This window comes from Herbiconiux aconitum (assembly GCF_024979235.1).
In the GTDB taxonomy this organism is placed as follows: Bacteria; Actinomycetota; Actinomycetes; order Actinomycetales; family Microbacteriaceae; genus Herbiconiux; species Herbiconiux aconitum.
This window is the reverse complement of sequence record NZ_JANLCM010000001.1, coordinates 286593-343802: the sequence shown is the minus strand read 5'-3', so window position 1 is coordinate 343802 and position 57210 is coordinate 286593. Positions and strand designations below refer to the sequence as shown.

The 57210-nt window shown below is 66.4% G+C and carries 55 protein-coding genes, 1 tRNA gene and 1 other RNA gene (2 of these 57 running past the window's edge); 40 read left to right on the top strand and 17 right to left on the bottom strand.

Going from position 1 to position 57210, the window contains the following annotated elements:
* The 3 genes from N1027_RS01565 to N1027_RS01555 all read right to left on the bottom strand — a co-directional run.
* On the bottom strand, window positions 1-718 hold the 5' portion of the coding sequence (locus N1027_RS01565) for an ice-binding family protein (protein WP_259504383.1). It extends 371 nt beyond the left edge of the window; the window shows 718 of its 1089 coding nt (coding positions 1-718); it begins with the start codon at window positions 716-718; its stop codon lies off the left edge, out of view.
* Between the two features lie 245 nt (window positions 719-963).
* A tRNA-Ser gene (locus tag N1027_RS01560) sits at window positions 964-1051 on the bottom strand.
* Window positions 1052-1129: 78 nt separating this feature from the next.
* Window positions 1130-1783: an SDR family oxidoreductase gene (locus N1027_RS01555; protein ID WP_259504381.1), complete on the bottom strand. Its 654-nt coding sequence runs from the start codon at window positions 1781-1783 to the stop codon at window positions 1130-1132.
* Window positions 1784-1842: 59 nt separating this feature from the next.
* On the opposite strand from N1027_RS01555, the gene ffs reads away from it, so the two are divergent.
* The 4 genes from ffs to N1027_RS01535 all read left to right on the top strand — a co-directional run bounded on the left by ffs (window position 1843) and on the right by N1027_RS01535 (window position 6186).
* Window positions 1843-1939: signal recognition particle sRNA small type (gene ffs, locus N1027_RS01550), an RNA gene on the top strand.
* A 30-nt stretch (window positions 1940-1969) separates the two neighbouring features.
* Window positions 1970-2632 (top strand): hypothetical protein, encoded by a 663-nt coding sequence (locus tag N1027_RS01545; protein WP_259504380.1) that lies wholly within the window; start codon window positions 1970-1972, stop codon window positions 2630-2632.
* A gap of 93 nt (window positions 2633-2725) precedes the next feature.
* Window positions 2726-4999, top strand: a complete 2274-nt coding sequence (gene pta / locus N1027_RS01540; protein ID WP_259504378.1) for a phosphate acetyltransferase — start codon at window positions 2726-2728, stop codon at window positions 4997-4999.
* Entirely contained in the window at window positions 4996-6186 is a 1191-nt protein-coding gene (locus N1027_RS01535) for an acetate/propionate family kinase (RefSeq protein WP_259504376.1), read from the top strand. The genes pta and N1027_RS01535 overlap by 4 nt, the downstream gene beginning before the upstream one ends.
* Before the next feature lie 75 nt (window positions 6187-6261).
* On the opposite strand, the gene N1027_RS20065 is transcribed toward N1027_RS01535, so the two are convergent.
* Complete coding sequence (locus N1027_RS20065; RefSeq protein WP_308199762.1) at window positions 6262-7344, bottom strand: GNAT family acetyltransferase; 1083 nt, start codon at window positions 7342-7344, stop codon at window positions 6262-6264.
* A 95-nt stretch (window positions 7345-7439) separates the two neighbouring features.
* Here N1027_RS20065 and N1027_RS01520 point away from each other — a divergent pair, with 95 nt between their 5' ends.
* From N1027_RS01520 to N1027_RS01500, 5 genes are all read left to right on the top strand, one after another.
* Window positions 7440-7901 (top strand): GNAT family N-acetyltransferase, encoded by a 462-nt coding sequence (locus tag N1027_RS01520; protein ID WP_259504373.1) that lies wholly within the window; start codon window positions 7440-7442, stop codon window positions 7899-7901.
* A gap of 47 nt (window positions 7902-7948) precedes the next feature.
* Window positions 7949-10879 carry a DNA polymerase III subunit gamma and tau gene (locus tag N1027_RS01515; protein WP_259504371.1) on the top strand — a complete coding sequence of 977 codons (2931 nt, stop codon included), beginning with the start codon at window positions 7949-7951 and terminating at the stop codon, window positions 10877-10879.
* Between the two features lie 11 nt (window positions 10880-10890).
* Entirely contained in the window at window positions 10891-11490 is a 600-nt protein-coding gene (recR, locus tag N1027_RS01510) for a recombination mediator RecR (RefSeq protein WP_259504369.1), read from the top strand.
* A gap of 87 nt (window positions 11491-11577) precedes the next feature.
* Complete coding sequence (locus N1027_RS01505; RefSeq protein WP_259504359.1) at window positions 11578-11889, top strand: hypothetical protein; 312 nt, start codon at window positions 11578-11580, stop codon at window positions 11887-11889.
* Complete coding sequence (locus N1027_RS01500) at window positions 11886-13880, top strand: bifunctional 3'-5' exonuclease/DNA polymerase (RefSeq protein WP_259504358.1); 1995 nt, start codon at window positions 11886-11888, stop codon at window positions 13878-13880. Before N1027_RS01505 ends, N1027_RS01500 begins: the two co-directional genes overlap by 4 nt.
* Window positions 13881-14011: 131 nt before the next feature.
* Here N1027_RS01500 and N1027_RS01495 read toward each other — a convergent pair whose 3' ends face one another.
* Entirely contained in the window at window positions 14012-14215 is a 204-nt protein-coding gene (locus tag N1027_RS01495; protein ID WP_259504349.1) for a hypothetical protein, read from the bottom strand.
* Window positions 14216-14419: 204 nt separating this feature from the next.
* On the opposite strand from N1027_RS01495, the gene N1027_RS01490 reads away from it, so the two are divergent.
* From N1027_RS01490 to N1027_RS01465, 6 genes are all read left to right on the top strand, one after another.
* On the top strand, window positions 14420-15727 hold the full coding sequence (locus N1027_RS01490) for an aspartate kinase (RefSeq protein WP_259504342.1): 1308 nt from the start codon (window positions 14420-14422) through the stop codon (window positions 15725-15727).
* A gap of 151 nt (window positions 15728-15878) precedes the next feature.
* A complete protein-coding gene (locus N1027_RS01485; protein ID WP_259504340.1) occupies window positions 15879-16943 on the top strand; it encodes an aspartate-semialdehyde dehydrogenase in 1065 nt (354 codons plus the stop codon).
* 117 nt (window positions 16944-17060) lie between these two features.
* Complete coding sequence (locus tag N1027_RS01480; RefSeq protein ID WP_259504338.1) at window positions 17061-17771, top strand: SGNH/GDSL hydrolase family protein; 711 nt, start codon at window positions 17061-17063, stop codon at window positions 17769-17771.
* Between the two features lie 49 nt (window positions 17772-17820).
* Window positions 17821-18378 (top strand): DUF1801 domain-containing protein, encoded by a 558-nt coding sequence (locus tag N1027_RS01475; protein ID WP_259504335.1) that lies wholly within the window; start codon window positions 17821-17823, stop codon window positions 18376-18378.
* Window positions 18379-18387: 9 nt separating this feature from the next.
* A complete protein-coding gene (locus N1027_RS01470) occupies window positions 18388-20844 on the top strand; it encodes a putative bifunctional diguanylate cyclase/phosphodiesterase (RefSeq protein ID WP_259504333.1) in 2457 nt (818 codons plus the stop codon).
* Between the two features lie 62 nt (window positions 20845-20906).
* Entirely contained in the window at window positions 20907-21896 is a 990-nt protein-coding gene (locus N1027_RS01465; protein WP_259504331.1) for a glycoside hydrolase family 6 protein, read from the top strand.
* A gap of 73 nt (window positions 21897-21969) precedes the next feature.
* Here the strand turns inward: N1027_RS01465 and N1027_RS01460 are convergent, their stop codons facing one another.
* Window positions 21970-22374, bottom strand: coding sequence for a response regulator (locus tag N1027_RS01460; RefSeq protein WP_259504329.1), 405 nt, complete (start codon window positions 22372-22374; stop codon window positions 21970-21972).
* 32 nt (window positions 22375-22406) lie between these two features.
* On the opposite strand from N1027_RS01460, the gene N1027_RS01455 reads away from it, so the two are divergent.
* The gene (locus N1027_RS01455; RefSeq protein WP_259504326.1) at window positions 22407-23345 is read left to right on the top strand and encodes a response regulator transcription factor; all 939 of its coding nucleotides are present in this window, start codon (window positions 22407-22409) and stop codon (window positions 23343-23345) included.
* Window positions 23346-23347: 2 nt separating this feature from the next.
* Here N1027_RS01455 and N1027_RS01450 read toward each other — a convergent pair whose 3' ends face one another.
* On the bottom strand, window positions 23348-23710 hold the full coding sequence (locus tag N1027_RS01450; protein WP_259504324.1) for a hypothetical protein: 363 nt from the start codon (window positions 23708-23710) through the stop codon (window positions 23348-23350).
* A gap of 26 nt (window positions 23711-23736) precedes the next feature.
* Window positions 23737-25185, bottom strand: a complete 1449-nt coding sequence (locus N1027_RS01445; protein WP_259504322.1) for a glycosyltransferase family 2 protein — start codon at window positions 25183-25185, stop codon at window positions 23737-23739.
* 104 nt (window positions 25186-25289) lie between these two features.
* On the opposite strand from N1027_RS01445, the gene N1027_RS01440 reads away from it, so the two are divergent.
* The gene (locus tag N1027_RS01440) at window positions 25290-25937 is read left to right on the top strand and encodes a hypothetical protein (protein ID WP_259504321.1); all 648 of its coding nucleotides are present in this window, start codon (window positions 25290-25292) and stop codon (window positions 25935-25937) included.
* Between the two features lie 150 nt (window positions 25938-26087).
* On the opposite strand, the gene N1027_RS01435 is transcribed toward N1027_RS01440, so the two are convergent.
* Window positions 26088-27257, bottom strand: coding sequence for a GGDEF domain-containing protein (locus N1027_RS01435; RefSeq protein WP_259504320.1), 1170 nt, complete (start codon window positions 27255-27257; stop codon window positions 26088-26090).
* Between the two features lie 43 nt (window positions 27258-27300).
* Window positions 27301-28935, bottom strand: coding sequence for a sensor histidine kinase (locus N1027_RS01430; protein ID WP_259504317.1), 1635 nt, complete (start codon window positions 28933-28935; stop codon window positions 27301-27303).
* An 80-nt stretch (window positions 28936-29015) separates the two neighbouring features.
* On the opposite strand from N1027_RS01430, the gene N1027_RS01425 reads away from it, so the two are divergent.
* The 5 genes from N1027_RS01425 (at window position 29016) to N1027_RS01405 (ending at window position 33564) form a co-directional block, all read left to right on the top strand.
* Entirely contained in the window at window positions 29016-29684 is a 669-nt protein-coding gene (locus tag N1027_RS01425; RefSeq protein ID WP_259504315.1) for a response regulator, read from the top strand.
* A complete protein-coding gene (locus tag N1027_RS20060; RefSeq protein ID WP_259504313.1) occupies window positions 29681-30883 on the top strand; it encodes a sensor histidine kinase in 1203 nt (400 codons plus the stop codon). Before N1027_RS01425 ends, N1027_RS20060 begins: the two co-directional genes overlap by 4 nt.
* Window positions 30880-32085, top strand: coding sequence for a hypothetical protein (locus N1027_RS01415; protein WP_259504310.1), 1206 nt, complete (start codon window positions 30880-30882; stop codon window positions 32083-32085). Before N1027_RS20060 ends, N1027_RS01415 begins: the two co-directional genes overlap by 4 nt.
* Before the next feature lie 137 nt (window positions 32086-32222).
* Window positions 32223-32489: a hypothetical protein gene (locus N1027_RS01410; protein WP_259504307.1), complete on the top strand. Its 267-nt coding sequence runs from the start codon at window positions 32223-32225 to the stop codon at window positions 32487-32489.
* 220 nt (window positions 32490-32709) lie between these two features.
* Window positions 32710-33564, top strand: coding sequence for a TetR/AcrR family transcriptional regulator (locus N1027_RS01405; RefSeq protein ID WP_259504304.1), 855 nt, complete (start codon window positions 32710-32712; stop codon window positions 33562-33564).
* Here the strand turns inward: N1027_RS01405 and N1027_RS01400 are convergent.
* Window positions 33550-33771 carry a hypothetical protein gene (locus tag N1027_RS01400; protein WP_259504301.1) on the bottom strand — a complete coding sequence of 74 codons (222 nt, stop codon included), beginning with the start codon at window positions 33769-33771 and terminating at the stop codon, window positions 33550-33552. The genes N1027_RS01405 and N1027_RS01400 overlap by 15 nt on opposite strands.
* A gap of 180 nt (window positions 33772-33951) precedes the next feature.
* Here N1027_RS01400 and N1027_RS01395 point away from each other — a divergent pair, with 180 nt between their 5' ends.
* The 3 genes from N1027_RS01395 (at window position 33952) to N1027_RS01385 (ending at window position 36453) form a co-directional block, all read left to right on the top strand.
* Window positions 33952-34470, top strand: a complete 519-nt coding sequence (locus N1027_RS01395; RefSeq protein ID WP_259504298.1) for a hypothetical protein — start codon at window positions 33952-33954, stop codon at window positions 34468-34470.
* 97 nt (window positions 34471-34567) lie between these two features.
* A complete protein-coding gene (locus N1027_RS01390; protein ID WP_259504297.1) occupies window positions 34568-35566 on the top strand; it encodes a peroxiredoxin family protein in 999 nt (332 codons plus the stop codon).
* A gap of 77 nt (window positions 35567-35643) precedes the next feature.
* Window positions 35644-36453 carry a helix-turn-helix domain-containing protein gene (locus N1027_RS01385; protein ID WP_259504295.1) on the top strand — a complete coding sequence of 270 codons (810 nt, stop codon included), beginning with the start codon at window positions 35644-35646 and terminating at the stop codon, window positions 36451-36453.
* Window positions 36454-36457: 4 nt separating this feature from the next.
* Here N1027_RS01385 and N1027_RS01380 read toward each other — a convergent pair whose 3' ends face one another.
* Window positions 36458-36802: a hypothetical protein gene (locus N1027_RS01380; RefSeq protein ID WP_259504293.1), complete on the bottom strand. Its 345-nt coding sequence runs from the start codon at window positions 36800-36802 to the stop codon at window positions 36458-36460.
* 162 nt (window positions 36803-36964) lie between these two features.
* Here N1027_RS01380 and N1027_RS20055 point away from each other — a divergent pair, with 162 nt between their 5' ends.
* From N1027_RS20055 to N1027_RS01365, 3 genes are all read left to right on the top strand, one after another.
* The gene (locus N1027_RS20055) at window positions 36965-37555 is read left to right on the top strand and encodes a TetR/AcrR family transcriptional regulator (protein WP_259504291.1); all 591 of its coding nucleotides are present in this window, start codon (window positions 36965-36967) and stop codon (window positions 37553-37555) included.
* Between the two features lie 42 nt (window positions 37556-37597).
* On the top strand, window positions 37598-38068 hold the full coding sequence (locus N1027_RS01370) for an ester cyclase (protein WP_259504289.1): 471 nt from the start codon (window positions 37598-37600) through the stop codon (window positions 38066-38068).
* Window positions 38069-38210: 142 nt separating this feature from the next.
* Window positions 38211-38765 (top strand): hypothetical protein, encoded by a 555-nt coding sequence (locus N1027_RS01365; RefSeq protein ID WP_259504287.1) that lies wholly within the window; start codon window positions 38211-38213, stop codon window positions 38763-38765.
* A 10-nt stretch (window positions 38766-38775) separates the two neighbouring features.
* On the opposite strand, the gene tatC is transcribed toward N1027_RS01365, so the two are convergent.
* From tatC to lepB, 3 genes are all read right to left on the bottom strand, one after another.
* The gene (gene tatC, locus N1027_RS01360) at window positions 38776-39528 is read right to left on the bottom strand and encodes a twin-arginine translocase subunit TatC (RefSeq protein ID WP_259507850.1); all 753 of its coding nucleotides are present in this window, start codon (window positions 39526-39528) and stop codon (window positions 38776-38778) included.
* 84 nt (window positions 39529-39612) lie between these two features.
* A complete protein-coding gene (tatA, locus tag N1027_RS01355) occupies window positions 39613-39882 on the bottom strand; it encodes a Sec-independent protein translocase subunit TatA (RefSeq protein ID WP_259504284.1) in 270 nt (89 codons plus the stop codon).
* Between the two features lie 74 nt (window positions 39883-39956).
* Window positions 39957-40682: a signal peptidase I gene (gene lepB / locus N1027_RS01350; RefSeq protein WP_259504281.1), complete on the bottom strand. Its 726-nt coding sequence runs from the start codon at window positions 40680-40682 to the stop codon at window positions 39957-39959.
* 84 nt (window positions 40683-40766) lie between these two features.
* Here lepB and N1027_RS01345 point away from each other — a divergent pair, with 84 nt between their 5' ends.
* The 4 genes from N1027_RS01345 to N1027_RS01330 all read left to right on the top strand — a co-directional run bounded on the left by N1027_RS01345 (window position 40767) and on the right by N1027_RS01330 (window position 45289).
* Window positions 40767-41870 (top strand): ATP-binding cassette domain-containing protein, encoded by a 1104-nt coding sequence (locus tag N1027_RS01345; RefSeq protein ID WP_259504278.1) that lies wholly within the window; start codon window positions 40767-40769, stop codon window positions 41868-41870.
* A gap of 133 nt (window positions 41871-42003) precedes the next feature.
* Window positions 42004-42630 carry a hypothetical protein gene (locus N1027_RS01340; protein WP_259504276.1) on the top strand — a complete coding sequence of 209 codons (627 nt, stop codon included), beginning with the start codon at window positions 42004-42006 and terminating at the stop codon, window positions 42628-42630.
* A gap of 341 nt (window positions 42631-42971) precedes the next feature.
* The gene (locus N1027_RS01335) at window positions 42972-44657 is read left to right on the top strand and encodes a tyrosine-protein kinase domain-containing protein (protein WP_259504275.1); all 1686 of its coding nucleotides are present in this window, start codon (window positions 42972-42974) and stop codon (window positions 44655-44657) included.
* A 2-nt stretch (window positions 44658-44659) separates the two neighbouring features.
* Complete coding sequence (locus N1027_RS01330; protein ID WP_259504273.1) at window positions 44660-45289, top strand: arsenate reductase/protein-tyrosine-phosphatase family protein; 630 nt, start codon at window positions 44660-44662, stop codon at window positions 45287-45289.
* 12 nt (window positions 45290-45301) lie between these two features.
* Here N1027_RS01330 and N1027_RS01325 read toward each other — a convergent pair whose 3' ends face one another.
* On the bottom strand, window positions 45302-45604 hold the full coding sequence (locus tag N1027_RS01325; RefSeq protein WP_259504272.1) for a PqqD family protein: 303 nt from the start codon (window positions 45602-45604) through the stop codon (window positions 45302-45304).
* A 656-nt stretch (window positions 45605-46260) separates the two neighbouring features.
* Here N1027_RS01325 and N1027_RS01320 point away from each other — a divergent pair.
* The 6 genes from N1027_RS01320 (at window position 46261) to N1027_RS01295 (ending at window position 54725) form a co-directional block, all read left to right on the top strand.
* A complete protein-coding gene (locus N1027_RS01320) occupies window positions 46261-47676 on the top strand; it encodes a tyrosine-protein kinase domain-containing protein (RefSeq protein ID WP_259504271.1) in 1416 nt (471 codons plus the stop codon).
* Window positions 47677-48056: 380 nt separating this feature from the next.
* Window positions 48057-48653 carry a hypothetical protein gene (locus N1027_RS01315; protein WP_259504269.1) on the top strand — a complete coding sequence of 199 codons (597 nt, stop codon included), beginning with the start codon at window positions 48057-48059 and terminating at the stop codon, window positions 48651-48653.
* Between the two features lie 98 nt (window positions 48654-48751).
* Entirely contained in the window at window positions 48752-50257 is a 1506-nt protein-coding gene (locus N1027_RS01310) for a sugar transferase (RefSeq protein ID WP_259504268.1), read from the top strand.
* Window positions 50258-50309: 52 nt separating this feature from the next.
* On the top strand, window positions 50310-51212 hold the full coding sequence (locus tag N1027_RS01305; RefSeq protein WP_259504266.1) for a nucleotidyltransferase family protein: 903 nt from the start codon (window positions 50310-50312) through the stop codon (window positions 51210-51212).
* Window positions 51213-51369: 157 nt separating this feature from the next.
* The gene (locus N1027_RS01300) at window positions 51370-52626 is read left to right on the top strand and encodes a hypothetical protein (protein WP_259504264.1); all 1257 of its coding nucleotides are present in this window, start codon (window positions 51370-51372) and stop codon (window positions 52624-52626) included.
* A gap of 488 nt (window positions 52627-53114) precedes the next feature.
* Window positions 53115-54725 carry a hypothetical protein gene (locus N1027_RS01295; RefSeq protein ID WP_259504262.1) on the top strand — a complete coding sequence of 537 codons (1611 nt, stop codon included), beginning with the start codon at window positions 53115-53117 and terminating at the stop codon, window positions 54723-54725.
* Here the strand turns inward: N1027_RS01295 and N1027_RS01290 are convergent.
* A complete protein-coding gene (locus tag N1027_RS01290) occupies window positions 54696-55040 on the bottom strand; it encodes a hypothetical protein (protein WP_259504260.1) in 345 nt (114 codons plus the stop codon). The genes N1027_RS01295 and N1027_RS01290 overlap by 30 nt on opposite strands.
* A gap of 30 nt (window positions 55041-55070) precedes the next feature.
* Between N1027_RS01290 and N1027_RS01285 the strand changes: the two genes are divergently transcribed.
* Both N1027_RS01285 and N1027_RS01280 read left to right on the top strand, forming a co-directional pair.
* Complete coding sequence (locus N1027_RS01285) at window positions 55071-56033, top strand: alpha/beta fold hydrolase (protein WP_259504257.1); 963 nt, start codon at window positions 55071-55073, stop codon at window positions 56031-56033.
* A 480-nt stretch (window positions 56034-56513) separates the two neighbouring features.
* Window positions 56514-57210 carry the 5' portion of a glycosyltransferase gene (locus N1027_RS01280; RefSeq protein WP_259504255.1) on the top strand. The gene runs 245 nt beyond the window's last position, so only the first 697 of its 942 coding nucleotides appear in the window; the start codon lies at window positions 56514-56516; the stop codon falls past the right edge of the window.

The window sequence follows — 57210 nt, the reverse complement described above, 5'->3', positions numbered from 1 at the left end:
GTGTGGTCGTCGGCGGTGTCGTGGTCGGCGGAGTCGTCGTCGGCGGCGGACTGGTCGGCGTGCTCGCGTCGCATAAGCCGTCGGTGAAGACGTTGTTGTTCAGGGTGACCGACCCGTTGCGGGCGAGCGCCCGGCCGTCGACGGTCGCGCCGGAACCGAGGGTGATGGTGGTGAGCGCCATGATCGTGCCCACGAAGGAGGTGCTCGATCCGATCACGGCCGATTCGCCGATCTGCCAGAACACGTTGCACGCGCGGGCGCCGTTGATCGGCACCACACTGCTCGAGGTGGCCGTGGTCAGGCCCGAACCGATCTGGAAGATGAAGACCGCATCCGGGTCGCCCTGCCCGTTGAGCGTCACCGCACCGGTGAGTCCGATCGAACTGGCGGCGTTGTAGACCCCGGGAAGGAGGGTACGGTTGCCGAGGTCGCCCTCCACGCTGACATCAACCGCCTGGGCCGCAGCCGCGTCGTATGCGGTACCGAGGTCGCTCTGCGCCTGCAGGGCTTCGGCGTCGGCTGCATGGCGCGCGCCGAGTGTGATCCCGGGCGGGAACCCGGTGATCGCCGAGCCGGGGCTGACACCGACTCCGGCGCCGAGGATGCTGGGACCGGTATTGGTGACCGACTGCCCGCCGAGCACCGAATACGTCGCGGCGGTGCCGAGATTCACGGTGGTGCCGATAGCGCTCGCCGACTGAGCTGAGGCGAGAAGCACAACCGCCCCCAAGACGATCGCACCACCTCCCGCGATTGCACGTGAATGCCGTCGCTTCTGGTCGTTTTTTTGCAGACTCGTAGTACCCAATTTGCTTCGCATGAAGCGCCCCAAAATCCCTCGCCATCGAGGGCCCCTGATCACGGAAGTGTGACTGACGAGCAACCGTACGCCACGGGTCGACGATCACCTAACGATTCGCAACTATTGCCAGGTTCGGCTGCGGAGGTGTTTCAGGTCGGAAGTGGCGGAGAATGGGGGATTCGAACCCCCGAGGGCTTGCACCCAACACGCTTTCCAAGCGTGCGCCATAGGCCACTAGGCGAATTCTCCTGGAGCATTCTCCCCGTCCGGGAAGATGACCATGAAGCATCCTACCCGCACCGCAGGCCGAATCGCGATTCGGCGGGGTCAGAGCGCGCGCAGGGCTTCTGCGATCGGTGTCGAGCCCGAGATCGCCTCGAACTGGCGGTGCACGGCATCGCCCGAGACGAGCAACTGGGTCACGATCCAGGCCACGTCGGCCCGCGGGATCGTGCCGCGCCCCGTCGACTCGGCGAGCGTCACCGTGCCGGTGGCCGGGTCGTCGGTGAGCCCGCCGGGGCGCACGATCGTCCAGTCGAGCTCGCTCGCGCGCACCGCAGCATCCGCTTCGCTCTTCGCACGCAGGTACACCTGGAAGACGTCGTCGCTCTTCGGGTCGAAGGAGTCCGCGCCCATTGCCGATACGAGCACATAGCGGCGCACTCCCGCCCGCCAGGCGGCATCGGCGAGCAGCACGGCGCCGTCGCGGTCGACGGTGAACTTGCGTTCGGCACTGGAACCTGGCCCGGCGCCGGCGGCGAACACGACGCTGTCGATCGACTTCGATGCCAGTTCGCCGGCGAGACGCTCGGAGTCCGACTGCTCGAGGTCGAGCACGAGCGCGTGCCCTCCCGCGGCCTCGATGTCGGCCGCGTGCGCCGGGTTGCGCACGATCCCCCAGACCTCATGTCCGGAGGCGGTCAGGAGTTTCGTGGTGAGCAGGGCGATCTGCCCGTGTCCGCCTGCGATCGCGATCTTCATGTCACCAGCTAACGCCGGTCGGGGTGCGGACTCAACCCCCGCGGCTTGCTACACTGGTTTCCGGCTCCCCGTGTGGCGCCATCCAGGCCAATTCCCCCAGGACGGAAACGTAGCAAGGGTAACCGGGCTCTGGCGGGTGCGCGGGGGGTCCTTTTTCGTTAAGGTGTGCGTTCAGGCGGGGATTCGATGAGGGTTCGGAGTGCTGCGGCTGCCCTGTTCGGGTCGGCACTGGTCGCGTTGCTGGTGACCGGATGCGTCGCCCCGGCCCCGGCCCCGACGCCGAGCCCCGCTCCCACGACAGCGACGCCCTCGCCGAGCAGCGCGAGCCCCACGTCCCCTCCGACGCCTACCCCCAGTGCGACGCCGGGCATCCAGCCGTCCCCTGCCTTCTCGGCCGACGACCCGGGCACCTGGCTCATCGACTTCGACGGCATCGGCCCGCTGCAACTCGGTACGTCTCTCACCGACATCGAGACCGCCCTCCCCGGTGCGCCCGACGTCTGCCGACCCGGTGTCGACGGCTTCTTCGGCGGCACTGTCGTCGCGGTGGCGAACGACGCGACCGCGCCGCTCCAGTTGGCGATCTCTCAGAGCATCGGCCCCTCGGCCGACCCGGCGGGCGCCTACCCTGCGACCAGCGAGGGAATCGCGGTCGGCTCCACGGTCGACGACCTATTGGCGACGTATCCCGACATCGAGTCATATCCGGGTTGGGGTGCAGACGCCCAGCCGGTCTACCGAATCGCCGGCGGTTCGTCCTGGATTCATTTCGAGCCGTACGGCGGAGACGTCATCCGGGAGATCCTCGTCTCGACTTCCGACCGGGTGCCGAAAGAGTACTGCGGCTGATTCGCCACGGCGGCGTCTGCGCGGCCCGAGCGCATCCGGGCGGTCGACGAGGCCTCGTCATAGGATTGAACACGGACGACCGAAGAGGATTCCGTGCCGACATTCGAACAGACCCCCATTCAGCCCGACGGCGTGACGAGCATCTACATCACCTCCGCCGAGGGACACTCCGGTAAATCCACGATCGCGCTCGGCGTGCTCGAGATCCTGCGCCGCTCGATCCGGCGCGTGGGTGTGTTCCGGCCGGTGGCCCGCTCGGTGAGCGAACGCGACTACGTGCTCGAGATGCTGTTGGCGCACGACAGCGGCCAGCTCGACTATGAACAGGCCATCGGTGTCACCTACGACGACGTGCACGCCGATCCGGATGCCGCCCTCTCGCGCATCGTCGAACGCTACAAGGCGGTCGAACGCGAGTGCGACGCGGTCGTGATCCTGGGTTCGGACTACACCGACGTCGGCAGCCCCACCGAGCTCTCGTTCAACGCCCGCATCGCCGCGAACCTCGGCGCCCCCGTGCTGCTCGTGCTCGGCGGCCGCAAGGGGCAGGGAACGGATGAGTTGCTCGGCAACTCCGACCCGCGCTCGGCCGACGAGATGCGCCAGATCGCCGAGATCGCCCTGCTGGAGCTGCGCACTGCGCACGCCACGCTCGTCGGCATCGTCTCGAATCGCTCCGATCCTGCACACCTCGAGAAGATCCGCGACGCGATCGGCAGGGCCGCGCGCGAAGCCGTCGACGAGCTCGTCTCGTCGGCACAGTCGGCGCCGCCGCCGAGCGACGCCGCCGTCCCGACGCAGCCACGCCGCGTTCCGGTCTGGGCCATCCCGGAAGACCGGCTGCTTGTGGCCCCGAGCATGGCCGGCATCCTGGAGTCCATCGACGGCACCATGATCATGGGCGACCGACGCCTGCTCGCCCGCGAGGCGCTCGGCGTGGTGGTGGCCGCGATGTCGATGCGCAACGTGCTGCCCCGGCTCACCGAAGGGGCCGTGGTCGTGATCCCGGCCGACCGGGCGGAAGTGCTGCTCGCGGTGCTGATGGCCAACGCCTCGGGAACCTTCCCCTCGCTCGCCGGAATCGTGTTGAACGGTGGCTTCGAGCTGCCCGAGCCGGTGGAGCGGCTCGTGTCGGGGCTCGATCCCACCATCCCGATCATCACCACCGAGCTGGGCACCTACGAGACGGCTGTGCGCATCACCTCGACCCGGGGGCGCCTCGCCGCCGACTCGCAGGTGAAGTACGACAACGCGCTCGGCCTGTTCGAGCAGTACGTCGACGGCAAACAGCTGCTGGAGCTGCTCGACGTGAGCAAATCCGACGTCGTGACCCCGTTGATGTTCGAGTACGGTCTGCTCGATCGCGCCCGCCGCGCCGACCGCCACATCGTGCTGCCCGAGGGAGGCGACGACCGCATCCTGCGCGCCGCGAGCACGGTTCTGAAGCGCGGAGTGGCGCGGCTCACGATCCTCGGCGAGGAAGCGGAGGTGCGGGGGCGGGCCACCGAACTCGGCCTCGACCTCGACGCCGCAGCCGTCGTCAGCCCCTTCGACGAGAAGCTGCGACAGCGCTTCGCCGAGGAGTACCAGCGGCTCCGCTCGCACAAGGGCATCACCTACGACATGGCGTTCGACACCGTGACCGACGTCTCCTATTTCGGCACCATGATGGTGCAGCTGGGCCTGGCCGATGGCATGGTCTCGGGAGCGGCGCACACGACGGCGCACACCATCCGGCCGGCGTTCGAGATCATCAAGACCCGACCCGGCGTATCCGTCGTCTCCAGCGTGTTCCTGATGGCGCTCGCCGACCGCGTGCTCGTGTACGGCGACTGCGCGGTGGTGCCCGATCCGACGAGCGAGCAGTTGGCCGACATCGCGGTGTCGTCGTCGGAGACCGCGATGCAGTTCGGCATCGAGCCGCGCGTGGCGATGCTGTCGTACTCCACCGGGTCGTCGGGAACGGGTGCCGACGTCGAGAAGGTGCGGACGGCCACGGCGCTGGTGCACGAGCACCGGCCCGACCTGCTGGTGGAGGGGCCGATCCAATACGACGCGGCGGCCGATGTCGTGGTGGCCGCCGCGAAGATGCCGGGCTCCCAGGTGGCGGGCCGAGCGACAGTGTTCATCTTCCCGGACTTGAACACCGGCAACAACACCTACAAGGCTGTTCAGCGGAGCGCCGGAGCTGTGGCCATCGGGCCTGTGCTGCAGGGGCTCAACAAGCCGATCAACGACCTTTCCCGGGGGGCTCTCGTGCAAGACATCGTGAACACCATCGCCATCACGGCGATCCAGGCGGCGACACCGTCTCCGTCTCCGTCTCCATCTCCATCTCCGTCTCCGTCGGAGGAGGTGGCCTCGTGAGCACGATCCTCGTCGTCAACAGCGGCTCTTCCTCGTTCAAGTACCAGCTGATCGAGGTGGAGTCGGAGAAGGTGCTGGCCTCGGGGCTGGTCGAACGGATCGGCGAAGAGTCGGGCCACAGCCGCCACACGACCCAGGTGGGGCTGTGGGAGCGCGAGGTGCCGATCCCCGACCACACGGCTGGATTCGAGGTGATGCTCTCGGCGTTCGAGGAGCACGGACCGAACCTCGACTCGCATCCGCTCGCCGCCGTCGGGCACCGCGTGGTGCACGGCGGGAAGCGGTTCCACGAGGCCACGGTCATCACCGACCTGGTGAAGATCAACATCGAAGACCTCGTGGAGCTGGCCCCCCTGCACAACCCCGCGAACCTGCAAGGAATCGAGGCGGCGCAGAAGGCATTCCCCTCGGTTCCGCAGGTGGCCGTGTTCGACACCGCCTTCCACCAGACGCTGCCGCCGGCCGCCTACACCTATGCGATCGACGCGTCGCTGGCGGACAAGCAGCGCATCCGTCGCTATGGCTTCCACGGCACCTCGCACAAGTTCGTGTCGGAGGCCACCGCAGCGTTCCTGGGGCGGCCGCTGGAATCGCTGAAGATGATCGTGCTGCACCTCGGCAACGGCGCATCCGTGGCGGCCATCGACGGCGGGCGTTCGATCGAGACCTCGATGGGTATGACGCCGCTCGAAGGCCTCGTGATGGGCACGCGCTCGGGCGACATCGACCCTGCGGTGCTGTTCCATCTCAACCGCAAGACGGGCATGGGGTTCGCGGAGCTCGACGAGCTGCTGAACCGCAAGAGCGGGCTGCTCGGGCTCTCCGGTCACGGCGACATGCGCGACGTGCAGAAGGCCGCAGCCGCGGGCGACGCGTCGTCGGCGCTGGCGCTCGAGGTGTATCTGCACCGCATCAGGGGCTACATCGGCTCGTACTACGCGCAGTTGGGCCATCTCGACGCCGTCGTGTTCACAGCCGGAGTGGGCGAGAACGTGCCGCTCGTTCGGGCGGGGGCGCTCGCGGGGCTCTCCGAGATGGGGATCTCGGTCGATCCGGCGCTCAACGAGATCGAGTCGCGCTCGCCGCGCTTCATCTCGCCCGCTTCATCGCCCGTCGCCGTGCTCGTGGTGCCCACGAACGAGGAGCTGGAGATCGCGCGGCAGTCGTTCGCGGCAGTGTCTCGATAGTTTTTATGCAAATGAGTGAGACCGACCCCAAATAGGGCGTCGGTCTCACTCATTTGCATAAAAACTAGCAACGCCTCAGGAATCGGCGATGAGGCGCTTGCCGAAGCTCACCGCACCGTCGCGGGCGTACCCGAGCGCGCGGTAGAACTCCATCACGGGCTCGTTGCCCTCGCGGATCTGCAGGTTCACCTTCGGGCAGCCCAACGCCTCGAGCCGCTGTTCGACCTCGGCCATGAGGGCGCGCCCGAGTCCGTGGCCCCGCGCGGATGGATCGACGGCGAGGTAGTTGACCCACCCGCGGTGGCCGTCGTAGCCCGCCATGACGGCGCCTCGGAGCCCGGAGTCTGTCTCGGCCACCAAGAACAGCTCGGGCTGGGTGGTGAGCTTCCGGGCGATGTCTTTGCGTGGGTCGTTCCACGGGCGGGTCAGCTCGGAGGCCTGCCAGAGCGCCACGACGGCGTCGGTATCGGAGGCGTGGAACGGGCGGATGCGTACCTCGCCGTGCTCGCCGCGGGGTGGGCGTGCTGCTGCGGAGGCGTCGGAGGGCGGGGGTTGCGGGGAGATGTCGCCGGCGAGCATCCGGTCGATCGCATCCGTCATCATGCGCTTCTGCAGGGCAGGGGAGTACGTCTCAGGATCGAGGGTGCTCAGCGTGTTCGCGCCATCGGCCAGCGAGATGAGCGCGAGGGCTTCGAGCGTGGCTCGGTCGGCGCCCCACGTCGGGCGGCAGGCCTGCACGAGGCGGGTGACGCGGGCGATCAGGCGGCGGTTTCCGGTGACATGACGGTCGGCGAGGGTGGGGTCGGCGAGGGCGGCGGCGAGGAAGCTGATCCAGACGCGTGCTTCGTCGACGCTTCGCTCGTCGAGCGACATCGCATCGAGCATCACGGCCCGGAGCGCGTCAGCGGGGGAGCTGGAGGTGGCCTCGGCCTCGGCCCGGTCGAGCTGCTCGCCGGTGCGGCTGTGCAGCAGGTCGCGGGCGTGCAGCAGTAACGCCTCCTTGGTGGGGAAGGCGTGCATCACGAGCCCGGTCGTGCAGCCGGCGCGATCGGCGACGGCGCGGATGGTGAGGCCTGGGAGCCCGCGTTCGGTGAGCACCGACCAGGTGGCCTCAGACAGGCGCTGCTGCTGGTCGGCAAGATTGCGGGGGCGGCTCATCCTTCTCCTGCCTTCGGGTGTCGTGGGAGTGCGGGCGTTTGCATGGTCAGCATAACAAGCGTTACGGTAATGCTTGTTACGACAGGAGGATCACCGTGACCCGCGCTTTCTCGATCTCCCGCGAGCCCTTCGACGGCCCCGATTCGGTAGCCCTCCGCCAGGAGCAGCGCGACGAACTCGATGCTCGCTACGGCCGCGACGACCACGAGCCCGGAGACCCGCCCACGGCTGATTCGGTGCCCGTCTTCCTCGTGGCGCGCAACGAGGCGGGTGTGGCGATCGGATGCGGCGGACTGCGACCGCTCGCCGGTGGCGGGGCCGAGATCAAGCGGATGTACGTGGTGCCGTCGGCGCGCGGAACCGGGGTTTCGACGGCCATCCTCCGCGCGATCGAGGACGAAGCGCGGGCCCTCGGGGTCGAGCGCCTGCTGCTGGAGACGGGCACCGCGCAGCCCGACGCCATCCGCTTCTACGAGCGGGAAGGGTACGTTCGCGTGCCGAACTTCGGGGTGTACGAGGGGTCGGAGATCTCCGTCTGCTACGCGCGCACCCTGTGAGAGGCCGCATCGGCCGCAGTGTCGGTGGCCGCGGGTAGTCTTACTGGGTGGTCACCGCCCTGTATCGCCGTTACCGGCCAGAGAACTTCGCCGAGATGATCGGTCAGTCGCAGGTGACCGATCCGTTGATGACGGCGCTGCGCACGAACCGGGTCAATCACGCCTATCTGTTCAGTGGTCCGCGCGGCTGTGGCAAGACGACATCCGCCCGCATCCTGGCCCGCTGCCTGAACTGTGCGGAGGGGCCGACCGACAAGCCGTGCGGCGTCTGCCCGAGCTGCGTCGAGCTGAGTCGCGACGGCATGGGGTCGCTCGATGTGGTCGAGATCGACGCGGCGAGCCACGGTGGTGTGGATGACGCGCGCGACCTGCGCGAGCGGGCCGTCTTCGCCCCGGCGCGCGACCGCTACAAGATCTTCATCATCGACGAGGCGCACATGGTGACCTCGGGCGGCTTCAACGCGCTGCTCAAGATCGTCGAAGAGCCGCCGGAGCACATCAAGTTCATCTTCGCCACGACCGAGCCCGACAAAGTGATCGGCACGATCCGGTCGCGCACGCATCACTACCCGTTCCGCCTCATCCCGCCGGCGCAGCTGCTCGAATACGTGCAGCAGCTCTGCGAGACCGAGGGCGTGGAGGTGGCGCCGGGTGTGCTGCCCCTCGTGGTGCGGGCGGGCGGGGGGTCGGCGCGCGACACGCTGTCGCTGCTCGACCAGTTGATCGCGGGCTCAGAGAACAACCGCGTGGAATACGAGCGGGCCGTCGCTCTGCTCGGCTACACCCATGGTGCACTGCTGTCCGAGGTCATCGACGCGATCGGAGCCCACGACGGCGCGGCCTCGTTCGAGGCCGTCGATCGCGTCATCCAGACGGGGCAAGACCCGCGCCGTTTCGTCGAAGACCTGCTCGAGCGTCTGCGCGACATCATCATCGTGTCGGCCACGCGGGAGTCGGCGTCGTCGGTGCTCCGCGGGGTTCCGGCCGAAGAGATCGAGGGGATGCGTCGCCAGGCCGCGATGTTCGGTCACGCCGAGCTGTCGCGCGTCGCCGACATCGTGAACGATGCCCTCACCGAGATGACGGGCGCGACCTCGCCGCGGCTTCACCTCGAGTTGATGATCGCGCGCACGCTGGTGCCGGCATCCGACGACACCGAGCGCGGGGCGCTCGTGCGCGTCGAGCGGCTCGAGCGGCGTATCGGTGTCGACGGGCCGGATGCTGCGGTGGGCGGCGCGGTCGCGAGCCGGGCTCCGGCGGTCGCCGAGACGCGCAGCCCGGCCTCGAGCGGCGGGTCGGGGGGTTCTGCGGTTCCGGCCGCGGCGTCGGCGCAGCCCGTTTCGTCGTCGAGCGGTTCGGCGGGTTCTTCGTCGTCCGGTTCGGCCCCCGAGGCAGGCTCCGCTCAGCCCGCCTCGGGCTCGTCCGCGCCGCCTGTGGCGGCTACTTCGGCACCGTCTGCGTCGGGCCCGTCCGCATCGGGCTCATCCGGATCAGGCTCGTCCGTGTCGGGCTCTTCCGGATCGGCTGCCGCGTCGGCCTCCACTTCCTCTGCGAGGCCCGGCGCCGCCACGTCTGCCGGGTCGGGCGGTTCGTCGCCCGCGCCCGCCGCATCGTCGTCGTCGCCCGGGACTTCAGCGTCGTCCCCCGCAGCGAGCACGCCGGTGCAGGCCGCGGCCGGTGAGGTGACGTTGCAACAGCTGAAGGATTCGTGGCCCGAAATCCTCGAAGCCGTGCAGAAGGCCAAGATGACGGCCTGGCTCGTGGTGTTCACCGCACAGGTGCGTGCTCTTGACGGCGATGTGCTGACTCTGGCGTTCCCGAGCGAGAACGATGTGGCGAGCTTCAAGGAGCGTTCGGCACCCGGGCAGGGCGTGAGCGAATACCTGCGGCAAGCCATCGTCGACGTGCTGGGCCTGCGGGTGAAGTACATCGCCCGCGTCGATTCGTCGCTGCGCCCTGAGGTGGCGGCACCGGATGCGGCCACACCGTCGGCCGCCGCCCCGGATGCGTCGTCTCCGCCGGCCGGTGCCCCGGATGCGTCGTCTCCGTCGGCCACCGGCCCGGCTGCGCCTGCTTCCGCCGCCCCGGCATCCGCCACCGCTCCTGGCGGTGCGGGCACCGACGGCTGGGCGCCTTCGGCCCCGTCGGCGGAATCCTCCCCGGCTCCCACCTGGTCGACCCCCGGTGTCTCCAACCCCGGTGCGTCCGTCGCGCCACCCGCTTCGGCGCCTTCCGTGCCCTCCACGGCTCAGGCCAGGCCCAGCGCGGGATCATCCGCTTCCGCCAAGGGGGCGAGCTCGGGGCGGCCGCAAGGCGCTCGCGGAGCTGCTTCGGCGCCGACGACCTCGTGGGACGTCGTGGCCATCCCCACCTCCTCCGACGAGGAGCCCCCACCCTTCGACGAACCGCTTCCGAGCGACGAGCCCGATCTCCCGCCCGAGAGCGCCGAGTACGGCGCCGGTGCGCCGGCGGCCACGAGCGGTGCCACACCCACCGGCTCGGCTGCCGCACCGGCGCCCGCGAGCGTGAACTCCCCGGCGACCGCGGGCGGCACGGGCACCGGGCCTTCCGCCGTCGCTGACACGGACGCTTCCGGCTCCTCCGGCAGCGGCGCATCCGCATCCGGCTCCTCCGGCAGCGGCGCATCCGCTTCCGCCGACGCCCGCACTCCGTCGGGCGGCGACCCGGCGGGCCGCCCCGCGGGCACCCGCCCGTCCGAGCGGGCGGCGCGACCGTCCGGCGCTCCCGACCCTGCGGCACGACCCGGCGCCCTCCGCTTCGAGGCCGCGCCCGACGAGGCTGCCGACGCCGCATCCGCGGCTCCGGCATCACCCTCCCGCGCTCCCACTTCACCCCCGCGCCCGCCCGCATCCACCTCCACACCGGGTGGTCGCGCCCGCTACGGCGAGGCCGTGGTGCGCGAGATCCTCGGCGCCAACTTCATCGAAGAACAGCCCCTCCCGGGCAGAGAAGGCTGACGGCCACCCGCATGTATGAAGGAATCGTCCAAGAACTCATCGACGAACTCGGCCGCCTCCCCGGCATCGGCCCGAAGTCGGCGCAGCGCATCGCGTTCCACATCGTGCAGACCGAGTCGTTCGACGTGTCGCGGCTGGCCGAGATCCTCACCGACGTGCGCGAGAAGGTGCACTTCTGCACCGTCTGCGGCAACGTCTCCGAGCAGGAGACCTGCTCGATCTGCCGCGACCCGCGCCGTGCGCAGAACCTCATCTGCGTCGTCGAGGAGGCCAAAGACGTCGTGGCCATCGAGCGCACCCGCGAGTTCCGCGGCCTCTATCACGTGCTCGGTGGCGCGATCAGCCCGATCGACGGCATCGGACCCGACAACCTCCGCATCCGCGAACTCATGCTGCGCCTCGCCGACGGCACGGTCACCGAGGTGATCATCGCCACCGACCCCAACCTCGAGGGTGAGGCCACGGCAACCTACCTGTCCCGCCTGCTCACCACGCTCGAGATTCGGGTCACTCGCCTCGCGTCGGGGCTGCCGGTGGGCGGCGACCTCGAATACGCCGACGAGGTCACCCTCGGCCGCGCCTTCGAAGGGCGCCGGCTCGTCGAGAGCTGACGTGCGCCGGGCCCTGTTCTGCGCGCTCTGCGTCCGGACGCGCACCTCGATCGCCGAGCGCGATCGTGGGGCCATCGGATGCCGCTCGTGAACCTCCACGCGACGGCCCACGCCCGCGCCGGAGCCGGCACCTGCTCCGGCCACCGGTCGCTCGTGAATCTCCACGCGACGGCCCGCCCAGGCGCCGAAGCCGGCACCCGCGGCGGCCGCCGGCCGCTCGTGAACTTCCACGCGATGGCCCGCGCCGGCGCCGAAGCCGACACCCGCGCCGGCCGCCTGCCGCTCGTCAATCTCCACGCGACGGCCCGCCCAGGCGCCGGCGCCGGCGCCGTCCGCGCGAACCGCACGGTGGCCGTCGAGCCTCGTGCTGATGCTCCGGCATCCGGATGCCGCGGATGACCCCCTTCGTCATCGTCGCCCCGGCGGGTGCCGGCCGTGTGCGCCTCCTCCGAACCGGTGACGACGGCTTACCGTTCACCGGGCCCGACGGCTCGGGGCTGTTCGGAGCCGCCGCGGCCGTCACCGTCGAGGGCAGCGACCTCGCGCGCACGGTCGCGGTACTCGAGCAGGCGCATCCGCGGTGGGTATGGGACGACACCTCGCGCTGGTACCCGTCGTTGCTCGCGGCCGGTGTGCGCGTCGAGCGCTGTGTCGACCTGCGGTTGTCCCACGCGATCCTGCGTCACTCCACGCTCACGCAGGACTCCGAGCTCGCGATGTCGCTCCCGGGGGTATTCACCTCGGTCGCGCAGGTCGGAGTGCCGGCGCCTGCCTCGGCGGCATCGATCCACACCCCCGCGCCGCACTCCACACTCTTCGACGACCTCGACGACCTCGACGAGCTCGCCCCTTCCTCATCCGCGGGTTTTGGCGCTACCGACCCCCGTCATTCCGACCGAATCCCGCGGGTGAACGGCACCGGCGGCACCGGCGACACCGACGGCCCCGAACTCGACGCCGTGACCGACGAAACCCCGGAGCTCGCCGGACGCGACCACAGCACCGAAGACCCGGAGCCCGACACCCTCGAGATCGCCGAGTTCCGCCGACAGCGCGATGCGATCCGCACCGCGACCGACCCGAGTCGCATCGCCCTGCTCGTCGCGGCCGAATCGGCGGGCAGCCTCGTGGCTGCGGAGATGCAGCACGCGGGCCTGCCGTGGAGCGCCGCACTGCACGACGACCTGCTCACCCGGTTGCTCGGCCCTCGCCCACCGGCCCCCGGCATCCGTCCGGCCCGGCTCGAGGAGCTGCTCGCGAGCATCCGCACCCTCCTCGACGACCCGACGGTCAACCCCGACTCGCCCGCCGAGCTCGTGAAGTCGCTCCGCCGCGCGGGCCTCAACGTATCGAGCACCCGCTCGTGGGAACTCAAGAACGTCGACCACCCCGCCATCCCCCCGCTGCTCGAATACAAGAAGCTCGCGCGGCTCCTCACGGCGAACGGCTGGAACTGGGTCGACACCTGGGTGCGCGAAGGTCGATTCCATCCGAACTACATCCCCGGCGGAGTCGTCACCGGCCGGTGGGCTTCCGAGGGCGGGGGAGCGCTGCAGCTGCCGAAGCAGGTGCGCAGTGCTGTGGTGGCCGACCCGGGCTGGAAGCTCGTGGTGGCCGACGCCGCCCAGCTCGAACCGCGCATCCTCGCCGCACTTGCCGGCGACCGCGCCATGGCCGCCGCCGGCCGCGATCGCGACCTCTACGACGGCATCGTGGCCTCCGGCGCCGTCGACACCCGAGCCCACGCGAAGGTCGGGATGCTCGGCGCGATGTACGGCGGAACCACGGGCGAGAGCGGTCGCATGCTCCCACGCCTCGCCCGGGCCTATCCGGCGGCCATCAAGTTCGTCGAAGACGCCGCCCGGGTCGGCGAGGCCGGTGCCGTTGTCACCACCCGCCTCGGCCGCACGTCACCGCGACCGAGCGACGCCTGGCAAGACGTGCAAGACGAGGCCGGGGCCGACAACGCCACCGAAGCCGCCCGCTCCCGCGCCCGGTCGGCGGCCCGCAGTTGGGGTCGCTTCACCCGCAACTTCGTGGTGCAGGGCACGGCGGCCGAGTGGGCGCTGTGTTGGATCAGCGCCATCCGTCGCCGCCTCTGGCTCCTGGATGCGTCAACCCTCGCGCCGACCGCGCGCGGTGGCGCCGCCCCCACCGCCCCCACCACCCCCACCGCTCCCGCCACAGACCTCCGCCTCGAGCAGCGCCCACACCTCGCCTTCTTCCTGCACGACGAGGTGATGGTGCACACCCCCGCGCACCTCGCCGAGGCCGTGGCCGAGGAGCTCCGCGACGCCGCCCGGGAGGCCGGCCGCCTCATCTTCGGCGACGCCCCCGTGCAGTTCCCGGTCACGGTCGCGATCGTCGACAGCTACGACCAGGCCAAGTAGCCGCGCGCCGCCGTTTCGGGAGGAGCAGACGGCAACGACCCCTTCAGAGAGGCTTCGTTGCACGCAGCTCCTCCCGAAACGGCGGCAACGCGGGCACCAGGCCGGGCACGAGCGGCGTCGAGCGAGACCCCTCAGGCCGCGAGCGTGTCGCTGAGCTCGTCGAACAGCGTCGCCCCGGCCTCGGGCGTGATGGTGCCGGCGTCGACGCCCGTCACGATGTTGAAGTACTCGAGTCTCCGGGTGGCGACGACAGCCGTCACGGGCCGCACGGCGGTGTCGAAGGCGATGTCGGCTCGCAGCCGCGCCTTCAGGGCCTTCTTGGTCCAGTTGGTCACCCGGCGACGCTATTCGGAGCGAGTGAATGACGTGTGAACGGATGCTGCGAAACGGCCAGGAAGCGGCCACGAAGCGGCCCGGCGCCCTCGGGTGGTCACGCAGGATCCGTGCATCCGGCGCGCGATATAGTGGGCAGTCGGGTTTCCGAAGCCCATTCCCTACCAAGTACAGTGCAACCAGCGCAGCGCCAGCAGGAGTCCTACGTGAGCTTGATCGTGCAGAAGTACGGCGGATCCTCCGTCGCCGACGCAGAGAGCATCAAGCGGGTGGCGAAGCGCATCGTCGAGACGCGCAAGGCCGGCAACGAGGTCGTGGTCGCCGTGTCCGCCATGGGCGACACCACCGATGAACTGCTCGATCTCGCGCACGAGGTGGCCCCCATCCCGGCCCCCCGCGAGATGGACATGCTGCTCTCCGCCGGCGAGCGCATCTCGATGGCGCTGCTCGCGATGGCCATCGAGAGCCTCGGTCACGACGCCCGCTCCTTCACCGGGAGCCAGGCCGGCATGATCACGGATGCGCGCCACGGCGCCGCCCGCATCGTCGACGTCACCCCGGTGCGGCTGCGCGAGGCGCTCGACGAGGGCGCGATCGTGATCGTCGCCGGGTTCCAGGGCTTCAACCGCGACACCAAAGACATCACCACCCTCGGTCGCGGCGGCTCCGACACCACGGCCGTCGCCCTCGCAGCAGCGCTCGACGCCGACATCTGCGAGATCTACACGGATGTCGACGGCATCTTCACCGCCGACCCCCGGGTCGTGCCGAAGGCATCCAAGATCGATCGCATCACCAGCGAAGAGATGCTCGAGCTCGCGGCCAACGGTGCGAAGGTGTTGTACATCCGTGCCGTCGAGTACGCGCGACGGCACGGCGTCACCCTCCACGTGCGCTCGAGCTTCAACAACAACGAGGGCACGATCGTCTACAACCCGACCGACGACGAGACCGCCGGCCACAACGAATCCATCGAGAGCGGAAGTGAGGGTGCTGTGGAAGAGCCCATGATCGCGGGGGTCGCCACCGACCTCTCCGAGGCCAAGATCACCGTCGTCGGCGTTCCCGACATCCCGGGCAAGGCGGCGCAGATCTTCACGATCGTGGCCAAGACCGGCGCGAACATCGACATGATCGTGCAGAACGTGTCCGCGGCCAGCACCGGCCTCACCGACATCTCGTTCACCCTGCCGAAGAGCGAGGGCCAGGGTGTCCTGACGGCTCTTCGCGCCGAGCAGGATGAGGTCGGCTTCCTGGGCCTGCAGTACGACGACCAGATCGGCAAGCTCGCCCTCGTCGGCGCCGGCATGCGCACCAACGCCGGGGTCTCGGCCAAGCTGTTCACGGCCTTGTTCGAGGCCGGGATCAACATCGAGATGATCTCCACGAGCGAGATCCGGATCTCGGTGGTCACCCGCGCCGACACCATCAACGACGCGCTGCGCGTGGTGCACACAGCCTTCGGCCTCGACTCCGACGAAGAGGCCGTCGTGCACGCCGGCACCGGTCGCTGACCCCACCACACGCCCTCCACAATCCCTCCACACGCTCTCCACCCCCCGTCACCTCCTCACCACCCGCCAAAATCCGCCCTAAAATCTCAGCCAAAGGGCGAATATTGGCGGCTCGCGAGGAGTTGTGAATCGTATGAACGAAGGAAACACCGTGAGCAAGGCACTCAACGTCGGCGTCGTAGGCGCAACCGGCCAGGTCGGCAAGGTCATGCGCCGCCTCCTCGAGGAGCGCGACTTCCCCATCGCGAGCATCCGCTTCTTCGCCACCGCCCGCTCCGCCGGCACGGTGCTGCCCTTCAAGGGTGAGGACATCGTGGTCGAAGACGTCGAGACCGCCGACCCGAGCGGCCTCGACATCGCCCTGTTCTCGGCCGGTGCCACCGGCAGTCGCGCCCAGGCCCCGCGCTTCGCAGCGGCCGGTGTGCTGGTGATCGACAACTCCAGCGCCTGGCGTATGGACCCGGATGTTCCCCTCGTCGTCTCCGAGGTCAACCCGCATGCGATCGCGGATGCACGCAAGGGCATCATCGCGAACCCGAACTGCACCACGATGGCGGCCATGCCCGTGCTGAAGGTGCTGCACGCCGAGGCCGGCCTCGAGCGCCTCATCGTCAACACCTACCAGGCGGTCTCCGGCTCCGGTCTCGCCGGCGCCGAGGAGCTCGCGAGCCAGACCCGCGCCGCCATCGAGCAGCCCGGTCTCCTCGACCTGGTGCACGACGGCCGCGCGGTCGAGTTCCCCGCGCCGGTGAAGTACGTGCGCCCTATCGCCTTCGACGTCATCCCGCTCGCCGGGTCGATCGTCGACGACGGCGAAGGCGAGACCGACGAAGAGAAGAAGCTCCGCAACGAGAGCCGCAAGATCCTCGAACTCCCCGAGCTGCTCGTGGCCGGCACCTGCGTTCGCGTGCCCGTCTTCACCGGCCACTCGCTCGCCATCAACGCCGAGTTCGCCAACGACATCACGCCCGAACGGGCCAAGGAGCTTCTGGCGTCGGCGCCCGGTGTGGAGCTGTCGGATGTTCCCACGCCGCTCCAGGCCGCCGGTAACGACCCGAGCTACGTGGGCCGCATCCGTCAAGACCAGTCGGTGCCCGGCAAGCGCGGTCTCGCGCTCTTCATCAGCAACGACAACCTCCGCAAGGGTGCCGCGTTGAACGCGGTGCAGATCGCCGAGCTCATCGCGGCCGACGCGTCGGTTCCCGTGACGGTCTAGCGCCGGACTTCTCCAAGCCAAACGGCAACCGCCTCCGTATTCGGGGGCGGTTGCCGTTTCCTTTGGAAGTCCACTGCATCTGGCAATCCGGGGCCGGGGTGGTGCCGAATAGAGGGTATGCACGCCCCGACCCGCCGCATCGCCGCTTTCAGCGCGGCTGTTTTCGGATGCGCGGCCCTGATCGGCACGATGGTCGGTCTGTCGGCGGTGGCCACGACCACGTCGGAGACTGCTCAGGGCCCGATCGACCCCGACGCGCCCGTCGCCGCGTTCTACGGCGACTCCTACACGCTCGGCACCGGTGCCTCCCACCCGTCGAAACGCTGGTCGACCTTGATCTCCGTCGAGCGCGGATGGACGGAGTTCAACCCGAGCGTCAACGGCCTCGGCTTCGTGAACAATCGCGCGAGCACTCCGCCCGACTACCTCGAGAGCGACGCGATCCCCACGATCGTGGCCGAGAGGCCCGATCTCGTGTTCGTGACGATGGGACTGAACGACAACTTCTCGATGCCCGTGCGCGACGAGGCGATCGAGAACGCCATCCGTATCGACTTGCGCACCCTCCGCGCGGAGTTGCCATCGGCCCGCATCATCGTGGTGGAGCCGTTCTGGTACAGCGACGAGCGGCCCGATTCGGTGCGGTGGATCATCGACCGTGTGCAGGAGAACGCCGCCGTCATCGACGCCGATTACCTCCCGGGTGCCTCGCGCTGGATCGAGGGGCACCCCGAATGGATGGCCGCCGACGGCTTGCACCCGAACGACGATGGGTACGCCGAGATCGCGCGCCGCATGGACGCCGCCCTCGACCGGCTGGGCCTCTGAGCCCGAACTGCTCAGAGACGCACGCCCGGCACGGCGTTACCCTGGTCGCATGACCCCGCAGCCCACCCCCGCGCCCGCCCCGCAGCCCAGCCCGGCGCCCACCCCGCAGTCCAGCCCCGCGCCCGCCCCGCACCCCAGCTCGTCCACCCCGCCCACCGCCGTGCCGCCCGAGTTCGCCGACTACGTCTCGGCGCTCGCCCCCGATCGCGCCGCCCTCATCGGCCAGGTCGTGGCGCTCGTCGAGAGCGCCCTGCCGGCCGGCTACGAGCGGGCGATCGAGTACGGGATGCCCGCCTGGGTGATTCCGCTGGCCGACTACCCGCAGACCTACAACGGGCATCCGCTCGCCGTGGTCGCCCTGGCCGCCCAGAAGAACTACACCTCCCTTTACCTCAACTGCGTGCAGCTCGGTGAGGCGGGTGAGAGTTCCTTCCGCGACGCGTGGGCGGGCACGGGCAAGAAGCTCGACATGGGCAAGAGTTGCGTGCGCTTCCGTCGTTACGACGATCTCGCCGCCGAGGTCATCGCGGAGGCGATCCGGGCCGCTTCGCCCGAGGTCGTGATCGCCGCACACGAGAGAGCCCGGAAAACGCCGATCAGCGGATAAACTCACGGCATGTCAGAGCAGCCTGAGACCCGCACGGCTGCCTCCGCCGTGGTCTCCTACCTGCTCGTCGTGGTCGCGGTGGCGACCGCAGCCGCCGGGGTGGTCGCGGGCTTGTCATCGCCCCCGATGAGTTGGATCACCTGCCTCGTGTTCCTCTTGAGCGTCGGCGTCACCGCGGTCTACCAGATGCCGATCGGCCGAGTCACCGGCCTGCCTCCGTTCGGTGTCGCCGGCGCTCTGCTGGTGGTGGGCACGACGGGTCCGAATCCGGTGCTCGAGGTGGGCCTCTGGTCGATCGCCTACTTCATCTCGCGGGTGGTCACCACGCGAGCGCTGTGGATGGCGGCGCAGTGGACAGGGGTCGCCGCCATCGGCGGCATCGGGTTCGTCGCCTTGTCGCGCTTGCTGATCGGCCTGGGCTGGTGGGCCCCGCTCGCACTGGTGCTGAGCGTGCTCGCCTACATGCTCATCGTGCTCGGCCTCGAGTTCCTGCGCGAACGCGGCCGCTGGAGCATCGAGCACACCTTCGGCCTCTCGGCCCTCAGCCCCTGGCGTCTGCTGGGCGTGCTGGCCATGTGCTCCGGGGTGGCGATCGCCGTCTACGTCTCCTCGACGGGCCTGCTCGGAGTGGTCGACGGCTCGGCAGACGAACTGCGTCTCGCGCGCGAGACCATCCCCTTGCTCGTGGTCGCTCTGCTGTTCTACGGCGCGGCGAAGCGCCGGCAGACCCGCGACAGCGAACGACGGTTGAGCGGAGTGGTGGATGCCGCGCGGGCCCTGCCCTGGGATGTGCAGCAAGACCCGAAGGAGACGATGGTCGAGTTCGCCCGTCGGGCGATCGACGCCGCGGAGTTCGACGTGCGCCGCCGCCCGCCCGGCCGCAACGAGATCGGCGCTCGTTTCTCGCCGATCAACGCCACCGACCCGCAGCTCACGCCGGAGTCGATGGCGCCCGACGACGAGGTCACCGAGGAGCATCAGGAAGACGCCGTCGAACCCACCGAATATCTGGTGGCGAGCCGCAAGAACGGTGGTGCGCCGTTCACTCCCGACGATGAGCTGGCCCTGGATGCGATCGGCCACATCGCCTCCGAGACCGCCCGGGTGCGCGGCGCCTACGACACCCTGCTCGACCGCGTCGACCGCGATTCGCTCACCGGGCTGCCGAACTACAACGCCTTCCAGCGATCGCTGTCGCGGTTGAATGAAGACCGCAGTTACGCATCCGGAATCGCGGTGCTCTTCATCGACCTCGACCAGTTCAAGCGCTTGAACGACACCGAGGGCCACCACATCGGCGACGAAGTGCTCTCCACCGTGGCGACCCGCCTCCGCGCCAGCGTGCGCCCGCACGACTTCGTGGCCCGGGTCGGCGGCGACGAGTTCGTGGTGGTGCTCACGAAGCTGCAGTCGCTCGCCGAGGCGAAGGCGGTGGCCGACCACATCGTGGCGAACATCGGTGCGCCCGCCATGCTGGGCGGCCGGGAGTACCGCCCCCTGGTGAGCGTGGGCCTCGCCTATTCGGGGCACCAGGAGACCGATCCGCAGTCGATCGTGGTCGACGCCGATCACTCGATGCTCGCCATCAAGAAGTCCCGCCGGCAGGGCGGTCCGTCGTTCGAGTCGAGCATCGGCATCTCGCCGCACCGTTCGAGCCGCATCAACGAGATCGTGGCGAAGGCGATCGACGACGGCACCCTGAACGTGGTCTACCAGCCCATCGTGAACACGCTCGAAGACAAGATCTGGGCGTTTGAGTCGCTCGTGCGTTACACGCATCCGGAGCTCGGCCGCATCTCCACCTCCTCCCTCATCGAGAAGGCGAAGGGTCTCGGCCGCATGGACCTGCTCACGAAGCAGGTGATCGAGGCCTCGCTCAAGGCGGCGCGGGAGTTCCGCAAGATCGTGCCGGGCATCTCGGTGATGACCATCAACCTCGAGGTCGAGCAGATCCGCGACGAGCATGTCGGCGCCTTTCTCAAAGACATCGTGCCGCGGTATCCGGATGTCTCGCTCTGCCTCGAGCTCAACGAGCGTTCCACGAAAGACATCGACGACGACCTGCGGGCGCAGGCGGAGCATTTCCGGCAGCTCGGCATGCTGATCGCGCTCGACGACTACGGGTCGGAGGCGTCGAGCGTCGGCGCTCTGGTGCGCATCCCGATGGACATCCTGAAGATCGACCGTTCGCTCGTCGACAACCTCGACGACACCCGCCAGCGCGAGGTGGTGCGTGCGCTGCAGGGCTTCGGCGACGCGTTCGACTACTCCACTGTGGTGGAGGGGATCGAGACCCAGGATGCGGTCGACGTGCTGGTGGGCATCGGCGTGCGTCACGCGCAAGGCTTCTTCTACGGCCGGCCCGTGCCCTTCGCGCAGACCATGTCGCGGCTGAAGGCCTACGGCCCCGCGGGCACCGTCACCCGGGCGACGCCGGTCACGGGTTCGGGGATACGCGTCGGGTGAGCGGGTCCCGTGCGGCCGCGCGGGGTTAGAGTGGGACGAGTCCGACCGGGGGAGGACCCTTCTTGAGCAACGTTCTGCCGCGCGTCGGCCTGGGGGTGGCGATCGTCGCGATCGCCGGTGTGCTCGCCACGATGGTGGCCGGGGTCGGGGCGATCTACGCCCAGGGCGGCGTGGCCGGCGACAACCCGTTCGCGGGCAGTTCATTCTTCGTCGATCCGGGCTCGAAGGCGCAGACGGCGGCGGATGCGGCGGCGGGCTCGGACGACGACGCGGATGCGGCCACCTTCACCCGCATCGCGGCGGTGCCGACGGCGATCTGGCTGACTCCGGAGAAGCATCCGGTGGGCGAGATCGGGGGCTACGTCTCCGGCATCGCGGAAGCGGCGCAGAAGCTCGGCCAGACCCCCGTCTTCTCGGTCTACGGCGTGCCGAACCGCGACTGCGGCAACCTCTCGAGCGGTGGCCTCTCGGCCGAGCAGTACCCGGTGTGGGTGCAGGAGATCGCGGATGCGCTCTCCGGCGGCCCGGCCGTCGTCATCCTGGAACCGGATGCGCTGGCCCTGGCCGACGAGTGCGGAAACGTCGACGAGCGGCTGGCCGAGATCGGTGCCGCGGTCGACTCCCTGGCGGGAACCGGCCTCACGGTCTACCTCGATGCCGGGCACTCCAACTGGGGGCCGGCTGCCGACATGGCCGACCTGCTGAACCGCGCCGGGGTCTCCCGAGCACGCGGCTTCTCCACCAACGTCTCGAACTACAACGCCACCGACGTCGAGCAGGCGTATGCGGATCAGATCTCGGCGCTCACCGGGGGCGCCCACTACGTGATCGACACCTCGCGCAACGGCAACGGCTCCGACGGGCAGTGGTGCAACCCGTCTGGGCGGGCGCTCGGCGCCGAGCCCGCGGTCAGCCCCTCGGGCAGCGCGCAGGATGCGAATCTCTGGGTGAAGCCGCCCGGCGAGAGCGACGGCACCTGCAACGGCGGCCCGGCCGCGGGGGAATGGTGGAACGCGGGGGCACTCGAGCTGGCGACGAACGCCGGCTGGTGAGACGGGGCGGCGTAATGCACGATTTCAGAGCGACCGATGCCCTATAGGCCATCGGTCGTGCTGAAATCATGCATTACGACCGCAAGGGCGTGATGGGCAACCCGACCGCGCCGCGCGCCATCTCGTCGATCAGCCCGAGCGGCACGCTCTTGTCGAGCACGCAGAACGCGCCGGCCGACACAGCGCGCTGAGGGTCGTCGCCGGCTGCGGCGGTCGTCATCACGAGCACCGCGGTTCCGGATGCGCGCAACGTGCGCACCCGGGACTCGACCGAGTTGCGTTTGCTCGACGCCGCATCCAGCACCACGAGATCGGTGGGGAACGCGGGGTCGTGCAGCAGGTCGCCCCAGCTGGTGGCGGTGAGCACGACGGCGAGCTGCGGATCGTTCGAGCCGAGCCAATGCCGGAGTCCGCCGGTGAAGAGGGCGTCTTTGCTGACGATCGCGACGCGGGCCGCATCGCCCGCTGAAACACTCAATTCGGGGCCCATCCGTTGGTACGATCATCGCAATGGACTCTCATGCGGAAAGACGCGTCGCGGTGATCATCGAAGACGATGCTGACATCCGCCACCTGCTCGAGACGGTTCTGACTCAGGCGGGCTTCGAAGTGGTGGCGACCGGCAACGGACTCGACGGCGTTCAAGCCGTGCGCGCCTACGACCCCACCGTCACGACGCTCGACGTGAGCATGCCCGGCATCGACGGTTTCGAGGCGGCCAAGCGCATCCGTGCGTTCAGCAACACCTACCTCGTGATGCTCACGGCGCGCGACGAGGAGATCGACACGCTTCAGGGCCTCGAGGCCGGCGCCGACGACTACCTCACGAAGCCGTTCCGCCCGCGCGAGCTGCGCGCCCGCATCGAGGCGATGATGCGCCGCCCGCGCCAGGTTCTCGCGCACGACGGACCGGTTGCGGTCGCGCAGCCCGCGCCCGTTCCCCTCACGACCGCGGCCCAGCCCGTCGCGCCCGCCTACGCCCCGGCGCACGGAGCCCATGCCGCGGGGGTTGCCGACACCGCCGCCGCCGTTCCGGCAGCCGCAGCCCCGGCTCCGGCCGCGCCCCCGGCCCCGGCGGAGCCCGCCGCCCCGAAATCGTTCGACCCCGACGACGGCTGGCTCGAGCACAACGGACTCTGCGTGAACTCGGAGATGCGTCTCGCCGAGAAGAAAGACGGCGGTCCCGTCGAGCTCACGCGAAGCGAGTTCGACCTGCTCACCGCCCTGATGGAGTCGAAGCGTCGCGTGCGCAGCAAGGCCGACCTGGCGTTGCTCTTGCGGGGCGAGAGCTACGTCACCGCCCACTTCGTGAGCGAGGCCGACAAGCGAGCCATCGAGGTGCACATGGCGAACCTGCGGCGCAAGCTCGCCGACAGCATCACGACGCCGCGCTGGATCGAGACCGTGCGCGGCGTCGGCTACCGACTGGCTGCTTCCGAAGACGACTGAGCTCATGAGGCTCGGCCGTCTCCGCTGATCGGATGCGACGGCCCCGGCCGGTCCAGCACGGCGCGGAGCTCCTGACACGTCGCGTCGCCGACCTCGCGCAGTCGCGGCAGGTGATTCAGGCTCGCGGACAGATCGGCCTTCTTGACAGCAGCATGCACCATGCCGGCGATGGCCTCGAGGGGCCATGCGCCGAGCATGGTGCTGCTGCTCCGGATGCTCAGCAGCACGACATCGGCTTCGTCGAAGTCGTGGCTGCTGAGCGCGTTCATCAACCTCTGGGATCGGGTCTCCCAGAGGTTGATGAAGTCGAGCACGAACCGGCCGCTGCTCTCGTCTCCGATGGAGTTGAGGAGTGCGAGTGTCACGTCCGGTTCGACGTATCGCGATGGGGTCAAACCTTGTACCCCCGGTAACGGCGCAGAACCTTCGCCACCATGCTGAGTGTCTGAAGAATGGTGATGACGCCGAGCACAGGCCAGCCGATCCAGAGGATGGTCGACTGAACGAACGGGTCGAGCTGGAACCAGGCGAGCACCATCACGGCGACGACGAGCACGAGGATGACCAGCGGCACGAGGTAGCCGTTGCCGCGGCCGCGCTCGGCCTTGGCCTGGGCGGCCCAGTTGTCGGTCTGCTTGCGGCTGAGGAACTTGGTCCAGGCCCGCAGGAAGTGACCGAGCCGCACCCACATGTAGATCTCGGCGGGGAAGAGGAACAGGGCGAACACCAAGTCGCGCCCGTTGCGGTTCTGCATCGAGAGCGCAGTGCGCAGGTTCAGCAGGATGGCGACCACCGGCGGCACGAGCCAGATCGGCGAGAAGACGAAGGCGCTGATGGAGAGCGAACCCATGAGCAGCAGCACGAAGAGCACGCGGGTGACGAGGTTGGTGAGCATCGAGAGGTTCTCGAGCCAGCGCAGGCGCAGGTTCGGGTGGAACGGCTGCCCCTTGGTGTCGCCGCGCTGCCCCGGCCACATGAGCTCGATGGCGCCGAAGTTCCACTTGACCTGCTGGGCGTCGAGGCCGCGCAGGGTGGTCATGCCACCGACATCCGCTCGCGAATGGGCGGAGATCTTGGTGAGGTAGCCGGCGCTCTTGATCTGCAGCGACAGCAGCGAGTCCTCGACCTCGGAGTCTTTCACCCAGGGGGTGTCCTGGTGGTTCTCGACCATGATCTGGCGGAGGGCCTTGGTGCTGAAGATCGAGAACTGGCCGCCGAGCACCGCCATGTTGCGGCCCTTCAGCATGTTCTGCATGTTGAAGGCGGCGAACTGGAAGCGCTGGCCCGTGATGAGGAACTTCGCGATGAAACCCTTGATGGGCTGGTCGTCGATGGAGAAGATCGCCGAGATGCCGCCGATGCGGCTGTCGGAGGTGATCTCCTCGGCCAGGCGCTCGACCGCATCCGGAGCCGCCGTGGTGTCGCCGTCGACGCCGAGCAGGAAGTCGCAGCCTTCGACGAGCTGGAAGCCGTAGTTGAGGGCGCCGACCTTCTTGTCCTTGTTCTTGCCGATGTCGTGAACGTAGACCTCGGTGAACTGCTCGACGCCGTCGACCTCTTTGAGGTGCGGGCCGGCGTACTGCGCGGCGATCTTCACGGTGTCGTCGGTGGTGTTGTTCACCACCACGTGGATGACATCGGGGAGGCGGGTCTGGCCGAGGAGGGATTCGAGCACGGCGCCGATGGACTCGGCCTCGTTGTACGCCGGGATGATGCACCCGATCGTGGGGCGGTACGTGGGGAGCGCCTCGACCGACTCGATGAAGTCGTTTGCGAGGTCGTCCTGGACGGCGCCGATGTCGGTGCGGTCCGTGACGTACGGGTTGCTGATCTCTGCCATGCCCTCAGTCTGGAAGACGACCCCCAGCGTTCCCGGCGCCAATGAGCCAGGGTCTCGTCAAGATCACCTTAAGATTGGCTCAAGTCGAGGGAAGGGGCGGTCCGATGGCGCGCAAACAGGGGGCACGGGGCCGGAGAACGGCCGTTCTCAGCACCGCGACGGTGCTGGCCACGGCGCTCGTCGCCGGGTTGAGCGGATGCGGAACGGCCCCCTGGGACCAGCCGGGCTTCAGCACCGCCTCACCTACGCCCACGAAGACGGCGACGCCCACGCCCACTGCCACCATCACTCCCATCGTGAACGAGTTGGCCAGTGGCTCGGCCCAGCACCAGTTGAAGGCGGGGGACATCTCGCTCACGGTCGACTACTACTCGACGCTCAGCATGGACGAGTGGACCGCGGGGGCGAACAAGCCCATCACGTTCACCCTCAAGGGCTCCTTGGGCACTGACGACGGGCAGAGCTTCTACCTTTCGCGCGTGACGGTGACGCCTGCGGTCTCGGGCCTCACCGGTCAGCTGCCGGCGCCGGCCGCCATCAGCGACCAGTCCTCGCTGCCGCAGGGCTACTACATCAAGGCGCCCTACAGCTACACGCAGACCTTCATCCTTCCGGCGCTCGACCCGGCGGCCACGTCGATCACGCTCGCCTTCACCTACGAGATCCTGCAGCAGACCGCCCCCACCTCGAACGACTACGCGAAGCAGACCGCAGTCGACCAACTGACGATCGCGATCGCACAGCCCGAGTAGTGCCAACGCGATCGCAAGCCGCGGGCCGCGCTCGACGACCCAGGGTGAGTGCGAGGCCGCGCTAGCGACCTCACGCGAACATGTCGCGCGGCGCCGGGCAAGGACCGGCGACGCCCGAGGACGCCGCGCGAAGCACGGCGCCCGAGGCAGCTAGCTCGCCGGGAGGGCGCGCCCCACCACGATGCGGTTGCCACCCTCGTCGCGGGCCGCGAGCGTCGCGTCGTCGAGCGCCCGGCGGAGGGCCGGGAGGCTGTAGCCGAAACCGTCGGTGTCGACCACGCCGAAACTCGCGGTGGCCCGGAGAGACTGCTGCGGGTCGATCGGCTCGTCGACCAGGGCGGTCTGCAGGCGGATGGCGAGTCGTTCCGCCTCGTTCGCGTTCGACGTCACCACCACGATCACGAATCGCCCTGCACCGGTGTGCCCGAGCAGCGATGTCGTCGGGGCGTAGTGCCGCACGATCTGCGCGACCGATCGGATGGCGGCGTCGCCGAAGGTGCGGCCGAACGCCGTGTTCATCTGCGGCAGGTTGTCGACGTCCATGGCGATCATCGCGAGTCGGTCGCCGTTGAACGACGCGCGTTCCACCCAATCCGCCCACTGCTGCATGAAGGAGGTGGCGGAGAGCACGCCCACCACGGAGTGCACCCCCACCGTGACGTCGCCGAGGGCGCGGGCGCCGGAGCGCTCAGCCTGCAGGATCGACATCGAGATGGCGCCGAGCAGCACCAGCACGATCGTGATGACCGTGGTGATCTCCGACCCGAAGTAGGTGGCGAAGATGGCACTCTCGGGCCCGAGGGTCACGAAGATCGAGCTGCGCAGCACGTAGAAACCGAAGACGAACCACAGGCAGAAGCTGAGGATGCGCGCGTTGAGGTTGCGGCGCATCCGGGAGCGGATCGTCTCGGCCCCGCCGAGCCCCGCGAACACGGCGATGCCGATGAACAGCCCGGTCGAGCCCGTCCAGATGCCGCCGTTCGGCCCTTCGAGGGCGGTGAGGAGGGCGACGACGCCGCCACCCGCGAGCGCCAGCCCGATGAACGACTTACGACCGTTGAACACCCGCGCACCCGACCAGATGGCGCCGATGGAGATGACGTAGGCGGTGTTGCCGATGGCGAGCACCCACCAGAGGAGGGGCGACACGCTCCACACCAAGAAGGAGAGCGCCGTCAGCATGCCCGCGATGAAGGAGATGCTCCACAACCGGCCCGAGGCGTCGTTGCGGCGCATCGCGGTGTTCACGATGAAGGAGACTCCGCAGAGGATGATCACGAGGCCGCTGAGGATGAGCAGAGTGGTCTGGTCGAGTGCCATGCGCCGAGACCCCCCTCGATCGAAACGTTCTGTGAGTCGGAGTTTAGCGTGCGCGGGGGATGGAGGCGGTGAAGCTCGTGCCCACGCCGAGAGCGCTCGTGACCACCAGGTCTCCGCCGTGCCGGCGCACGATGTCGCGGCTGATGGTGAGCCCGAGCCCGGAACCGTGGATCGTCGACTGACGCACACCCTCGGCTCGGAAGTAGCGGTCGAACAGCTTGGTCTGCTCCAGGTCGCTCAGGCCGATGCCCGTGTCGCTCACGATGAGGTCGACATGGCTCGCGGAGCTGCGGGTGCTGACCGAGACGTGTCCGTTCTCGCGGTTGTACTTGATGGCGTTCGAGATGAGGTTGTCCATCACCTGACGCAGCCGGAACCCGTCGGCTTCGAGCAGCACCGGCTCGGCGATGGAGTTCTCGATCGAGATGCCGCGATCGGAGGCGCTGAGGCGCTGCGCCTCGATCGACTGCACCGCGATCTCGGCCAGATCGCACTGGTTGAACGACATCACGATCTGCTGATCCTTCTCGCTCGCCGCGGTGAGCAGATCGGCGACCAGGGCGAGCAGCCGGTCGGCGTTCGAGGAGGCCACCTCGAGCATCGAGCGGGTGGAGGCATCGAGGCCCTCGTCGTCGAGCGCCAGTTCGAGGTAGCCGAGAATCGAGGTGAGCGGCGTGCGCAATTCGTGCGAGACGGATGCGACGAGGTCGTCGCGGGCCTGGATCGCGTTGATCTCGGCCGTGACATCGCGGGAGACCATCACGCCGCCGTCGAGTTCGCCGTCGGGCGCGGTGAGCGGACGGGAGCTCACCGAGAGGGCGACGCGGTGCTCGCCGGGCTCGCCGAGCCACACCACGACGTCGTCGAAGCGCTCACCCCCGGTCGCGCGTCGGAAGGGCCGTTCCTCGGGGAGGTAGGGGGTGGTGCGATCGGGTTTGTAGAGCACGGGAGGTTCGACGCTCGACTCCGGCTGGCCGAACTGGGTCTGGAAGTTGCGGTGGGCCCGGTTCACGATCGACTCGACGCCGTCTTTGCCGAAGGCCACCACGCCGAAGGTCACCGCGTTCAGCACTTCGTCGAGCGTCTGTTCCTGCCGCCGCGCTCGCCGGAGGGCCACCTCGAGCAGGTCGGCCTGCTGCCGCAGCAGACCCCGTTGAGCGGAGGTTCTGCTCGACGTCAAGAGCGTCGTGGTGGCGATGAAGGTGAGCGTCACCGGGAGAAGAAGCAGCCCAGGAATGCTGTTCAGTGTGAGCGGCTCTCCGTTCAGTAGGGCGCTGAGCCAGAGCAGCGTCGACGAGGTGACGACGCTGGTGACGGCCCCCCGCAATCCGAAGTACCCGGCGAGCCAGATCACCGGGAACACCAGCAGGAGTCCGGCGCCGAGCACCGAGTTGCCCTGCCGCACGGCGACGATGGCGAAGATGTCGATGATCGGCAGCAGTGCGATCCAATAGTGCGGAAGGGTCGACCAGGGCACGATCGCGGCGGCGCCGGTGAGCACGAACACGACGGCGACACCGCCGAAGAACCGCACGTCGAGCACCGAGCCGGGCTGGAAGACGAAGGCGGCGCAGACCAAGAGCAGGAGGGCTGCGGCGAGCAGCAGTTGCGACTGGAAGACGGCGCGGTCCACGCGCGAGCGGCGGTCCGCTTCTACGACGACGCTCCCCGGGCTCATGGGATGAGATTACAGCCAACGGTTCCCCGTGATTGGACCGGTCATTCGTGTGCCGCGTATCATTCAGCAGGGGTGTCGTTGTGGATGGTGTGGCGAACGCGGGCGGTGTGCGACCCCGCGCGGTCGGGATCGTCGACGACCACGAGATGATCCTCGACGGGATGTCGAATTGGATCGGCGCCCACGCCCCTGACCTCGACGTCGTGATCCGCTCGTCGAGCTGGGTCGAGATGGCCCGGCATCCGGCGTTCCCACCCGAGCTCGTCATCATGGATCTGCAGCTGAAGGAGCCGATCTCGGTCGAGGCACGCATCCGGATCTGCCTCTCCGTCGGTGCCCGGGTGGTGGTGATGAGTGCGCTCGACTCGCCCGAGACCGTCGAACGGGTGCTCGCGGCAGGCGCTGCAGCCTTCGTGTCGAAGTCGCGCCCGGCGAGCGATCTGGTGCGCACCGCGCGCTCGGTGCTCGGGGTGGCCCCCCGCCCAGGTGACGCCTGGGACGACGCGCCCCGGCCGATCGTGCACGGCGCGACAGCGAGCAGCCGGTTCACAGAAGAAGAAGAGGAGACGCTGCGGTTGTATGCGTCGGGCCACAGCCCGGTGGAGGTCGCGATGATCCGCGGCACGAACATCCAGGCCGTGAAGAATGCGCTCGAGCGCATCCGGCAGCAGTACGCCGACGAGGGCCGCGTGGCCGACAAGAAGCAGGAACTCATGTTGCGAGCGGCCGAAGACGGGTACCTGTCGTGACACTTCAGATCGCGGCTGATGTCGACGGGGTCGCCACCGGTCGCGCGCTGGCCCAGGCCGGCAGTTGGCTCGCCGGCGTGTTTCTGGCCGCCACCATCCTGGTGTCGGCGGTGTTCATCCCCGTCACCGGTCACCTCGAAATCGCCGTCGGGAGCGCGGCGCTCGCCGTGGCCGGGGTGGGAGTGGTGTGGGCACTCCACGTTCGCCATGTCGTCGCGGCGATCGCCCTCACCCTGATCGCCTGCGGCGGGCTCTACGTCTTCGCTCTGATCGCGACAGCGGTCTCGCTGCTCGAGCCCGGTGCGGCGCCCTCGAGCGACTACGTGCTGATGTCGATGCCGGAGTTCGCGATTCTCGTGGTGGGCATCTCGGCCCGATCGCTCCCTCGGGCGCTCGGCCTCGGCACCCTGGCGTTGCTCGCCGGCCCCGGGCTGGTGCAGCTCGCCGCCTGGCAGCAGGGAATGCGGTTGGCCCCCGACGTGCCCGTGCTGCTGTGCTACTTCGCGCTGAGCCTGTTCGTCGTGGTGCTGTGGATCGGTCGTCGTGATGCAGCCCTCGGCACCGCGCTGATGTCGGGTGCTGCGCTCGACGAAGAACGGGATGTCGCGTTGGGGCGCTTCTCCACCCGGGCTTCGAGTTGGCTGCACGACACCGTGCTGCACGATCTGCGCTCGCTCGCGGCATCCGATCCCGGCCCGCTCTCCGAGGAGCAGGCCCAGGCGATCGACCGCGACCTCGCGAACCTCGCCGACGTGCGGATGGTGCTCGACGACCCGGCAGTCACCGGCTCCGCCACACGCGCTCTCGTCGCCGTGCCCGCCTTGGTGGGTCTGGTGCGGGATGCGGAGCAGAGGGGCCTGCGAATCCGGGTGAGCGGCGATCTTCCGGCCGTGAACGCACTGGGGTTCGCCGTGACCCGCAATCTCGAACGGGCGATCACCGAATGCCTCGACAACGTGCTGGCGCACTCCGGGGTGCGCGAGGCGGAGATCTCGGTGATGTCGAGTCCGTCGGAACTGAGCGTGATGGTGTCGGACTCGGGAGTCGGGTTCGAGGTGAACGACACCGCGGACGACAAGGTGGGGCTGCGGATGGGCGTCGTCGAGGCCATCGTCGACCTCGGGGGATCGGTACAGATCTGGTCGCGACCGGGCGCCGGCACCGCGGTGTTCATGACCGTGCCGGGTGGTCAGCCGTGAGCCGCCGAGCGCGGGCGGTCTCGCCGGTCGTGGCGCCGGTGCCCACTCCCTCCCCGACGCGTCGAGGGCCGCACCAGGTGTTGCGGCCGCCGCGGGGGCTCACCGCGCTCGAACTCGATCCGCTCGCCGCGATCAGTGCGCGGGGGTTCCTGATCGTGGTCGCGGCGGTGTCGATGCTCTGCGCCATCGGCCTCACCGTGGTGACGGCCGATCAGATCTCGTCCTGGCCCTTGGCCGTGCTGGCATTGGTGCTGCTCGCGGCCGGATACGGATGGTTCATCCGCAGCGCCCACTTCGATGTCGGTGTCTCGAACGACCGCTTCGCCGTCTCCTACGCCCTCGTCGCGATCGCGACCGTGCTGAACTCGCTCAGCTGCCTCGGCTCGAACGTGTACGTGCGCGATGACTGGGGTCTCGTGACGATCGGATTGGTGCTGATGGCTGCCGCACCGTTCCGCACCTACGCCGAACTCGGCACCTACACCACGATCTCCGCGGCGATCGCGGTGCTGCTCGCAGTGCTGCACTCGTTCACGAGCTTCGGTTCGAGCATCCCGCTCGCCGTGATCGTGGTGGTGGCGGTGGCACCGGCCCTTGCGCTCGGCCTCGGTTCGGTGGGATACGCGCGGCAACTGCTGCTCGGCATCTACGCCGAGCGACTGGATCAGGCCGCGAGTCGCGACCGGCAGTTCGACGAATTGCGCCGCACCTTCGTCGACGACGACGTGGTGGGAGAGATCGGATCGCTGCGGGAGGAGATCGTGCCGTTCCTTGCGCGCGTCCGGCAATCCGGCACGATGACCGTCGATGACCGGGTGCGCGCAGGGGTGCTCGCCCAGAACCTGCAGGGCTCCATCGCCGAGGCGCGGCAGTCGGACTCGATCAGCGACCACGTCTCGGAGCTGACCGACGAGGCCGGCTTGCTGCCGAGACTGCACGAAGACGACCGAGCGACTCTGCGGGCACTGCTGATCGCCCTGGGCAGCTCGTCGCACGTCTCCCCCCAGGGCATCTCGCTCGAACTGGTGGAGGGTGAAGACGACCGGTTCGGGGTGGTGCGCTGCCGTGCCGACGACGTGCGGGCGCTGCGGGCAGACGTGCTGCCGTTCATCCGGATGGCGCGACTGATGTTCCATCGGGCCAGCGAACAAGTGACCGACGACACCCTGCTGGTGCAGTTCGACATCGACCGCCTCAGCTGATTACGCCTCGATGCGGTTCTGCGGCTATCCGCATCGATCGCGCATAGTTGCCCCGGGTGCCCGTCGGGGCCTCGCTGGGCGCTGTAGCTTCATGACACGTCGAGGTTGTCGCCTCGATGGTCACGAGGGAGAGCCCGATGATCCAGCGAGACACCGTCACCGACAAGGTGCGTGCCGTCGTTGTTAACGCGGGCAGCGCAACTACGGCTCAGGCCGTTTCGCGCATGGGCTCGGCTCTTCCTGATTCCTCGGCAGCGGTGCAGGATCTCGCCGGTTCACCCCACCCTGCGATGATCCGCACCGCTGCCGAGCTCACGCCGGCGCTCCTGCGAGCGGGTAACTCCGCTCGCAGGGGCGCCGTGCCGGAAGCGGCGCCCCGGGCTCCTGCGGTCGTCCGCATCTGACGGACGCGCGTCGAGGCGGCGTTCGGGTCCGTTGCGGCCGCGCTGTTCTGGATGTGGTCGTGGAGTCCGGGGCGTCGTCCCGGTGCACTCGGGGTGGTCCCCGGGGTGAGTTGTGAGCCGTCTTGTCGGGTTCCGCCCTCGGTATTCACTACTGTTTACCTAACGATGCGTCTTCATCGATCCAGAGACGCCGTGTAACAGTCGTCTGGGGGTGCAGTCGGTGGTCGATTCCTCCCGCGCCGACGAGTCGCATCGGCGCCGTTCGCGCATCCGAGCCGCCGAAGTGCGTCGCCGGGTGTTGGATGCCGCACTCGACCGTGTGGAGGGCATCGGCCTGACCATCGGCTTCGAGCATCTCGTGATGGACGACCTGATCCGCGAAGCCGGGGTGCCCCGGAGTTCGACCTACCGACTGTGGGACTCGAAGGAGGCGTTCGTCTCCGACCTGCTGATCGAGATCGCCACCGAGACATCGAACAAGCTCGCCGACGCGGAGACCCTGGAGATCAGCGAGCGCATCCTCTTCGACAACGTCGAGAGCCTGACCGATCCGGGTGAGCGGCAGCGGGTGATGTACGAGGTCATCCGGGTGGCGCTCGAGCACAACTACCGCGCGGTCATCGCGTCGGTGCCGTGGCAGTCGTATGTCGGACTCTCGGCGACGCTGCTCAGCCATCTCGAGTCGTCGGCACGCGAGGAGATCGAGCGGGCGCTGCGGGCGGGCAGCGATGCCTTCATCGAGCGGATGGCGGAGTTCCACCGGTGGTTCTCGACCATCCTCGGCTACCGCATCCGCGCCGAATGGAACGGCGACTACCGGCCGTACGCCGTGGTGATCTCGGCGGTGGTGGAGGGCCTCGGACTGCGGCATCTCGGCAACCCCGGGGTGGTGGATGCAAGCTATCGCGGGCCGGCGACGAGCACCTCCGACGACCCGGATTGGGCGCTGCCCGCGCTCGCACTGGTGGCCATCCTGGAACGCTTCCTCGAACAGGACCCGGATTTCGATGCCGAGGCGAACGTCGAGATGCTGCGCCGCATGAAGGCGGCGCGGGAGGCCTCAGTCGACGACTGAGGTGCCGAGCAGGTGCGCCACCGCCTCCTCTGGATCGGCGTACGGGCCCGACCACGCCTGACGCGTGTGCACGGTGGCGAGCTTCGCGTGCCAGCCGTCTTTAAGCAGGTAGAGCCGCGCGATCGGCTTCTCGATGTCGCCCGAATGGATGATGGCGCGGTCGGCGCCCTCGTAGTGCAGATTCCCCATGTAGTAGATCGTACTCATCCCCTCCGACGCGCACTGCACGCCTGAGCAACAAACGTTCATTTCGCGACGCATCCCGTCACCAAAACGACGGGTGTTGTCGCAAACCCGCGGTGTTTCGAGGCGAAAAGCGAAGCTGAGATCCGCGGTGGGGACGCCCTGCTGCGCTGCCCGTCACACGCCAATCCCTGGGGGAAAAGTATGCTCAAGAAGGACTCTGTCTCGACCGAGGTCGAACCGACGCTCGAACGCCGCACCATCATGAAGGGCGCCGCCTGGTCGATCCCCGTGATCGCTCTCGCCGTCGCGACTCCCGCCGCTGCCGCGTCTGGTGACACCGACCTCGGTGCCTACCACCTCAACGGAAGCTGTGGCACTCTCGGCCTCCTCGGCCCCGGTTTCACGCTGACCGCCGGCCCGACCGAGCCGCTGCCCATCGGCACCACCGTCACGATCACCGGCTCGGGTATCGCGAACATCGGCGTCTTCAGCGTCACCGGCGGCACCGCCAACGTGAACGTGCTGAGCAACACCAGCCGTCAGATCACGCTCACCTCGGCCGTTCCGGCCGGCGCCACGATCGCCTTCCGCACCACCCTGTCGATCTCGGTGTCGTTCACGCTGAACGCCGTGACGACGCTGCCTTCGGGATTCGTCGGCACCGGCGGCAAGCCGGCGGCCTCGGTCAGCTCCACGCTGATCCTCTGCTCCGCCACCTGATCGAAAGCCGACGCCGGCCGGCTTCTCGCCCTCGGGCAGGAGCCGACCGGCGTCGGTCGCTCTGTTTTCGCGTCTCCTTCGAGAGTCTGGTGGAACCATGGCACTCCCACTGCTCGTGCTGATCATCTGGTCGCTCGCCCTGGTGCTGCTCGTCAGCGGGGCACTCAAGATCGGGCAGTCGGCCGACACGCTGCGCTCGCTCGATGAGCTGCGGGTGCCGCGCATGTTGCGCCGGCGCTCGCTCGCCGAGGCGTTGCCTTTCGCCGAGCTCGCCCTGGGCCTGGCGCTGCTGCTCGCGCCGGGGCTTTTCTTCACCGCGGCCGCGCTTGCGACATCCGCTCTGTTCGCTCTGTTCTTCGCTCTCACCCTGGCTGTCGTGGCCCGCGGCGAGAGCGTGGTGTGCGCCTGCTTCGGCGCACAGTCGACCCGGCCGATCGATTCGATCGCGGTGGTGCGCAACGGGCTGCTGCTCGCGGGTGCCGTGACCATTGCCGTCGGGGCTCGACAGGGCGGTGTGCCCACGATGCTCGGGTTCGACGCGGGGGAATGGACCGTGTTCTTCGCCGGCGCGACGGTGCTGCTCGCGGTCGCCGTAACGCTGCTGCTTGTGGGGCGGTCGCGCTCCCTGCACAGGCTCCCGTCGACGCATCCGGGTCGAACCTCCGATCCGTGGCCCGTGCCCGATCTGGAGGTGACGGATGCGACGGGTCGCGCCGTCGAGCTCGCCTCGATCGCCCGCGACCGCCCGGTGCTCCTGGTGCTGCTCTCAGCCGAATGCACGCCCTGCGGGATCGTGGCCGACCAGCTCCCGGGCTGGCGCCGACAGCTGGGCGACGCCGTGGAGATTGCGGTGCTGACCTCCGAGTCGCCGGAGTCTTTCCGTGACCGCTATCCAGTCCTAGACGCGCGGATGTTCTTCGGCTATAGATCTCTCATGGCCACGGCGGGGATCGCCGGGGTGCCGAGCGCGCTGCTGCTCGGCACAGACCGGATGGTCGCGGCCGGACCTGCCCAAGGGCTCGACGACGTCGTCGGGCTCACGGATGCGATCGTCTCGGTCGTTCCGACCCGAGATTCCCACACGATTTCCGTTTGACCCGGGGGATGACGACGATGGCACCAGGGGAATCCACTCAACGGCGACCGGCGTCGCTCGGGGCCGCGCAGGCGGGCATGCGCAGTCATCTGCAGGTCGGCGAAACCGAGGTCTCGCTGCTCGAAGTGCCGGCGGGCGGAGCGCCTTTGCGCAAGATCTGCCGCACCTCGTCGCCGTCGGTCGAGGTGCTCTTTCCGCTCGAGAACTCGGTGGTGGTGCGCAACGACAGCCGTGACGAGCGGGTGGTGCGGCCCGACGAGTCGATCTACCTCGTGGGTCATCGTCGCTACGCCGTGTTCTCGACCCAGGGCGGTCTCGCGCTCGCGGTCGCGGTTCCGCTGGCGGCCGTCGACGAGTACGCGGGCGAGAGCGGGCACGTTGACCTCATTCGCGGATCGGCGGTTCTCGGGCCGGTGAAGAAGTTTCTGGTGGGGGTGATGGAGAGCCATGACGAGCTCGACCGCCTTCCGGCGTACTTCATCGAGAAGCTGGTGTGGGAGATGATGGCCTCGCTGATGCTCGAGAGCAAGGGGGCGGCCAGTCTCGCCCGGCCGAGCCTCGGAATGCTGGACCGGGCGATGGCGCACATCGCCGCCTACCGCACCGACCAGACGCTCACCCCGACCTCGCTGGCGCATGCGCTCAACATCTCGATGCGGCAGCTGCAGCGGGTGTTCGCCGGCATGGGCTCGACTCCGTCGCGGGAGATCCGTCGGCAGCGGGCCGATCTGGCCGTTTCGATGCTCACGAACGAGGCGTTCCGCGTGCTCAGCATCACGCAGGTGGCGCACCACAGCGGATTCGCCGACGCCGCCGACCTGCGACGGGCGTTCGATGCATTCGGCTACAGCACGCCGTCGGAGGTGCGCGGCGTCATCCTGCGCTGATGCGCTAGTCCTGCTCTTCGGGTGCTGAGACCGACTCGAGAAAGGTGCGCAGGTCGACGATCACGTCTTCGATGTCGCGGCCGGATGTCGTGGCGAGCCGAGTGGCCAGCCAGGAGATGCACACGACGGCCGAGCCCACGATGTCGCCGGGCGACGGCACGGCGTCGGGGGAGTCGGGGTTCTCGATCGTGAGCGAGGAGAGCGCGAGGGTCATCGCCTCGACGTTCGCCTGAACGGTCTGGCCGGTGCTCTGGGAGACGACGGCGTCGAGCAGGATGTGGGCGGCTCGCGCGCCGCCAGCGGGTATGCGTCCGCTGTCCACGGTGCCCTCCCGATCGATCGTCAGCACATTTTGCCGGCACCTGATTCTACCGGCGCGGGGCCCCGATCGCAGACGCCGAGATGGCTTCGCAATGCGGCTATAGACAATAGCTAAATAGGAATAGGCTATTGACATGGGCGTGAAGGCACGTCAGTCTTAGCTCCATGAACCGAACGATTGGCGGCAGCTGTGGCTAGCTCTGGATTGAACCGCGATCGCGTGGTGGAGGAAGCCGCGCTGCTGGCCGACGAGGTCGGTCTGAGCAAGCTCGTGCTGGTCGCACTGGCCGAGCGTCTCGGCATCCGTCAGCCCTCGCTCTACAAGCACATCGACTCGATGGCCGGGCTCCACCGCGACCTCGCCGTGCGGGCGAAACGCGAACTGGGGCAGGTGCTCGCTCGCGCGTCGGTCGGCCGCTCCGGGGCGGATGCCATCACCTCGATGTCGCACGCCTACCGCGCCTGGGCGCTGCAGCATCCGGGCCAGTACGAGGCGTCCAACCAGATGCCCGCACCCGGCGACCTCGAAGACGAGGCCGTTTCTGTCGCCGCGATCCAAGTGATCGCCGACGTGTTGATGGCCTACCACCTCGAGGGCGACGACGCGGTCGATGCCATCCGCGCCTTCCGATCGACCCTGCACGGATTCGTCTCGTATGAGACCGCCGGCGCCTTCCGTTGGAGTGCCGATGTCGACCGCAGTTTCGAACGCCTCGTGCGTGGCTTCATCGCCGGGCTCAGTCAGTTCGCCGAGACCACCGCCCCGGGTGCGGCCCAGTAGTTTCAAACACCACCTCGATCAACCACACCATTGGAGAACATCATGGAGAACACCGCCAACACCGCCAACACCGCCCCCGCCTCCGACCGGGCTGCGGCGACCGCGCTCGTCACGAACTGGGTCGCTCTCTGGAACGGAGACCTCGCGATCGCCGATGCGATCATCTCGCCTGACAACCGAGTGCACGCCGCCATGTTCGACGGGGGCGACGGAAGCGCCGTCGGAGGGGTCTCCGGAATGAAAGGCCTCGTCACCCAGATGCGATCCCTCATGTCCGACCTCGTCTTCTCCGTCGACGTCGGCCCCATCGTCGACGGCGACCACGTCGTGGTGCGCTGGGTCGCAACCGGTCATTACGGAGGCGGCATTCCCGGCGCAGGGGCACCGGTAGGCACCGAGGTGACCTTCCACGGGAGCGACATCCTCCGAGTCGCCGACGGCCAGGTGGTCGAATACTGGCTCAATGCAGACACTCTCGACCTCATGACCCAGTTGCAGGTCGGCGCGAGCTGACCACCGCTAGCGCGAAGTACCGCTTTCGTGGGGTAGGTTCTCAAACAAAACTAGTGAAACTAGCGAATGACCCGCGACATCCTTCTCCGCGGCGATAAACCCGATCGCCTGCTGGGTGTGGCCCTACCCGCTCGGAGAGCTTGTGACCAACTCCTTTCCTCGACCCGACGACGATTTCTCGCACCCCGACGACGAGGCCGATTCGTCTCCCCGCCGCGAGCTCGAGCACGTCGCATCCTGGGCGTCGGCCGTGGTGTCGCGCGTGTCGACGTTGGAGGCCGATCGGCTCCCGGGCATCGTGAGCCCCCTCGAGCTCCGTGCCGAGTTCGCGGTGAACAGTCAGTCGGATGCCGCCAGCGTCACACTCGGCAACGCCCTGGTGCGGCTCGTTCGCGAGAGCTCGGTGCCGACATCCGGAACCCTGACGCTCAGTCTGCGCTGGTCGCCCGGATATCGCGCCGACGGTGTGAGCGCGGGTGACGTGCTGATCGACGACTGGTTCGTGGAGCTGGTGGAGACGACCCGCATCGACCTCAGTCATGCGGCGCTCGTCGACGGCCGGCGGGAGGCGACGGTGCCGGTGGTGACGATCGTGAAGCCTTCGGCGGCCGAGGTGGGTGACGAGTTCACCGCGCGCGTGTCGGGTGAGGCGCCTGAGTGCCGGGATGCGAGCATCCGGGGCTGGGTGCACGACTGAGAGCTGCTGGTCAGACGGCCAGTTCGGCGTCGAAGGCGACGGCGCGTTTGGCGCGGCGGCGATCGTTGAGGAAGGCGATGCCCGCAGCGCTGAAGTAGAGGATGACCATCGGGATGGCGAGCAGGAACATCGACATCACGTCGGCGGCCGGTGTCGCGATGGCCGTGAACACGGTGATGGCGAGGATGGCGATGCGCCACGACTTCAAGATGGCCTTCGCACTCAGCACACCGGCGAAGTTCAGCAGTACGAGGAAGACGGGGAGCACGAAGGCGATGCCGATGGCGAGCACCAGCTTGAGCACGAAGTCGTAGTAGGTGCGCGCAGAGATGAGGGCCGTGGTGTCTTGCGGCGCGAATCCGGTGAGCAGCACCACCATGTGGGGCATCACGAGCCAGCCGGCCACGCAGCCGAGAAGGAACAGCGGCACCGCCGAGAGCACGAAGCCCACGGCATACTGTTTCTCTTTGCGCTTCAGCCCTGGCATGAGGAACGCCCAGACCTGGTAGAGCCAGAACGGCGACGACACGACGACGCCCACGGTGAATGCGATCTGCAGTCGCAGGTCGAACGCCGAGGAGATGTCGGTGAAGTTGAGGCTCGCCACGCGTCCTTGCTCGTCGGCGAGCTGCTCGATCGGCACGCGCAGGGCGTTCAGCACGAAGTCGGAGACCAGCCAGCCCACGATCATGCCGAGCACCACGGCGATGGCGGCGAGGAAGAGTCGTTTGCGCAGCTCGACGAGGTGGGCGCCGAGCGACATCCGCCCGTCGCGGGCCTTGCCGGTCTTGGGCGGGCGCGTGCCTTTGCTGGAGCGCGAGGTGCGCTCGGTGCGGGTCACCAGCGACTAGGACTTGGTGTCGGTGGTGCTGGTCGCTTCGCTGCTCACGGGGGCCGGCGCGGGCGCGGGCGTCGCGTCTGCAGCGGGCGTGGCGGCGGGCGCAGCCACGGTCTCGGGCTTCGCGTCGTCGTCTTTCATCGCCTTCGTCTCGCTCTTGAAGATGCGCATCGACTGCGCAACGCTCTTGCTCAGCGCGGGAAGTCGAGTCGCGCCGAAGAGCAGCAGGACGACGACCAGGATGATGACGAGATGCCATCCGTTGAGGTTGCCGAGCATCGTTTCCCCGTTCGATCAGGACGTGCGGATTTCTACAAGTGTATCGGTAACGCGGTTTCGCCGTGGGCCGCGGCTCAGATGGGCCCCCATCGGCCGAACGGGAGCACGATCTGGAAGACCCGGCCGACGATGTCAGACCGCGTCACGAGCTTGACGCAGTCGTCGATCGGGCCGGGCAGGCCGCGACAGGCGCCGAGGGAGTCGTTCGACAGTGAGCGGTGGTCGCCGAGCAAGAAGTATCGGTCGTCGGGCACGATGAATTCGTCGAAGCAGCGAGAGGAGGTGGCCGCGCTGTCGCAGTCGAGGGTGCCAGCTTCGAAGGGGAGGTCTTCGAAGACGTAAGGCTCTTCGATCGGAACGCCGTTGACCATCACGCGGCCCTCAGCGTCGCAGCACGACACGGTGTCGCCCGGCCCCGCGATCACCCGCTTCACGAGGGTGTGGTCACCCGACGGCCCGATGCCGAGGGCGCCCGCGACCCAGTGGTAGGCAGCGCTGAGGGGGTTGCTGCTCGGCTCGGCGCCTTCGCCGTCCCACGCGGCCGAGGCGTTGAAGACCACGACGTCGCCGGTGGTCGGCTCGCTTCCGGTGAACGCCAGACGGTTCACGAGGATGCGGTCGCCGGTCTCGAGCGTCTGCTCCATCGATCCGGATGGCACGTAGTAGAGCTTGACGAGGAAGGCCTGCACGAGGGCCAGCACGAGGAATGCGGCGACGAGGTGCACGAGGGGGTTGCCGGTGATGCGCCGGAGGCGGCTGCGGCGGGGCGCGGCCTTCACGCTCTGCCCGGTGCTCGTCACGAGGATCAGGCTAACGGATGAGTTCGCGCCCCAACCGTCGTGCGCGTTGCGCCGCTCGGAAACGCGGTGCACTACCGTTCTCATATGCCGTCCCCTCTTCTCGTCAGCGCCCTCGGCGCCGTTGTAGAGATCACGTTCGACGACGCGGTGTCTGCACAGGACGCCACGGGATTCGCGACCGCATGGGAAGGTGCAGTTGCGCCTGCCAGCTCTCGGCCCGAGATCCACATTCACGTGACCCTCGGAACGACAGCGGTCGAGTTCGCCGGCCGCTTCGACGTTGCCGCAGTGAACTTCGGTAGCGCCGTCGCTGCGCTATCCACGAAGGTCACTCTGGCCGCCATCGAGTATCGCAAGTCGCAGCTGGTGATGCTTCATGCCTGTGGCGTGGCAACTCCGGACGGCACTGTGTTTGCGTTCGTCGGACCGTCCGGGCGCGGAAAGACGACTTTGGTGTCGACGCTGGCGCGAACTCTGGCGTATGTCACAGATGAGACCATCGGGATCGAGGCTCACGGGAGCGTCAGACCGTATCGCAAGCCACTCTCTCGCGTTGCCGCGAAAGGCACGAAAGAACAGCTGTCGCCGCAAGCGCTCGGCCTTCTCGACCTGCCAGAGCGGCCGCTGCAGATCGGGTCGATCGCTCTGATCGACAGGCGACCAGACTGGGAGGGTCCGCCTCGATCGGAGGCGGTGCCTCTCGCCGACGCTCTCACGCAGCTGGTTCCGGAGCTCAGCTACCTGCCGCAACTGGACAAGCCGTTGCAGCGGTTGGCCGGGTTGATCGGTGCGATCGGTGGCGTGAACCGCATTATCTACGCCGAAGCGGGGTCTATCGGCCCTGAATTGCTGCGTGCGCTGGCAGAGACGGATCGGCGCGAACCGTGGTCTGCTGTCTCGATTTCCAGAGGCGAAGGTCCGGTGCCGCCCGGCTCGTACGTCAGGGTTGAGGCGCTCGACGGTGTGAGAATCGGCGACGTGATGGTCCTGCTTCACGGAAGCATGGTGCGGGTGCTGGACGGGATCGGCCCGGCGATCTGGGAGGCGACCGAGCTGCCCACCACGCTCGAGGAGATAAGCCGCTCCGTGGAGCATAGGCACGGAAGTCCCGGTGGCGGTGCGGCGATTGCACTGGTCGAAGCGGCAGCGGCGTCACTCGTTGAGGTCGGCGTTCTGCAGCGAGGGTGAACGGTGGGGTGAAACCTGATCCACAGAGATAGGGCGCTCGGGCCGGTGCCATAGCGTCAACTCAGAGTCTCGCGCGGGTGGCCCGAAGCCGAGCGTCGAGCAATGCCAGGCCCGAACCCTATGGAGGATCACCTTGAAGGACGCTTTCGAAAGCACTACCGAGCTCACGCCCACGAGCGCTTCCACCGGACTCAGTCGTCGCCAGGTCATGGTCGGTGCCGCCTGGGCTGCTCCCGTCGTGGCCCTTGCCGTTGCAACGCCCCTCGCCGCCGCATCTGACCCGGTGCCGGCACCGAACGACGGCACCTACACCTCGCAGTTCGACTCGGGCGTGTCCCTCCAGGTCGTCAAGACCGTGAACCCGAACCGTGTCAACATCAACCCCACCGGAAGCTCCTACGTCAGCTTCTACGTGCAGGACAACGAGACCGGCGACCTCCAGCCGAACGGCCTCTATACCGCCGGCGTCGTTTCATTCGCGCTCTCCTGGGGTGCGGGAGGCCCGGTCACCACGCCGGGTGCTTATCACCTGACCGAGATCGATCTGATGGGCTGGGCCCGCGTGGGTGAAGCTCCGGCTGACGGGCCCACGGGCAGCGTGACCTACCAGTACACGGGTCTCGTCAACGGAACCCAGGCCATCCTTCCACGCCTGCGTCTGAACGCTCCCACCGGGAACCCGCTGCCGGCCTCCTATGTGCAGACCACGCTGTCGGCGACCTACCTCAGCCAGACCGGCCAGTTCGCAGTCACGCCGTAACTCCGCGCCAGGGCGCCGTTCCCACCGACACGCTGTCCGTGATCGGGGGCGGCGCCCTTCCGCTGTCGTGGTGCCAAGCCTTTGTCAACCTGTGGTTGCGGGAGTTTGCCTCAGTCACGACGATCGCGGCGCTACGATGTTGGCAGCGCCGCGCGGTGTGAGCCGGTTTCCGCGCCTTGAAGCCCGCAGCGCTACTCTTCAACCATGCCGATGCGACCTTGGTCGGCTACAAGAATCAGACCCGCCACCCTAGAATGTTCAAATTGGGCCGTTGTTGCCCCGGCCAGGTGGGGTAATTCCGAGTGCCTGCGGTCGGGCTCCCGGACGAACAAGGGGAATACATGGAGCTCAGATCTGTACTTCCGATCCTTCGGGCGCACTGGATTGCCATAATCCTGCTGACGCTGCTCGGCGGAGTCGCTGCCTTCGGGTGGTCGCTGCTCCAGCCGCGAGTGTATTCCGCCGACGCCAGCGGATATGTCACCGCGGGAACGAACTCCGACACCGGCAATGCACTGGTGGGCGACAACCTGGCACAGTCCAAGGTCAAGTCGTACATAGATATTGGAAGCTCTCGAGCTGTCGCTCAGTACGCGATCGACGATTTGGGTCTGCAGGGCGTCAAGCCTGAACAACTGGTAGGACAGATCGTCGTTACCAACCCTTCGGACACCGTCTTGCTGAAGGTGACCGCTCGAGGGTCTACGCCAACCGGCGCCCGCGATCTCGCGGAGGCGTGGCTGAGGGGAATCGCGAAGCAGATCCAAACTTTGGAAAACCCAACCGGAGATGGCGCGACCGCTGGCATTGTGCAACTCGTCCCGTTGGATTCTGCTGTGTTGCCGACGTCGCCGACATCACCGAACACGCGGCTCGCGATCGTCATCGGACTTCTGGCCGGCCTAGTCTTGGGCATCGTCTACGCCGCAATTCGCCACACGCTCGATCGCAGGATCAGGTCTGCCGAGATGGTGGAGCGCGAAACCGGCTTGTCCGTCATCGGAGCCATCCCTATCGATCGGCGATTCACCGACGATGATCGCCTGGTATCGATGGACGGCGCTACCGACTACACCAACTACGATGACGACGATGTCGCGGTCGCTGAGGCTCTACGAGAAGTGCGAACAAATCTGCAGTTTATGGATGTTGACAATCCTCCTCGCGTGATTGTCGTTACAAGCCCGCTGCCGGGCGACGGGAAATCGACCACGATAGCAAACTTGGCGATCGCCCTTGCCGCGAGCGGACAGCCCGTGGTGCTGGTCGATGCCGATCTTCGGCGACCAACGGTGTCGAAGACGTTCAACTTAATAGAGGGTGCCGGTCTCACCGAAGTTTTGGCAGGTCGATCAGATCTCGTCGACGTTCTTCAGCCATGGGGAACGTCGGGTCGGCTGGCAATTCTCTCGGCAGGAAAAACTCCTCCGAACCCTAGCGAGCTCCTGGGCTCTGAGCGGATGCACACGTTGCTGGCCGAACTCGCAAGCAAAGCGATCGTGCTCATCGATGCGCCGCCGCTAATCCCCGTGACTGATGCTGCGATCCTCACTCACAATACTGATGGTGCGTTGATCGTGGCTAGCGTCGGAAAGACCTCGTACGAGGGACTAAACAAGGCACTTCAGAATCTGCAGCGGGCAAACGGGCGTCCGCTCGGCATCATCTTGAATCGTGTCCCGCGACGCGGAGCAGGCTCCTATTACGGCTATAGCTACGGATACGGATACAAGCCTCGCAAGGGGAGAAATGATCCAGCACGGGAAACTTCCGAGCCTCTACGCTCGCTGGCGCCCGTCGCCGCGACCATGCCCGTCGATGCGGCCACACAGCCGACTCGTGATTACGGAACCTCGACGGACGCCAGCTTCGACGACATCCTGGCGGGTGCAGGTTTCGGACCAGACGATGTGACGGCAACGGAGTCAGAAGTCTTCGAGCCTGAGAGCCTGTTCACTCCCAACGCTCCACCCGAGCAGACCCTCACCAGGCGCGAGCTCCGGAACAAGGCTAAAGGCTCCGACTAACGATGTTCGACGATCTTTTCGCGCCGCCGGCCGCCCCCGACGGGCCGCCCTTGGTGACCTTCGTCTGCACCGGGAACATTTGCCGTTCTCCACTTGCTGAGAAAGTCTTCCGCGCCCGGATTGACTCACTCCCGAATGAAGGGATAATCGCCTCGAGTGCCGGGTTGCAGGCGGTCGTGGGCGCAAGGATGGACACCCTGCCGGAGGCCATCGCAGTGCGCTATGGTGCCGATCCCAGTCATGAGGCCGTTCAGATCTCGGAGCAACTTCTTCGGTCATCAACCTTGGTCATCACGATGACGAGGGAGCAGCGAGCGGAGGTCGCCCGCGAGTATCCGTTTGCCATGAAACGAACGTTTACCTTAAGCGAGTTCGTAAGAATCCTGGACGAACTCGCGTCCGAGGTCCCGCGGCCGTCAGTTTCTTCTAGACGAACACTCTTTCAGACCATGCTCGACGCGTCTCGGTTTCGCGGCATGATCGCGTTGAGCGACGAAGACGACATCGAAGACCCCTTTAGGCGATCGGCGGAAACGCACGAGCGTGTTGGAAGCCGCATCGGCGAACTCGTCGACAGGCTCGCGTGGCAGGTGTCTGGCATAGAAGCGCGCACGAATAGGCACGGTGCATAGCGTCGATTCGGCTCAATACCGTTCGAGGATCGAGGCAGCTTCCAGCTGCTCCATGAATTTGACGACGTCGGGAAGCAGGGCCTCGGCCCCAATACCGAACTTGTCGCCAAGCCGCCCGACAATCTCGGCTAGGTCACGCTGACCGTCGACCAGAGCCCAAATTTCAAGGCCTGGTCCAGCGAGCTCCAAGGGTACTGCATCGACTGGTTCCAGTGCCAAGACCGTCACACGTTCGTCATGTGCCACGACAGCGACGTCGGAGCGGAGGCGCCAGCGTGAACTCTGCGCATACGTCCTATCCATCTCGATGTTCACGCCTTCGACGCTACCAGCGTGTGGCGGACCGCTCAGCCAGCTGATCGCCGGTTCAGCGGATGGCAGAAATCAACGCTGTGAGCAACAGGCCAAGGGCCACAATGCCGACGACGACTACGACCACGATCCCAGTCACTCTTCGTTTATCCGGATCAGGTACGGGTGTGCGACGGACCATTGTCAGAATCGGGCTGACGCAACCGCTACCAGGGTGAAGGTAGCAATTGCGAGAGCAGGTAATCCTGCGAAAAGGGACATTTGCTTTACCCGAGACGCGGATCGGACCGAAGGCCGCCTGTCGTCTTGTGCGGCGGGCAGGACGGTCATAGCATCCCATCCGGCCGACTCTGCAGGAGACACAGCCGGAGTGACGACGATCCCGGTGGTTGGTGCGATCGCTAGACCGCCCCCGCGTCGAGTGTTTTTTGTTCGGCGCTTCGGCGCCGGAATGGCAATGACTTGCTCAGCAGACACGTTCTTCCCCAGTCGATCGAATCGTTCGACAACGCTGTCCCTGAGCGTGATTCAATCACGATCTCAGGGAGTCATGCCGATTTGTAACGTGATGTTCACGCGGTCAAAGCCGCACATCCCATGTGAGACCATGTTTGGGGTACAAGCCACTAAATGGGCCATTGGGGAAAGGGTGCTTCTGCGTGGAGTTTCGCGATTACGTTCGTGCATTACGAAAAGGCTGGGTGTTCATCGTTGTCTTGACCCTCCTGGGAATCGCCATCGCAGCGCTCCTTTCGATCCTGAAAACTCCCGAGTATGAAGCGACGGCAAAAGTCTTCGTCTCGGTACAGTCGACGGGATCGATCAGCGACTTGACCCAGGGTGGCAGCTTCCTCCAAAACCAGGTCAAGTCCTACGCCGACATCGTGAACACGCCGATCGTGTTGCAGCCGGTGATCGATTCGCTAGGACTCGACTCGACAGTTGATCAACTGTCGAAGAGCATCACTGCGTCATCGCCTTCGGACACGGTGATTCTCGAAATCACAGCGGTGGACGGCGACCCTGACAGCTCTGCGCGCATTGCGAATGCTGTGGCTTCCAGTTTCGAATCAGCCGTTTCTGACCTCGTCCCGACCAACGCCGAGGGTCTCACCCCTGTGAAGATCACGGTGTTGCAGGATGCCTCAGTTCCAGCAGGCCCGGCTTCGCCCAACGTGCCGCTTTACATCACCGCTGGGGCTTTGATCGGTCTGGTTCTCGGGATGGGGCTCGCCGTCGTCCTTTATGTCCTCGACACACGTATTCGCAATGAGCACGACGTGGAAGCCATCACCGATGCGCCGATTGTTGGTGGAATCGCGTTCGATGCTCGCACGCCTGAGAATCCACTCGTGCTCCGCGACGATCCACGGAGCCCTCGCGCCGAGTCGTTCAGGACTCTCCGAACAAACTTGCAGTTCGTAGGTCTCGAAGAGTCGAACAGTTTTGTCATTACCTCATCAATTCCGGGCGAGGGGAAGAGCACGACGGCGGCGAACCTGGCCATCGCGATGGCGCTCTCCGGTCAGAGTGTCGTCATCGTGGACGCCGACATGCGAAAGCCTCGATTGGCGAGTTATCTCGGCATCGAAGGGTCGGTCGGATTGACCGACGTCTTGGTGGGCCGCGCACAGCCCAACGAGGTGATCACCCGCTGGGGCGATACCAACTTGTATGTGCTCCCTGCTGGCCGGATTCCCCCGAACCCGAGCGAATTGCTCGGGTCGGTCGCCATGGTGAACCTCATCCGCTCACTGGAGAAGTCATTCGACGTCGCCCTCTTTGACGCACCTCCGTTGCTTCCGGTCACGGACGCGGCGGTTCTGGCCACCAAGACAGGCGGAGCATTGCTGATGGTGGCCGCAGGTCGAGCGCATAAGAACCACGTGCGAGGAGCAGTCACCGCGCTTACCAATGTCGGCGCCAAGGTCGCGGGCGTCGTAATGACCATGCTTCCGACCAAGGGGCCGGACTCGTATGGATACGGTCGATACGGGTATGCCTATGGGTACGGGTACGGGATCGACGAGCCAGATCAGTCCGGTGAGACGGATCGGAAGAGTCGTGGCAAATAGTGGTGCAACGTGGAGGTGGGCGTGCTGGGCGTGCTGGGCGAGTGGTGATGACCGTCGCCATAGTCCTGTTGGCGTGTGTCGCCGCCGGGCTCGCCTACTTCGCGCTGCGAACTGAACCAGTTCCGAATGCCGGAGCCCTCATCACCCCTACCGTCGATTCGACCGCATCCGGGGCGCCAATATCGAATCCCCCACCGACCGCGACTGGGTCGCCCGCTCCGGATGACCAGCAGACCAACAAGAGATTTCTTGATTTCGCAGACCAGAGTGTTGCTGTCAGAGCCGTAGCGGGCAACTGTGGGGGCGCGGCTCCATCGGTCGAATTCACATCGGACGGTGGTGCAACTTGGATTCCGACGGCGATTCCGGCGGATCTCGGAGTGCAGCAAATCGTGGCAATGGATGTCGTCACCGCTGACCAGGTCGATCTCGTGGCCTTGACGGGACCGTCGTGCGAGCCAACGGTGTTGACGACATTTACCGGAGGCCAGTTTTGGGAGGCCTATCCTGAACGACTCGTCGAGCAGTCCTACATCGACGTAGGCGATCCGGCCGTCGTCGTGATCTCCGGCACCGATGTCCCGTCTCCGTGCTCAATGCCGCTTGAACTCTCCCAGTCTGCAGAAGGTGACGCAGTACGGTGCAGCGATGGCGTTTTCGCGTACTCGGCGTCGACCAGAACCTGGCAGCCGATCACTACGCTCGCATTGCGCGGATTCTCCTGGCTGGATTCCGGCGACGGAGGGCTAGCGCCGGAAATCATCGGGGGAGTGGCGGACAGCTCTGATTGTGCCGGACTGCAGCTCTTCACCTTCGATGCAGCCGGCGCCGACTTTGCCGGGCGAGCGTGGGGATGCGCACCTGTGGAGGGGTCGTCCTCGATTTCAATTGCGACGGGTCCGACTGCGATCTGGGTCTGGACCGGGGACCGGACAGCAGTCAGCGGCGACGATGGGGAAACCTGGAACACGTTTTGAAGGCGGCAAAAAAAACCTCGTCGTGGCAGCACTGACGCGATAAGGTTCCACCAAGGGGATGCCGATGTCCCACGGGGCAACGGCAACGAAGGATGACTATGTTGAGCGGTACGACGAGCTTTACTTCCTCTTCTCGAACAACAAGGGCATCTCTATCGAGTTCATCTTCCACATCGTGGTCGCAGATCTATGCTCGCCGATTGTTCATCACCGACTTCATCGTTCTCTTGATCGTGATCTTCGGTGTGCAGGTGGTTTGGTTTGGGTTCAACACGGCGAATCTCGCCGTGGGTCAGGCGTCGGGTCAGCTCGCCGTCAGCTACAGTGTCATCTCTGTCGTGATCTTCACCGCCTGGCTAGCGGTGCTCAGCATTTACGGCACACGAGGCCATCGTGTCGTGGGCACGGGTACGCAGGAGTACAAGCTGATCGCCGACGCCACATTGAGATTGTTCGGTCTCGTCGCAATTTTTGCGTTCCTGTTTCAGGTCGACTTCGCCCGGGGGTACATTCTCATCGCGCTGCCTGTCGGACTCGCCGGCTTGCTTTTTGCTCGTTGGTGGTGGCGGCAGTGGCTCGCAGCTAAGCGCGCCAACGGCGAGTATTCGGCGAGGGTGCTCCTGGTCGGCTCTGCGGCGTCTGTGACGTCAATCGCGAGTGAGCTGGTCCGGCGCCCCGACGCTGGTTACCTGGTCATCGGAGCATGTGTGCCGACCAGTTTGGTCGGCGACACCCTACCGGGTACGAATATTCCTATTTTTGGCAACCTCGACAAGGTGAGCCGGGCCTTGGAAGTGAGTGGTGCAGACACGATCGTCATCACCAGCGCCGACGAGCTTCCCCCTCAGCGTGTCCGCGAACTCAGTTGGAGCCTCGAACCGGGTCGCCAGCACCTCGTCGTAGCGCCAAGCCTGGTCGATATCGGTGGACCGCGCATCCATACACGACCCGTCTCGGGCCTTCCGCTCATTCACGTTGAAACTCCGCGCTACGAAGGAAGCAAGCGATTCGCGAAACGGACCTTCGATGTCTTCGTGTCTGGTCTGCTCATCGTGGTTGCGTCCCCATTCCTTCTCGCGATTGCGGCAATTGTTCGTTTGAGCACCCCGGGCCCTGTGCTTTTCCGACAAGAACGCATCGGGTACAACGGGGCACGATTCAAGATGTTGAAATTCCGTTCGATGGTAATCGATGCGGAAGAGCGCTTGGCATCTCTTCAGAACGAAGATCGTCTCGAGGGAAACTCCGTCATGTTCAAAATGAGGGATGATCCTCGGGTGACGCCGATTGGCAAATTTCTCAGACGCTTTAGTTTGGATGAGCTTCCGCAGCTCTTCAACGTCTTCCGCGGCAGCATGTCGCTGGTAGGTCCCCGCCCTCCGCTCGAGCGCGAGGTCGACCAGTACGAGCAGCATGTGCACAGGCGGTTTCTCGTAAAGCCGGGCATTACCGGCCTCTGGCAAGTCAGCGGCCGATCCAACCTGTCATGGGAGGACACCGTTCGGCTCGACCTCTTCTACGTGGAGAACTGGTCGTTGACGGGTGATTTCCTCATCTTGTGGCGTACCGCAAAGGCGGTTGTGGCACGTGACGGCGCCTACTGACGCAGATGTCCCCAGCCAAGGACCCCGTCTTCAGCAATCCACGGCGGTCGAGTTGGCCGCAGCGCTTTCGGCCCATGTTGCTGAATGCTCGGGCATTCCGCTACTTCTGATCAAGGGTCCGGTTCTGGCGGAACAGGGCCTCCGAAATCCGCGCGGCTATGCCGATGTGGACGTCTGGATTCCGACACACGATTCGGATGCCTTCGTCGCGCTCTTGGCGAAACGCGGCTGGCACGAGCGCGGGCCGAACTGGTTTACCGATCGCGTGGGGTCGCATTCCATCACCCTGATCAATGATCGGTGGCCATGCGACATCGACGTGCACTTTCGGTTTCCCGGATTCTTGGCGCCAGACGAGGTGGTGTTCGGCGAGCTCTGGCGTACTCGGTCGTCGATGGTCCTGGCCGGCAGGGAGGTTGCGGTGACCGGGCGCGCCTCCAGCGCGGCGATTCTGGCCCTCCACTCGATTCGCCAGCAATGGGACCGCTCGAAAGAGTACGAATTGGAGTTTCTGATCGAGGTGGTGTCCGAAGATGACGCGCTGATCGACGAGATTGTGGATGTGGCTGCAATAGGCGGTGCCAGTGAGACGTTGAAGCCGCTGTTTGAAAGGCTGGGCGCGACCGCGAAACCCGGATACCTTGCTTCGGACCGCGAGCTCCAGGAATGGCACAACCGGCGCGCCCACAGGTCGCGAACCGGCCAGTGGCTGGGCTACCTCAAGTCCCTCCCGGCGCGAAAGTGGCCACGTGAATTCGTGATTGTCGTTTGGCCGCCGACCGAACTCTTCTTGCAAGACCACCCCGGCCACCAGACGACCGCTGCCGCTCTGTTCCGCGGTCGGGTAAGACGGCTGTTGAAGGGAGCCGCGGGAGTGGGCCACATCATCATTGCTCGAACCCGTGGACGTCTCGGTGCGCGGCCGACGGCTGCAAGTATCCGCGTCTCAGAGTGATCTGACATTGCGCTCGTATTCGCGTCGTGAATTCGGAGTAGTAGGGGTTGGTGCGCTAACAGGGTGGCCGCTCGCGCGTACAGGCGCAAGCGGGAATACCGATGCAGTGGGTCTCCCGCCTCCCCAGGAGGATGCATCCGCCTACCTGACAGAATTAGTGAGATCGCAGGGATCGACTGCCAGAATCGACGGTGCGTTCGTCCTGGACAAGCCCGTGGTTGTTCCTCACAGCGTTTCAGTTTTGGAGCTCGGACCTTCCGCCCAGCTGAAAGCGCGTGGAAATACAAGCGCTCTGGTACGAGAGGGTCGCATCTCGTTTCGTGAGGCGCTCGCTTACCCGGTCAATACGGAGCGTCTCTGGTTTCCTGTGTCGGATCCGAAGCTCTACATCGAGGGTGAGTACATCATGATCTCGGGGCGCGACGTGATTCCCGGGTCAGTTGACAAATACGGATATATGCGGCAAATCGTGCAGATATCAGGGTCGCGGATTCGCATTGACAGCGGCATTCCGAGGAGCATCACATCCGGTCCACGGATTGCGGCCATCGATCTCGCGCCGAGTCTGCATATCCGTGGGCGTGGCCAGATCTTCAACCTCGATCCCGAGAACGGACAGAGTGAGTTGATTAGATTCTTTGCCACATCCGAGCCGCGAGTGTCGGGCGTGACAGTGTCGAACAACGGCACGACGGGGATCAGCGTCATTCATTGCCTCGGAGGTCGGATAGCCTGCACCATCACTGATCTGCTTGACGATGGAGTCACGCATTTCGGCTACGGAGTGAATGTCGCCGGAGTGACTCGAGGTCTGGTCGTCAAGGGAGTTATGAAGCGGGTCAGACACGCGGTCACCACCAACCCAGGACCGAACCTCCCGGATGTCGGGACCGCAGGTGAACCAGAAGACTGCTGGTTTGAACCGATTGCCATAGATTGCTCGAACAAGTCGATCGATACCCATCGCGCCGGTTGGAACACGACGATAGTTCCGCGCGTAAGTGGTGGTGCTGGTGGTGTCCAGGTGCGAGCGGACAACACCAAGGTGATCGGCGGATCGATCCGGGGAAGTTCCGGGCCAGGAGTGGCAGTCAGCGCGGTGGTGATCGTGCCAGCGAAGGTTGTCGGGGTGACCATATCGGAGCTCAAGCCGCCGGGAACAGCGCTGCTCGCGCTGGGCCCGATGATCGCGAGGAACGTTAAGATCCGGGATTGCTTCGGGCATAACATCGTCCTGAATTCGGACAGCATCGTGTACGGCGGCTCGATCCGCGGAGGCAGTCCGGTGGGAATCGAGTTCACCGGCTCGAACAATTTCGTGATGGATGTCGATTTTGGTGCCTCGGTTACGACGACCTCGCTCCAGGCAGACGGCCTCAACGGCAATGTCGTCATCGAGCGCTACGCCACGTGATCCATACGTGAGCTGCGGGGAGCCGGGCGGACTGGTCTAGCATTGGCGTTGGGTTCTCGTCCATTCGGGGTTTGGTGATTTGGGGTCACCGCGGGGCGGGAAGAATTGAGTTGAGCACTATGCCAACATTTTCGCGACGCAATTTTCTGATTATTGGGGCAGGAACGCTAGTAGCATCGAGCGCTTCGGTCGAGCCTGCATTCGCGCAGGTAGGGGCGGTGCCGCGAGTTCCTCTGCCAGGACCTGGACAGGACGGATCGGCGTTCCTTACGAGCTATCTGGCCGCTCAGCAGACGTCTGCGTCGATCGGGGGCGAATTTTTCCTCGACAATCCCGTGATCGTGCCCCACACACTGAGGCAGCTGGAACTGCGGTCCACGGCCAAGCTGAAGGTTCGTGGAAACAGTACGGCCCTCATCCGCAGGGGCGCTGTCACGCTCCGTGAGACTCTGCCGTACGCGGTGACGACGAGTATCGTTTGGCTACCCGTGAAGAACTCGGCTCTATACAAGGTCGGCGAGTACATCATGATCTCCGGCAACGACATCATTCCGAACTCGACAAATAAACATGGGTATATGCGCCGGGTCGCCGAGATTTCGGGCTCGCAGATCCGAATCGATGCACCGATTCCGAGAGAGGTCCGCTTGAATCCGCGGATAGCGTTGATGGCTCTGGCGCCGACTCTCCGTATTTTCGGTGCGGGATCGATATTCAACACCTCGCCCTCTGCGGGAAGAAGCCCTTTAATCGACTTCTTCGCGACGAACAATCCGCAGGTCTCCGGCATCACGGTCTCCGACAACGGAACGACGGGAATCAATGTGGCCCATTCCCTTGGCGGCACGATCGATTGCACGGTCAGGGATCTTCTCAACGACTCAACGGTCTATTTCGGCTATGGGGTGAACGTCAGCGGCGCAACTCGGGGCCTGGTGGTCAAAGGAACCATGTTGCGCGTCCGTCATGCGGTCACGACGAACGCCGGCCCGGACCTGCCGAACATCGGCCCCGCGGGCGAGCCGGAGGATTGCCATTTCGAGCCCCATGCGATCGATTGCTCCGACAAGGGTGTCGACACGCACCGCGTCGGCTGGAACACCACCATCGTTCCCCACGTGGAGGGCGGGCGCGGAGGTGTTCAGGTCAGGGCGGACAACACGAAAGTCCTTGGAGGCACAATCGTCGGCGGTGCCGGACCTGGCGTCGCGATTACGTCCGTCGTCGCGGTCGCGGCCCAGGTCGAGGACGTGTCGATATCCCGCCTGCAGGCGTCGGGGAGCGCGATTTTCGCCCAGGGTCCAGTGAACGCGAAGAACATCACGATCAGAGACAGTTACGGCCCCAACATCGTGCTCTCTTCCAACTGCACTGTAGAAGGCGGCTCGATCAGTGGCGGAAGCCCCGTGGGCGTGAGTTTCACTGGTTCCAACAACTCCGTCACCAACATCCAGCTCGGCGATTCCGTCACCACTCCATACATAGCGGCGGCAGGTACGACGAACAACACGTTCACGACCGCTCCGCCGGTAGACATCGAGCCCATGCCGGCGCCCGTTTGCACCGTTCCGCCGGTGGTTAGCGGCGAAGCCAAGGTGGCGAAGACTCTGAGCGTCAGCCCGGGGACCTGGTCGCTTCCGATTGTCACGTACCTCTATACGTGGCGTCGCGACGGCGTCGACATTGTTGGTGGTGTCGATCGCACTAACCCACGCTACGACACGGTCGCTGCCGATGTCGGTCACACCCTGACTGCGGTTGTGAGGGCAAAGCGCCCGGGCTATGCGGTCGGTGAGGCGACTTCCGAGCCGTTGACGATCGCCCCGGGGGATGCGTTGGTTCCAGCCACTCCCTCGACGATCACGGGAAGCCCTGTCGTGGGAAGCTGGCTCACCATTATCAAGGGGGCCTGGACACCCGGAGCGCAGAGCAGTTCGGTCCAATGGTTGCTGGACGGGACGGACATTCCTGGGGTCAATACGGCGACGTATCGCGTCCGCTCAACAGACACTGGCCATAGAATCAGCGTCAGGGTCACAGCGGTTCGCGCGGGGTGGACGAATGGGGTCTCAGAGACCGCTTCGCTTCTCGTGCAATAGCGTCGGCGGGTTGAGGATCTGAACGCCCTGCCACTGTTTGCCCTCCACCATCTGCCGTGGGAAGACTCCGCGAATCGGGACATGGCACCGACTGGGCGCATGGTGGAACTCTAAGGAGATCACAGGATCGTCCTCGCCAAGGTCTTCGCAACCATCTTGGTCGAGGTGTTCGAGATCATCGACGACGAGGACTAGGACAAAGACCACCTCGCCGGACGCGTGTTCGTCGGCGCATTGGAACGGGAAGGTGGCTCCTGACTTTCCTGGGGAGCGGCTGAAAAGCCGCCCCGAACTGGGGGTATAGAACTTCGACATCTGTCGTCTAGACGGATCTAGGCTGACCGGATGGGTTCCAGCAGTCACCGTCGTCGTCGTAAGCCGTGGTATCGGCGTTTGCGGCGCTGGGTCATCAAGCGACGCACCCCGATCGGGCTGATCGCTGCCGCGGTCGTGGGGGCTGCCATTGTCGTGGTCGCGTTCAACTACAACCCAGCCCAAAGCGACAACGCCGGCACGGTGCCAGCTCCCGCAGTCACCCGAAAACCGATTCCAACGGCCACTCCGACTCCCACCGGTCCCAGCATCCCCGTTTTCACCCCCGGGCCAGGCATCTTCACGGCTACCGTCGACGAGCCCGGGCAAATACGCGGCAACCTGGACGGACAGAGCATCCTCGTCCGCTGGAACCCCGACGTACCCACCGTTGGTGTGGCGCTGTGGTCGCACGGTCAGGGCGGCAACGAGACCGCACTCGAAACTTCCACCTGGTTCGACGTCATAATGGAGAACGGTTGGATGGTCGCCTCGTCCGACATGGGCGGCAACAACTGGGGCAACGACGTCGGCGTTCAGTCTCTCGTCGACCTGTCACAGTTCGCGCGAACCCGTGCTGGCACTGACAACCAGATGCTCGTTGCAGCATCGATGGGTGGAGTGGCGACGTTGAACGCGCTGCGGTTCGGCGCGCTTCCGGGAGAGTGCTGGTACGGGGCGAAACCGGCGGTGGACCTTGCCGCGGTGGCGCTCACCGCCCCGAACGCTCTCGCCCAGGTGCGCAACGCCTACGCAGGCACGATGCCACCGTTGTGGAACCCGGCGTCTGGTGACCCGCTGCTTCCGGTTGCTCGCTATCGTACGATCGCATCCCCGTCAGACACGATCATAGTGAAAGCGCAGAACGCGGACCTGTTACCCAGCATCGTGGCTCCTGGCTCCGAGATCACCGCCGTCCAATCGGTCGGCGACCACGAAGACATCTCGAATTTGAATCCGGTAGACCTCGCGGAATTCGCCGCGGGTTGTGTGTGAAGAGAAAGTTCGCTGCCGCGGCAGGTCTTTGCTCCGTTCCTACTCGCCGCGACGCTCCATATGCCGATGATCGTGCGGTTCGCGGCATCCGACTGTTCTGTCTGCTCCGGCGGCTTGATGTGCCTATTCACCATCGTGCTGGCTACGCGGCTGCAGTGCGCCGCAGCTTCAAACGCAACGGCGTGCGCCTTCGGTGCTGCGAACCGGTGGACCTGTGAACCCGCTTCTGCAAGGGCACCAGACCTCCCGAAGGAGATGGATCGTCCATCTGGTGCGACCCGAGACGGGGATCGGTCGCCCCACGCCTTCACCGCGAGGGTGTCCGAGAAGATGCCCTTCATCACTCGGTCGCCGTCAAGCTGTCAAAATGATCCCTGACCGAATTCGTTCGTTAATCGCCGCGAAATCAAAGTCAACTAGCATCGTGGCAAGCGTAGTCCGCTCTCGGATACTGACGCATACAGAGAACCAGGAGACGCATTGTCCGAACTGATCGATGAACTGCGGAATGAAAAGATTCTTTTCGTTGCTTCGACCGGCGGGCACCTCGCCCAACTCGTGAGGATCTCCGAGATGATCCAGCCAGGCCATGGGTCGATGTGGGTTACGTTCGACAACGCGCAGAGCCAATCGCTAGTCAGCAACTTCGATCACACCTTCGTGCCATACGTCGCACCCCGGGACTACCTCGGCGTGGCGAAGGCACAGCGCACCGTTCGGAAGCTGGTGAAGAGCAACAATTTCACCGCTACGGTGAGCACAGGGGCCGGATTGGCGCTGGCGTCTCATGTCGTACCGATCGGTATGCGACGTGTCTACATCGAGAGCGTGTCACGACTCAACGGCCCGTCCTTGACGGGACGGATCCTGTCGAAGGTGCCCGGAGTCGAACTTTTCACGCAGCACCAGCGGTGGTCCGACGCCAAATGGAAGCACGAGTTCTCCGTCATGGATGCGTACACGAGGGATCACAATTGGCGCGCTGCAGCCCCAACGCCTCGTAGAATCTTCGTCACACTCGGAACGATCCGCCCCTATCGTTTCGACTCTCTCGTGGACACGATCGTAGGGTCGGTCGGACCGGATACCGAACTCGTCTGGCAACTCGGTGTTACCGATCGCGACGATCTGCCGGGCCGGGTCTACCCGGAGATGAAGTCGGCTGAGTTCGACCGGT

What these genes read in the sequence shown, in the direction of transcription:
- N1027_RS01555 (WP_259504381.1), bottom strand. Translation starts at nt 1,783, where the DNA reads ATGAAGATCGCGATCGCAGGCGGACACGGGCAGATCGCCCTGCTCACC.
- N1027_RS01545 (WP_259504380.1), top strand. Translation starts at nt 1,970, where the DNA reads ATGAGGGTTCGGAGTGCTGCGGCTGCCCTGTTCGGGTCGGCACTGGTC.
- N1027_RS20065 (WP_308199762.1), bottom strand. Translation starts at nt 7,344, where the DNA reads ATGAGCCGCCCCCGCAATCTTGCCGACCAGCAGCAGCGCCTGTCTGAG.
- recR (WP_259504369.1), top strand. Translation starts at nt 10,891, where the DNA reads ATGTATGAAGGAATCGTCCAAGAACTCATCGACGAACTCGGCCGCCTC.
- N1027_RS01500 (WP_259504358.1), top strand. Translation starts at nt 11,886, where the DNA reads ATGACCCCCTTCGTCATCGTCGCCCCGGCGGGTGCCGGCCGTGTGCGC.
- N1027_RS01480 (WP_259504338.1), top strand. Translation starts at nt 17,061, where the DNA reads ATGCACGCCCCGACCCGCCGCATCGCCGCTTTCAGCGCGGCTGTTTTC.
- N1027_RS01475 (WP_259504335.1), top strand. Translation starts at nt 17,821, where the DNA reads ATGACCCCGCAGCCCACCCCCGCGCCCGCCCCGCAGCCCAGCCCGGCG.
- N1027_RS01470 (WP_259504333.1), top strand. Translation starts at nt 18,388, where the DNA reads ATGTCAGAGCAGCCTGAGACCCGCACGGCTGCCTCCGCCGTGGTCTCC.
- N1027_RS01455 (WP_259504326.1), top strand. Translation starts at nt 22,407, where the DNA reads ATGGACTCTCATGCGGAAAGACGCGTCGCGGTGATCATCGAAGACGAT.
- N1027_RS01445 (WP_259504322.1), bottom strand. Translation starts at nt 25,185, where the DNA reads ATGGCAGAGATCAGCAACCCGTACGTCACGGACCGCACCGACATCGGC.
- N1027_RS01440 (WP_259504321.1), top strand. Translation starts at nt 25,290, where the DNA reads ATGGCGCGCAAACAGGGGGCACGGGGCCGGAGAACGGCCGTTCTCAGC.
- N1027_RS01435 (WP_259504320.1), bottom strand. Translation starts at nt 27,257, where the DNA reads ATGGCACTCGACCAGACCACTCTGCTCATCCTCAGCGGCCTCGTGATC.
- N1027_RS01430 (WP_259504317.1), bottom strand. Translation starts at nt 28,935, where the DNA reads ATGAGCCCGGGGAGCGTCGTCGTAGAAGCGGACCGCCGCTCGCGCGTG.
- N1027_RS01410 (WP_259504307.1), top strand. Translation starts at nt 32,223, where the DNA reads ATGATCCAGCGAGACACCGTCACCGACAAGGTGCGTGCCGTCGTTGTT.
- N1027_RS01400 (WP_259504301.1), bottom strand. Translation starts at nt 33,771, where the DNA reads ATGAGTACGATCTACTACATGGGGAATCTGCACTACGAGGGCGCCGAC.
- N1027_RS01395 (WP_259504298.1), top strand. Translation starts at nt 33,952, where the DNA reads ATGCTCAAGAAGGACTCTGTCTCGACCGAGGTCGAACCGACGCTCGAA.
- N1027_RS01390 (WP_259504297.1), top strand. Translation starts at nt 34,568, where the DNA reads ATGGCACTCCCACTGCTCGTGCTGATCATCTGGTCGCTCGCCCTGGTG.
- N1027_RS01385 (WP_259504295.1), top strand. Translation starts at nt 35,644, where the DNA reads ATGCGCAGTCATCTGCAGGTCGGCGAAACCGAGGTCTCGCTGCTCGAA.
- N1027_RS01370 (WP_259504289.1), top strand. Translation starts at nt 37,598, where the DNA reads ATGGAGAACACCGCCAACACCGCCAACACCGCCCCCGCCTCCGACCGG.
- tatC (WP_259507850.1), bottom strand. Translation starts at nt 39,528, where the DNA reads ATGTCGCTCGGCGCCCACCTCGTCGAGCTGCGCAAACGACTCTTCCTC.
- tatA (WP_259504284.1), bottom strand. Translation starts at nt 39,882, where the DNA reads ATGCTCGGCAACCTCAACGGATGGCATCTCGTCATCATCCTGGTCGTC.
- N1027_RS01345 (WP_259504278.1), top strand. Translation starts at nt 40,767, where the DNA reads ATGCCGTCCCCTCTTCTCGTCAGCGCCCTCGGCGCCGTTGTAGAGATC.
- N1027_RS01335 (WP_259504275.1), top strand. Translation starts at nt 42,972, where the DNA reads ATGGAGCTCAGATCTGTACTTCCGATCCTTCGGGCGCACTGGATTGCC.
- N1027_RS01330 (WP_259504273.1), top strand. Translation starts at nt 44,660, where the DNA reads ATGTTCGACGATCTTTTCGCGCCGCCGGCCGCCCCCGACGGGCCGCCC.
- N1027_RS01310 (WP_259504268.1), top strand. Translation starts at nt 48,752, where the DNA reads ATGTTGAGCGGTACGACGAGCTTTACTTCCTCTTCTCGAACAACAAGG.
- N1027_RS01290 (WP_259504260.1), bottom strand. Translation starts at nt 55,040, where the DNA reads ATGTCGAAGTTCTATACCCCCAGTTCGGGGCGGCTTTTCAGCCGCTCC.
- N1027_RS01285 (WP_259504257.1), top strand. Translation starts at nt 55,071, where the DNA reads ATGGGTTCCAGCAGTCACCGTCGTCGTCGTAAGCCGTGGTATCGGCGT.